This is a genomic window from Streptomyces sp. NPDC058307 (assembly GCF_042880295.1).
Lineage (GTDB): Bacteria > Actinomycetota > Actinomycetes > Streptomycetales > Streptomycetaceae > Streptomyces.
On sequence record NZ_JBHVYZ010000001.1, the window covers coordinates 293,485 to 334,640 of the forward strand.

A 41,156-nucleotide genomic window follows, 5' to 3' on the forward strand; every position below is an offset into this window, starting at 1 on the left:
AAAGCGGGGCGGACATGGCGCGGCACGGTGGGCGGGGCTGGAACGGCAAGGTGCTCGGGGTGGCGCTCGGGGTGACGTTGCTCGCCGCCGGCGCCTCCGTGTGGACCGCGCAGGCCGGCGCCGTAAGTGTCACGTCGCCCAAGGCGTCCACGCCGGCCACGTCGGGCAGTGCGGTGAAGCCCGTCGACGTGACCATCGTGCACGCCTCGGACAAGGGAGCACGCGGCGTCAACATCACCATCGACGACGGTCCCGACCCGATGTGGACCCCCCAAGTGCTGGACGTGTTGCGGGAGTACGGGGTCAAGGCCACGTTCTGCATGGTGGGAACGCAGGCGCGGGCATACCCGGACCTGGTGAAGCAGGTGGTCGCCGCCGGACATCGGCTGTGCGACCACTCGGTGTCCCACGACACCACCATGGACAAGAAGTCCGAGGCATACCAGTCGCAGGAGATTCTCGACGCCGAACGCATGATCACCCAGGCCTCGGGCGGTGTACGGCCGATGTACTACCGGGCCCCCGGCGGCGCCTTCACCCCCTACAGCCGCAAGCTCGCCGCTTCCCGGGGCATGCGTCCGCTGGGCTGGAACGTGGACTCCAAGGACTTCGAGCGGCCGGGCACGGACGCCATCGTCGCCACCGTCGAACGCGAACTGCCGGGCGGCCCGACCGTCCTGTTCCACGACGCGGGCGGCGACCGCTCCCAAACGGTCGAGGCGCTGCGGCAGATCCTGCCTTGGCTCAAGGGCCAGGGCTATTCGTTCGGCTTCCCCGTGCGCTGATCCGGGTGCCGCGGCCGGCCGGCGCACACGCTCCCGGCCGGCCCGGCCTCTATCCGACGAACTCCGGTTGCCAGGGCAGGACCCCGAAGCCACCGGTGCCGTTCTTCACGCGTTCGAACGGCGCCGAACTCACACATTTGGGCAGGTTCTTGGTCTCCACCGGACTGCCCACGGAGGCCGACCCGCTTGCCCTTCGCTCCCGGCAGGTGGCTGCCGGTGATGACACCGGCGGCGACCGCGACCTTCCCACCGGTCACCAGACAGTCGATTCTTCCCTCGGCCCGGGAGAACACGGTTCCGCGTCGCACCATCGTCACCAGCCGCCCTACGCGGGCCGTGATCACACGCAACGAGGTCAGTGGGAGCGTCCCGTCCTCCTGATCGCTCGTAGGTGCCCTTCGCGTCGTGCTCGCAGCAGTGTTCCCATGTCCCATCCTTACATCGAGCAACGATGTAAACCGATCGAATCTCGGTAGGTTGGGCAACTTTCCAAGGGGCGCCACGTCAGTGCTCGTCCCGCTCCGCGGTGAGGCGTTGCAGCAGGTCGAGGAGGGTGGCGCGGTCCGGGTCGGGCAAGGCGGAGAAGCAGTCGGCGAGTACTTGGTCAGCGACCTTGTGGCCGGCCGCCAGGACCTGTTCGCCGGCCGGTGTGAGGTGGTGTTCGATGCGTCGGCCGTGTCCGGGTCGGCGTTCGACGAGGTCCTGGGCTGTGAGGCGGCCGGCGAGTGTGCCGAAGGCCTGCTCGGTCTGAAAGGTCGCCGCGGCCAGTTGACGGGCGGATGCTCCGGGGGAGCGGCTGATCGCGCGTAGCGCGTCCCACTGGGCCAGGGTCGTGCCGACGGCCTGTAGGGCGCTGTCGAGGGCCCGGTGTTGTCGATACTGCGCCTGTTTGACCGCTCTGCCGAGTTCTTGCAGCTCACCGTGCATGTATCAAGTCTACGTCATGACCAAGCTAGCTTATATAAAGATGTTTAGTTACAGTGGTCAGCATGTCCACCAACGCAGCAGCCAGATACGCCGACCTGTCCCTCACGCTGTCCGAGGCCGGAGCGGGAAGGCCGGCCCTCGTCCTGCACGGTGGCGGGGGCCCCGCCACCGTCGCCGGCCTCGCCCAGCATCTGTCCCGCACCGCTCACACGATCACGCCCGTGCATCCCGGCTGGGACGGCACCGACCGCCCGGCCTGGCTCACCGGCATCGACGACCTCGCCCTCGCCTACCTGCACCTCCTGCGCGAACGCGGACTGCGCGACGTACTCGTCGTCGGCTCCTCCCTCGGGGGCTGGACGGCCGCCGAGATGGCCGCCCGCGACACCACGGGGTGCGTCACCGGCCTCGTCCTGATCGACGCGGTGGGCGTGCGGGTCGAGACGGAACCGATCACCGACTTCTTCGCCCTCGACGCCCGCGGCGTCGCGGAGCACTCCTGGCACGACCCGGACCGCTACTACCTGGACCCGGCCGAGATCCCGGCCGGAGAACTGGCACGCAGAGGGGCCAACATGGCCACCATGCGCGTACTCGCCGGCGACCCCTACATGCACGACCCCACCCTGCTGTCCCGGCTCGGGCAGGTCCAGGTGCCCACTCTCCTGCTCTGGGGCGAGAGCGACCGCGTCGTCACCCCCGCCTACGGCGCCGCGTACGCCGACGCGTTCGGGCGCGGCCGACTCGAGGTCATCCCCAAGGCCGGCCACCTTCCGCAGATCGAACAGCCGGATGCCACCTTCGCACTGATCGACGAGTACCTGCGCCAGACGAACAGCCCGTTGCGGCAGCGCTGAGCAGTCAGCGCGGCCAGAGTCTCGTCGGGCGCCTCTTCCGTCCCACCCGTCAGACGCCGGGGCCGCTGCGCACGAAGAGGCAGAACGGGTGGCCCGCCGGGTCGTACAGGACCCGTACATCACTCTGAGGCTGGACATCGGCCATGGTCGCTCCCAGGTCAAGGGCGTGCTCGACGGCCGAGGACAGGTCGTTCACCTCAATGTCCCGGAAGGACAGCCCGACGTGCGCGCGGGCCGCACAGGGGTGGGACGCCGGGCCCGGGGTAACCGCGTCTGTACGAAGACCTTGTCGTGCGGCAGTTGTCGTCGACCTTCCAGGGAGGACAGCCGTGCCTGGCATGTTGGAGAAGATCAAGCAGTTCAGCAGGAGCCCGCAGGGACGGCGTGCCGCCGAGCAGGTACGCCGTGCCTCGGCCGATCCGCGTCGCCGGGCCCAGGCTCGGCAACTGCTCGGAAAGCTCCGCGGACGGAGCCACTGAACCGGAGCGCGCTCGCCACGGCGGGTGGACGCCGGTAACGCCTGTCGGTGGGAAACCGAGCGCACCGCATCCACCCGCACGGCTGCCCGGGAAGACAGACCACCGGGTGCGCCGACGGGGCGGGAAGGAGGTGCGGCGGAGATGACCGACCTTCGTGATCGGCTGGGCAGGGCCGTGTTCCGGCGTGTGGCCGGTCCGGACGGCCCCGCCAACCGCGCCCGCATCCACGACACGCCCGGACCCCGCTGGTTCGGTCCGGAACGTCCCATCCGCGCCGTCCACGGCGACGCGTCGATGTTCATCGGCGGCCTGAGCGCTCTGATTCTGCAGTCCCTGCACCCGCTCGCCATGGCCGCCGTGTCCGCGCACTCCGGGTTTCGCGGAGATCCCTGGGGGCGGCTGCAGCGCACCAGTACCTTCCTGGCCGTCACGACCTACGGCACCGCCTCCGACGCCGAGGAAGCCGTCGAACGCGTGCGCGCCATTCACCAGCGGGTGCGGGGGACCACCACCGAGGGCCTGCCGTACCACGCCGCGGACCCGCATCTGTTGGGCTGGGTGCACGCGGCCGAGACCCACAGTTTCCTGCGCGCACACGAACGCTACGGAGCCCGGCTCCTCGACCCGGCGGAGTACGACGACTACGTGGCCGACACCGCGCGGGTGGCCGAGGCACTGGGCGTGGTCGACCCACCCCGGGACCGCCGGGCCCTGGCCGCCCTGCTGGCCACCTACCAGCCGGAACTGCGGGCCACCCCGGAAGCCCGGGCCGCCGCCCGGTTCCTGCTGCTGCACCCACCCGTACCGCTGGCCGTGCGGCCGTTCTACGGCGTCCTGGCGGCGAACGCGGTGGCACTGCTCCCGCCGTGGGCGCGCAGCGTACTGCGACTGCCCCGGGTCCCAGTGGTGGAAGGTCTCGCGGTCCAGCCCGCGGGTCTGCTGCTGACGCACACCATCCGCTGGGCCATGACCCCGCGAGCGCGCTCACAGGTGGAGTGAGGTGCGGCGGGCGCACGGTGTGGGCCCCGCACGCCGTACGGGGCCCACACGGTCAGCAGGCCGAGTTGGTCTGGGTCAGCAGACCCAGCCGCCAGGGCAGGCTGTTGTAGTCACCGCCGGCGTTGGGATCCTTCCCCTGGTACAGGTACTGGAGCTTGCAGGCCGGGATCGTGAGCGGCTGCCGCAGACCGGGTCGAGGTCGAGGGGGCGTCCGCCCGCTGTGCCGCGGCACTGCCGCCCAACGCCGTGAGCGTCGACTGGTAGGCGGGCTTCTTGTTGCCGTTGCGGTCGAACAGCAGCGGGTTCTCACCGCTGCGCCAGGAGTCGCTGTCGCGGATGCCCCAGACGGTGATGCCGGTGCAGCGCGCCACGTTCATGCAGGCCCGCACCGTGTTCGTGTACGCGGCCGTGGGCGCCTGCGCGATGTCCAGCTCGGTGATCTGGACGTCCACGCCGAGCGCGGCGAAGCTCGACAACGTCGTCTGGAAGCTCGCGGGCGGGCCGCCGGTGCCGAAGTGGGACTGGAAGCCGACGCAGTCGATGGGCACACCGCGCGCCTTGAAGTCGCGCACCATGCGGTAGACGCCCTGCGTCTTGGCGTCGCTCCAGTTGTCGATGTTGTAGTCGTTGTAGCAGAGCTTGGCCGACGGGTCGGCCGAGCGCGCGGTGCGGAAGGCCTCCTCGATGAAGCCGGTGCCCAGCACGTCCCGGAAGACCGAGCTGCGCATCTGGCCGCTGCCGCCGTCGGCGAAGGCCTCGTTGACCACGTCCCAGGCGTAGACCTTGCCCCGGTAGTGGTTCGCCACCTGGGTGATGTGGTTGTTCATCACGCTGCGCAGGGTGTTGGCGTCCCTGATGGAGCTGACCCAACTGGGCAGTTGCTGGTGCCAGACCAGGGTGTGTCCGCGCAGGCGCTGCCCGTGTGACTGGGCCCGGTTCGCGATCTGGTCGCCGGGGCCGAAGTTGAACGAGCCGCGGGATCGCTCGACGGTGTCCCACTTCATCTCGTTCTCGGGCGTGACCGAGTTGAACTCACGGTCCAGGATCCCGGTGTACGTGCCGTCGCCGAGGCGTCCGGCGGCCACGGCGGTGCCGAAGTACCGTCCGGACTGGGCCGCCTGGGCGCCCAGCGTGGAGGCTTGGACGCCGTCGGGTGCGGCGCTCGCGGCGCCGGGGGTGACCAGGGCGGCCATGGCCAGCAGGGACAACACCGAGGCTCGGCGACGGCCGAGCCGTTTCAGCGGGTTCATGGTTCTCCTCGTACGGTCTGGGTGGGGGGTTGCGCTGTGCGGTCGACGGGACGGGATCAGGGCGTCGACAGCTCGAACCGCGGGACGCGGACCGCGCCGCCGAGCGCCCGGGTGGCGTGGTGGAAGAGGGCGAATCGGTAGCCCATGAAGAAGCGCCAGTCGTTGCCCATGGAAAAGGCGGGCCCGAGCCGGGTGAAGCGGGTGCCGTCGGTGCTGTAGGAGAAGGTTCCGGGGCGGGCGGCGCCGGGGCGGATGTCCGCGGCCGCGCGCAGCCAGACGCGCCCTCCCGGCAGGGGCGCGCTCGCGACCTCGGTACCGGTCGCGGTGGTGTTCCAACTGCCGTCCATGGACAGTCCGTCGACCATCGCCACCCGCGCCGCCCCGCCGTCGCGCTTGACGCCGATCCACGCGGAGGAGTCGCGCAGCAGCGCGAGTCCCGCCCGGTCGCCGTCCCGCATGGCCGAGTGGTCGAGCTCGACTGTGGCGGTGGAGGTGGGTCCCTGGATGCGGTGCGTGAGGGTGTTGCGGGCCCCGTACAGGTCGTCGGTGACAGTCGCGGTCCGCAGGGTCAGGCCGTTGCCGGCCGACCACTTGGTGTTGTCCGGGTTGTGGTTCCACTCCCATCTCGGCTTGAGGGCCGTGCCGTCGAAGGTGTCCACGCCGGTCATGGGGGTGACCTGGCGGGGTGGAGCGGGCACGGCCGGGCCGGGATACGTCGCACCCCAGGCGCCGTTCACCAGTTGGACGACGGGCCAGCCGTCCGAGGTCCACGTGACCGGTGCGAGGACCGGCACCCGGCCGCCGGGATAGGCGTCCACGAAGGCCATGTAGTACCAGGCGCCGCCCTGTGTCTGCACCAGCCCGCCCTGGTGCGGGACACCACCGCCGGGGATCGGCCCGCGCAGGTCGAGGAGGACCTGTCGCATCGTGTACGGGCCGAACGGGCCGCCCGACGACTTCAGGATGTACTGCCCGTTGGCCGGACGGGTCAGGAAGATGTAGTACTGCCCGTTGATCTTGTAGAAGCGGGAGCCCTCAAGGGTGCCGACGCTCGACGGTGTGGTGAACACCTGCTGGGTGCGGACCTGGCCCCGGCCGTCGGGCGAGAGCTTGGCCACGCTGATGGTGGTGTTCCCGTACGCCACGTACAGGGTGTCGTCGGTGTCGACGAGCAACCCCGCGTCGTAGTACGGGGTGTTGATCGTCGTCAGCCTGCTCCACGGCCCCTCGGCGGCGGTGGCGGTGTAGACGTACGTCCTGGCGAAGTCGATCTGACCGAGCCAGTAGAACGTCCTGTTGCTCGGGCGGTAGGCCAGTGACGACGCCCAGATTCCCCTGACGTAGCCGCGGGCACCGTTCAGGTCGTACTTGGCACCGAAGTCGAGCACGGGCACCGAGTGACCGACGATCTCCCAGTCGACGAGGTCGTACGAACGCAGGACGGGGGCGCCCGGCGAGTAGTGCATGGTCGAGGCGGAGGCGTAGTAGGTGCCGCCGACGCGGATGACGTCGATGTCCGCGAAGTCCTGCCAGATCACCGGGTTCGAATACTGCGCGGGGGCCGCGGAAGCGGCGATGGGGGAGGGTCCCGCCAGAGACAGGAAGGCGCCGGTGACCAGGCCGCCGGTGGCGGTCAGCGCCTGGCGGCGATCCATAAATTGGCGAGGACATGACATATCCATGTGTCGTTCTCTCTGCGAGGGAGCGCTGTGGGGGAGGGGCTGTCCTGCTCGTTCGAGAGTGCGAACGTCGACTGACGCGTCGAGCAACCAGGATGATATGTGCCTGACACATCCCGTCAATGGCTCTCGCAGGATTCGCTGTCGATGCCGAAATATTTCGATCAACTGGCCCCTCCGGGCGCACCGAAGCAAAGAGGCGACGGCCTGTCAGGTGTTGACATGCACAGGATCCTCCCTAGCATCCGTACGGCCAACGATCCGAAACATGACCGAAATTTCGAACTGCAGATAGATGTCATGTCCCTGACATGCCGACCGCCCTGCGCGGTTTCATCCACTGTCTTGAAAGGAGTCACCGATGCTCCGACCCTCAACCGGACGACTGCTCCGCGTCCTTGCGGCCACCGCGCTGGCCGTCACCGCGTCCCTGGCGGCTTCCGTCCACTTCACCGCTTCGGCCGCCCCCGGCAGCCCCGCTCTCACCCCGCCCTTGGGCTGGAACAGCTGGAACAGCTTCGGGTGCGGGGTCTCCGAGGCGCAGGTCCGCCAGGCCGCCGACGCGATGGTCTCCTCGGGCATGCGGGACGCCGGCTACCGGTACGTGGTGGTCGACGACTGCTGGTTCGACCCGCAGCGTGACGCGGCCGGCAACCTCCGGGCCAGTCCGACGAAGTTCCCGAGCGGGATGAAGGCGCTCGGGGACTACATCCACGGCAAGGGCCTGAAGTTCGGCATCTACCAGGTGCCGGGCGAGCGCACCTGCGCACAGACCAGCGGCCTCTATCCGGGATCGACGGGCAGCAGGGGGCACGAGGTCCAGGACGCCTCGACCTTCGCCTCGTGGGGCGTCGACTACCTCAAGTACGACTGGTGCTCCTCCAGCGGCACCCGCGACGAACAGGTCGCGCGTTTCTCGCTGATGCGGGACGCCCTGCGTGCCACCGGACGGCCGATCGTCTACAGCATCAACCCCAACAGCTTCCACGCCATCACCGGCGCCACGTACAACTGGGGCGAGGTCGCCGACCTGTGGCGGACGACCGAGGACCTCCTCGACATCTGGCAGAACGGCAACACCAACAGCTATCCGATGGGCGTCGGCAACGTCCTGGACATCACCGCGCCCTTGGCGGCCCAGTCCGGCCCGGGGCACTGGAACGACCCCGACATGCTGGTCGTGGGCCGCCCTGGTCTGTCGCTCACGGAGTCCCGCTCGCACTTCGCCCTGTGGTCCCTGCTGGCCGCACCGCTCATGGCCGGCAACGACATCCGCACCATGTCCGCCGACGTGAGCGCGATCCTGCGCAACCCGCGTCTCCTGGCGGTGAACCAGGACGCACTGGGCGCCGGCGGGCGCCGGGTCCGCGACGACGGCAGCGCCGAGGTGTTCGCCAAGCCCCTGTCCGACGGCTCGGTCGCGATCGGGCTGTTCAACCGGGGCAGCGGCACCGCGACCCTCACCACCTCGGCCGCACAAGTCGGGCTGTCCGGAGGGTCGTTCACCCTGACGGACCTGTGGAGCGGCGGTACCTCCAGCACCTCCGGGCAGATCTCGGCGAGCGTCCCCGCACACGACGTGGCCGTGTTCCGGGTGAGCGGCGGCAGCCCGCTGGCCGCCACCACCTCGCGACTGCGCGGCAACGCCTCCGGCCGCTGCCTGGACGTGGACAACGCCTCCACCGCGGCCGGAGCCACCGCACTGATCTGGGACTGCCACACGGCCGCGAACCAGCTGTGGACCACGTGGGCCGGCGGCGAGATCCGCGTCTACGGCGACAAGTGCCTCGACGCCTACGACCAGGGCACCACCAACGGAACCCGGGTCATCACCTGGACCTGCAACGGCCAGGACAACCAGAAGTGGACCCTCGGCTCCGACGGGACGATCCGCAACCTCCACGCCGGGCTGTGCCTCGACGCCGACCGGTCCGGCACCGCCAACGGAACGCCACTGGTCCTGTGGAGCTGCAACGGTCAGACCGGTCAGAGGTGGACCCGCACCGACGTCGCCACCGGCCGCACGGTCGACACGGGCACGGGGCCTACTACGCCCCACAGGGCCTCGACAACGGCTGGGCCAACTCCGGCGGGGAGGACGTCGCCTTCGTCGACGACATGATCCGGCGGATCGAGGCGGACCTGTGCGTCGACACCACCCAGCGCTTCGCGCTCGGCTTCAGCTACGGCGCCGCCATGTCGTACGCCCTCGCGTGCGAGCGCGCCACGGTCTTGCGCGCGGTCGCGGTGCAGAGCGGCGGACAGCTCAGCGGATGCGGCGGCGGCACCCAGCCCATCGCCTACCTCGGAGTGCACGGCCTCAGGGACAACGTCCTCGGCATCTCCGGCGGGAGGGCGATGCGGGACCGGTTCGTCAGGAACAACGGCTGCACCCCCCAGAACCCGCCCGCCCAGGGCAGCCTGACGCACCGGGTCACCACCTACTCGGGCTGCTCGGCCGGGCATCCGGTCGCCTGGGCAGCGTTCGACGAGGGACACATCGCCGCCCCGCAGGACGGGACACCCGGTGACAGCGGCCGGACCTGGATGCCGGGAGAGGTGTGGAAGTACTTCACACAGTTCCGGACCTCCGGCTGGAACGCGGACTACTCACCCGCCTCCGGCCAGGTTGCGGCCAGGAACCTCGCCCACAACGCCACGATCGCGCCGGGCGCCTCCGTCGGCATCTGCTACCAGGCCGTCCACACCGGCGACACGGCCGCGCCGGGCTCCTACACCCTCAACGGCAACGCCTGTGCCGTATCGGGGAGTTGACCGGACCGACCGCAGAGGCCGAATACAGAGAGGCCCACTACAAAGAGGCCGACTACACCGCCGTGAAGCTCCACAGCAGGTTGGTGCTGCCGTCGTAGGTCCACTGTTTGGTGACGGAGCCCGACGCGACGTTGCCGCCGCCGTCGAGGACCAGTCCGGTGGTGCGGTTGGCTATCGAGTAGCGGTCGCCGCCCCGGTGGATGATGGTCCACTGCTGGTTGGTGCCGCCGTTCCAGGGTGCCTGCCGGGCGGCGGAGCCGTCCTCGGTGGCGCCCCATCCGTCGGCGACCATGCCGTTCGTGCGGTTGACCAGCCGGTGGTAGCCGCCTCCGACGGCCTCCGCATGCCACTGCAGGTTCGAACTGCCGCCCCAGGTCCATTGCTTGAGGTCGGCGCCGGAGGCCACGTCACCGCCCCTGTCCAGCGCGAGACCGTCGGTGGCGTTGACGACCCGGAAGTACGTCGCCGGGTTGAACTGGACCCTGAGCGAGGTGATCCGGTCGTTGTTGCCGGTGACCCGCAGATCGGGGTTGTCGGCGGTGAACGTCCACGCGGTTCCGGTGAAGTCGTCGCCGGAGTAGCCGATCACCTGGTAGCCGGGGGCCGGCCGGAGGGAGGAGAGGGTGCCCGGCCCAGGCCCGGCCGCGCTCAGGTCCGCCGCGGTGTGGTCGCCGACGCCGAGCACGGCGGCCTTGCCGGTGTAGCCGATGTCCGTGAAGACGACGGCGCCGGCGAGCGGCCGCAGAGCGGGGATCGGACCGGAGAAGGCGAGCTTCAGCACGTAGGCGTTGGCACCGTACGGCGCCGAGGACGGCAGGGTGACGGTGAGCCCGGAGGAGTCCTGGGCCGGCGTGGGCAGGTCGAGGTAGGTGCCGGCGGTGGAGCCGAGAAGCTTGACCGAGGTCAGCGACGAGAGGTTGATCCGGTCCGAGCCGAGCGTCTTGATGGTCAGTGAACCGCCGGGCCAGCCCAGGACGGTGGCGTACAGGACGTTGCCTGCCTTGTCTCCGGTGAAGCGGATGTCCTGTGGGGTACCGGCGGTCGGGCTGGTGAAGGCGCCGCCGCCCATCTTCGTCGGACCCTCGCCGTACGTCGTCCAGGCCCGGGTCGCGTACACCGACTCGCCGAAGCGCCTCAGGTGGTCACCGATACCGAGCAGGATGTCCTTCTGCGCCTGGGGGATGGTGCCGTCGGCCATCGGCGCGATGTTCAGCAGCACGTTGCCGTTCTTGCTGACCCGGTCGATGAACGAGTGCAGCATCTGCTGGACGGTGTAGTAGCCGATGCCTTGCGTGTAGCACCAGCTGCTGCTGGAGATGCTGTCGTCGGTCAGCCAGTACGGCGTGGTGAGGTCGCCCGGGCCGCCGCGTTCGTAGTCGAAGACCTCGCCCTGGCCGTTCATGCCGTCCTTGTAGGTGGCGACGACCTCGCGGCCCCAGCTGTCGGCCTGGTTGTAGTAGTAGGAGAGGAAGTCGAGGCGCTGCGCCTCGGCGACGGCGTCGAGCTTGAAGTCCTGCCAGAGGATGTCGGGTTGGGCGCGGTCGACGACCTCCTTGAGCTTGTCGTACCAGAGCTGGTTCTCCGCGGCCGCACCCAGCTGCCCGTAGAGCTTCTGCAGGCTGGGTTCCGTCTGTGCCGGGGCGAATTCGTAGAAGCCGTTGAAGTGGTACGCGTGGTGCATGGCCACCAGCAGCTTCAGGCCCTTGGCGCGGATCGCCGTGGAGAACAGCCCAAGCAGGTCGAGGCCCGGGCCCTTCTTCACCGAATTCCACTCGTTGACCTGGCTGTCCCACATGGAGAAGCCGTCATGGTGCTCGGCGACCGGCCCGGCGAACCTGGCGCCGGCGTCGACGAACAACTGCGCCCACTCGTCGGGGTCGAACTTCCCGCCGGCCGACTTCAGCTTCGGTGCGAACTGCACGGTGTTGCCCGCCAGGTCCCGCGCCCCGTTGATGAAGTTGTGGTACGGCCAGGCCGTCGGTTGGCCGTAGGTCGCGATGTGATGCCGGTTCGCGTCGCTCCCGGCCTCGTACATGGTGCGCGGATACCACTCGTTGTCGAAGGCGGGGACGCTGAAGACGCCCCAGTGGAAGTAGATGCCGAACTTCGCGTCCTGGAACCACTCCGGGGCCGGCGGGTGCTGGTCGACCGAGTTCCAGTCGGGCGTGTACGTGCTGGGCGCCGCCTCGGCGGCACCGGCCAGCAAGTTGCGTCTGCTGATGGAACTCGACATGGAGACATCCCTGGGGCGTGGGGGCCGCTTGTTACGCATGACGCTCTGCCATGGCTCCCTGGGATGTCAATCAGTGTGAAGGGATGAAAGTGGTGGTGAGGTAGGGCAAGTTGCCCTACTTGTCACGTCTACTTGGGTAATTCGATCAGGCAGACATCACATGTATTGCGGCGATCGCCGAGGTCTGTGAGGCGCGTGGGACCATCTCTGCACGCCTTTTCTTCGGGCGCGACGTGGAGGAAGGGATGCGCGGTGTCTCTGACGGACAAGGCGATCGAGCAGATCCGTGAGCTGATCCGGACCGGAGCGCTGCCTCCGGGATCGAAGCTTCCTCCGGAGCCGGATCTCGCCGCGCAGCTGGGACTGTCCCGCAACCTCGCCCGCGAAGCGGTCAAGGCTCTGGCCGTGGCACGGATCCTGGAGGTCAGGCGGGGCGACGGCACCTATGTGACCAGCCTCCAGCCGAGCCTTCTCCTGGAGGGACTCGGGGGTGCGGTGGAACTCCTGCAGGGCGACTCGGTCGCCCTGCAGGACCTCATGGAGGTACGGCGGCTCCTCGAACCGGTTGCCACGGCGCTGGCCGCGACCCGGATCTCCGAGGACCAACTGGCCGAAGTAAAGTGGCACTTGGATGCCATGCGTGAGGCGTGTGAGGACGTCGAACGGCTCAACGCCCATGACGCGGCCTTCCATCGGGCCGTCGTCTCGGCCACGGGCAACGAATCCCTGCTCGCGCTCCTGGAGGGCATTTCCGGCCGCACACTGCGTGCCCGGATCTGGCGCGGCCTGGTCGACACCCAGGCGGCGGGCCGCACCCTCGCCGAGCACGAGGCGATCTTCGAGGCCCTGGCCGCACGCGATGCGACCCTCAGCCAGGCGGCGGCGCTGCTGCACGTGAGCAACACCGAGCGCTGGCTGAAGGAGCACCTGCGCTCGGCCGAGGTCCTTCCCGCCGGTACGACCGCGGGCTGACGGGGAGCCCTCCCGCCCGCGTCCTCATGGGTCAGGGCCGCCAAGGGCCTGGTCCTACTGACTTGCTGCGCGCGAGGCGCCCCCGACATCGCCGGCACGGCAAGAAGGCCCGGGCGAGGCTGACCTGGTACGACCGGATGGTGGCCCGCCGCAGGCTGACATGGGCTGCGAACACCGGCGGGACAAGAACTCCTCCCGCGTGATGCTCGTCCGTCTGGTCTCAACCCGGCTGACGCTGATGGCGGAAGACCTCCTGGAGGGCTGCTCCAGGAGGCGGCACCTGCCCCCACGGCACCACAGACCTGACGGGGTCCCGCCAGGACTCCGAGGCCGTGTTCCCGGGCGCCAGGCCCGGCCAGGGCCGTGACTCCCGTCGGCGTGCACAGGTGGACGGGGCAGTCCTTCCTGTCGTGTGGGCCGGCTTTCATGGCTACCCCGGTCTGGCGTTCCCGTCCCGCACACGCTCTCTGTAACCGATCGTGTTCACACCGTTGACATCTTCCTCACCTGCCTCTACCGTCGCGCCGCCATATAGAACGCGTGACGAAATCTCGGACATCCGAAGGCAGTTCCTCTGTGCATGCCCGCAACAGCGGAAGGCAGGCCTGTACGGCAGGACCACCGACCCCCTGACGTTCGGCCCGTCCAGGGCAACCGGGTATCCACCCGCTCCACCCGCACGGCACCCGTCCGGGTACCTGCACGTCTGATGCGCCGTCATCGCGTCAACGACGAGAAGAACAAGGACCCATTCACGATGCTCAACCGAAGAGCCGCCCTCGCCGCCCTCGCCGGAACCGCCTCCCTCGCCCTTACCGTGTCCGCCTGCGGCAAGGAGAGCGAGGCCAGCTCCCAGAGCCGCTCCGAGGGCGGTACGGTCGGCATCGCCATGCCCACCCAGTCCTCCGAGCGCTGGCTCGCCGACGGCAAGAGCGTCGTCGAGGGTCTGAAGAGACGGGGGTACAAGACCGAGCTGGTCTACGGCGACGACGACCCGAAAGCCCAGCTGTCACAGATCGGGACCCTGATCGAGCAGGGCGTCGACGCGCTGATCATCGCGGCCATCGACGCCAGGTCGCTGAAGGGCGTGCTTCAGCGCGCCTCCGACGCGCGCATCCCGGTGATCTCCTACGACCGGCTCATCCTCGGCACCGGGAACGTCGACTACTACGTCTCCTTCGACAACGAGATGGTCGGCCGGATGGAAGCCAGCTACATCATCGAGAAGCTCGGCCTGGAGAAGGGCAAGGGCCCGTTCAACATCGAGCTCTTCGCCGGTTCCCCCGACGACAACAACACCAAGTACTTCTTCAACGGATCCATGGCGCTCCTGCAACCGTTCCTGGGCAGCAAGCAGTTGGTCGTCCCGTCCGGTCAGACCTCGCTGGGCCGGCTCACCACCCCGCGCTGGGACGGACCCACCGCACAGAAGCGCATGAGCGGCCTGCTCACCCGGTGGTACGTCGGCAGGACGCTCGACGCGGTCCTGTCGCCGTACGACGGCATCTCCCGGGGTGTCCTGTCCGCGCTGGAGGCGCAGGGCTACGGCTCCGCCGGCAAGCCCCTCCCGATCGTCACGGGCCAGGACGCCGAGCTGCCCTCGGTGAAGTCGATCATCGCGGGCCGGCAGTCGCAGACCGTCTACAAGGACGTCCGCTCCCTCGCCGAGGCCGCCGCGTGGATGGTCGACGACATCCTCAGGGGCCGGGCGCCGCGGATCAACGACCGGTTCAGCTACAACGACGGCGTCAAGGACGTGCCCGCCTACCTGCTCCAGCCGCAGAGCCTCGACAAGACCAACGTCGAAGTACTGGTCAGGGACGGCTACTACACCGCCGAGGAGCTCACGTAGCGACGGGATGTGGCCGCGACCGGCCCCGGCCCTCAGGCTGGCTGCCGCTCGGACAACTCTCGGAGCAACGCGCCGTATTCGTCGAGATGCTGTTCTCGCAGGATCCCCAGCCGCTGGTGAATGGCAGTTGACGTGGCTGTCCAGTTCGTCCGACAGGGCTTCAGCGGAGTGGGGGTTGGCCACTGGAGTGAGACGATCAAGGGGTCGGTCAGAAGCCTTCGAGGCTGAGACCGCCCCGACGGCGCACCATCAGGGCCGTGAGGCCAGCGAGCCGGGTGCGGCACCGGCGACGCCGCCCGACGACTGCCATCTGCTGAAGCCGGTGCGCGACAACCTCAAGGCCCTGACCCCGCTGCGCCCGAAGCTCGCCCCCAGCCGCCTGGGCGAGGACGCGGTCCTCCTCGGTGCGGTGGCGACAGCGCTCGGGACGGCCCGGGAGGTGGTGTTCGAGCGGCGAACGACCGCGTCCTGAGCGACCCGGGCCAACCTTCTGCCCCCGACGCCCCGTCCGTCTTCTCCCGCCCCATTGTGCTCAGCCAACTGCCCCCCTACTGTTCGACTTTGCCTGAGTCTGTTTGATGCTGATCGTTCAGGCGAGAAGGAGGCCGCAGTGCGAGGCAATCGGACCGATAGAGAGACGGCGAGACCCGGTCGCCGCGGGTGGTGGAGGGCGGTCCTCGCGACCGCCGCGACCCTCGCCCTGGCCGTGGGCATGACCGCGCCCGCCGTGGCACGGGAAGCCGGAGGACCGGCACCCGCCGCCGACGCGCAGCCGCACACGGTGAGTCTCGACGGCTACTCGTTCCTCGTCGACGGCAAGCGCACCTACCTGTGGTCCGGCGAGTTCCACTACTTCCGGCTCCCGAGCCCGGACCTGTGGCGGGACATATTCCAGAAGATGAAGGCCGCCGGCTTCAACTCCACCTCGCTGTACTTCGACTGGGGCTACCACTCGCCCAAGCCGGGCGTGTACGACTTCACCGGGGTCCGTGACGTCGACAAGCTCCTCGACATGGCCGAGGAAGCCGGCCTCTACGTCATCGCGCGCCCCGCGCCGTACATCAACGCGGAGGTCGACAGCGGCGGCCTGCCCGGCTGGCTGACCACCAAGGCGGAGAACAACCGCAGCGACGACCCGCGGTTCCTCAAGTACGCGGACGAGTGGCTGACGCAGATCGACAAGATCATCGCCCGGCATCAACTCACCAACGGCACCGGTTCCGTCATCGCCTACCAGGTCGAGAACGAGTACTACAACGGCTCCGCCGCCGCCCGTTCCTACATGCAGCACCTGGAGGACAAGGCCCGCGCCGACGGCATCACCGTGCCGCTGACCGGCAACAACAACGGCACCTTCAACTCCGGTGCCGGCGCCCTGGACGTCGACGGCCCGGACTCCTATCCGCAGGGCTTCGACTGCTCCAACCCCACCAAGTGGAACGGCGTCCCCGACATCAGCTACGACCACCCGGCCGGCAAGCCGCTGTACTCGCCCGAGTTCCAGGGCGGTGCCTTCGACCCCTGGGGCGGGCCGGGCTACGACAAGTGCGCCCAGCTGATCAACGACCAGTTCGCCAACGTCTTCTACAAGCAGAACATCGCCGTCGGCGCGACCGCGCAGAGCTTCTACATGACCTACGGCGGCACCAACTGGGGCTGGCTGAGCATGCCCCAGAACTACACGTCGTACGACTACGGAGCCGCGATCCGCGAGACCCGGCAGCTCGATCCGAAGTACGACGAGGACAAGCTGATCGGGTACTTCACCCAGTCGGTGGCCCCGCTGACCAAGACCGACGCGATCAGGAGCACGCCCCCGGACGACTCCGCGGTCGTCGACACCGCCCGGATGAACCCGGACACCAAGACGCAGTTCCACGTGCTGCGGCACGGGAACTCCACGTCCACGGCGGTCGACAAGGCCCACATCTCACTGGACTTCAACGCCCAGCCGGCCGGGGACACCACCTACACCTGGGACGACCCCGACTCCGCGCTGCAGTACGCCGGTTCGTGGTCGCACGTGGCCAACCAGAGCTACACCGGCGGCGACTACAAGAAGACCGAGTCGTTCTCCAACAAGGCCGGTGACTCGCTCACCGTCCCCTTCGACGGCACCGCGATCCGCTGGATCGGTTCGAAGACGAACAACCACGGCAACGCCGACGTCTACCTCGACGGCACCAAGGTGGCGACGGTCGACGACTCCGGCGGCGAGAGCCAGGCGGTCGTCTTCCAGAAGACCGGACTGGCGGCAGGGGCGCACACGCTGAAGATCGTCGTCGCCGGCAACCACAGCTCGGGTTCCACCGACAACTACGTGGCCATCGACGCCATCGACATCCCGACGGGTACCGCTGCCGAGGAGCCGACCTACCCGGTCGTGCCCCAGCAGCCGGGCACCGCGATCACGCTCGACGGACGCGACTCCCACGTGATCGTGGCGAACTACCGCCTCGGGGATGCCCAGTTGCAGTACTCGACCTCCGAGATCATGACCGGCGCGACCATCGGCGACCGGGACCTCGCGGTGCTCTATGGCGACCCTGACAGCGACGGCGAGACCGTCCTGCGCTACGCCTCCAAGCCCACGGTGACCGCCACCGGCGGTACCGTCACGACCACCTGGGACCCGGCCACCGGCGACCTGAGGCTGAACTACACCCACAAGGGCCTGATCCGGATCAGCGTCAGCGGCGGCGGACAGCGCCCGCTGCTGCTGCTCGTGGGCGACAAGGCCACGGCGAAGACGTTCTGGCGCCAGGACACCGCGACCGGCCCGGTCCTGGTGCGCGGCACGCACCTGCTGCGCACGGCGACCAGTCTGAACGGCGGCCGCACCGTGGCGCTGACCGGTGACAACGCCGACGACCAGAACATCGAGGTGTTCACCTCCGCGGCCCGTGTCACCTGGAACGGCCGGAAGGTGGACACCCGGACCACCGACACCGGAAGCCTCACCGGCAGGATCCCGACCGCCGCCGCGATCCACCTTCCCGCCCTGACGAACTGGAAGCACGCCGAGGAGTCCCCCGAAGCGGCTCCCGGCTTCGACGACACGGGCTGGCAGGTGGCCGACAAGACCACGACCAACAGCGTGTCCGGCATCAACAAGCTGCCGGTGCTCTACGCGGACGACTACGGCTTCCACACCGGCAACACCTGGTACCGCGGCCGCTTCCACGCCGCCGGCAAGGAGACCGGCATCCACCTGGTCTCGGACTCCGGGGGAGGCGCGCAGGCGTTCTCCGCCTGGCTCAACGGCACCTTCCTGGGCAGCTCCACCACCGGGAGCGCCGACTTCACCTTCCCGGCCGGTTCGGTCAAGTCCAAGGGCGACAACGTCCTCTCCGTGCTCACCGTGAACATGGGGCACGAGGAGGACTACAACTCCACCAACGGCAACAAGACCGCGCGCGGCCTGACCAGCGCCTCCCTCGTCGGAGCACCGCTGACCTCCGTCACCTGGCGCCTTCAGGGCGTACGCGGTGGCGAGGACCTTCAGGACACGGTGCGCGGCCCGCTGTCGACGGGCGGCCTGTACGGCGAGCGGGCGGGCTGGTCCCTGCCGGGCTACCCGGACGCCAAGTGGAAGAAGGTGTCCCTGCCGACGACCGACACCCGCCCCGGGGTCTCGTGGTATCGGACCGAGGCCAGGCTGGACCTGCCGAAGGGCCAGGACACCTCACTCGGCCTGACGTTCACCGACGACCCGGCACGCAAGTACCGGGCCACGATCTTCGTGAACGGCTGGCAGGTCGGCAACTACGTCAACTACCTCGGCCCGCAGCGCACGTTCCCCGTCCCGAACGGCATCCTCGACCCGAACGGCCGTAACAGCATCGCCATCGCGGTGTGGAACCTGGACGGCAGCACCGGCGGCCTCGGCAAGGTCTCGCTCACCGACTACGGCAGCTACGCCTCCTCCCTGCGTGTCGCGCAGAACGACAGCCCCCGCTACGACTCCCGGAAGTACGCGATGCCGAGACCTCCGGGCGCGGAGGTCACCCTGGACGTGCCCGACACAGCGCAGCCGGGGGAGACCTTCACGGCCCGGACGACCGTGCGGGTGCCCAAGAGCGGATCGTCCGCCTCCCGGCTCACGGCCTCGCTCTCGGCTCCCGACGGCTGGACCGTGAGCGATCCGAGCCCCGTGTCCCTCAAGCGCCTGCAGCCGGGCGGGTCGGCGACCTTCACCTGGACGGTCCGGCCACCGACCGGGGATCTGCCCTCCGCATCGGCACTCACCACCACGGTGCGGTACGACCAGAACGGACGGCAGCACACCGGAGCCGACGAGCGCATCGTCGGCGGGATACCACCGGCTCCACCGGCCGGGAAGAACGCGGTGAGCGACCTGCCGTTCCTGTCCTCCACCAACGGGTGGGGCCCGGTCGAGCGCGACAGCAGCGTCGGCGAGCAGGCCGCCGGGGACGGCCGTGCGATCAGTATCGGCGGAGTGGGCTACGCCAAGGGCCTCGGCACCAATGCGCTCAGCGACGTGCAGCTCTACCTCGCCGGAAACTGCTCCCGGTTGACGGCGCAGGTAGGGGTCGACGACGAGACGGGCGGGGCGGGCACGGTCACGTTCTCCGTGATCGCCGACGGCAGGACGCTGGTCACCACGCCGACGATCAGCGGCCGACAGGCCGCCGTCCCCATCGACGTCGACGTGAGCGGCGCCCAGGTGGTCGACCTCAAGGTCGGCGACGGGGGTGACGGCAACGGCAACGACCACGGCGACTGGGCGGTACCGACACTGACGTGCGGCTGACGGCCGTAGCAGGGAAGTGAGTCGCGCCATCCTGATGCCCATGCCTCGCGAGGCATGGGCATCAGCGATGCGTCACCGTGACTGTGGTCAGGCGCGCTGACGCTGTTCGCGCTGCCGGACCAGTTCCTCGACCGCACTCGGCAGTGTCGTCTCGAAGTCGATCAACTTCGCCCAGGTCGGGGTCACGACGATCCGGACCATGCCGTCGTGGTAGAGCGAACGCACCTCCGCCTCCCACTCGACCCGCTGCTCGGGGGTCATCTCGTAGCTGCTGGTCGGCTGGAGATACTCGTCCGGGATGCCGTCGACGAAGTCCAGCTCGGCCCGGCCCCGGATGAGCAGGATCCTGGGTGGGTGCACCTCGGTGTCGATCGTCAGGGCGACCGCCGGGTTCTCTCGCAGGGCCGGGAGCTTCGGGGCGTTCTTCGTGGTGCACATGACGATCTCCGAGCCGTTCCAGACGAACGCGATCGGGACGTTACGGGGTGTGCCGTCCTTCGCGACGTACGCCAGACGGGCCACGTCACGGGCCAGCAGTTCCTGGCTGATCGGTCGGTTCAGAACCTCGATGATCTCGTTCGGCTGCATGGTCGCTCCTCCGTTGTCATTCCCGGTCCGCCGACGGATCGTTGGGCGTCGGTCACACCTGGGACGGAGCCGGAGCCACCTTCTCGACACCGGGAGCGCATGCGAAGAGGCGACGAGGGCAGGATTCGCGTGATCATTGCCTGAGCCGCTGTGTGGGGTACCTGAGCGGCAGCGTGCTTTTTGTTGCCGGAGAAGACTCCGGCCGACCCGCCGGGACTGCCCCCGCCCGGTTCACCTGGTTACCAGGGCACGACTCCGTTCTCGTCCTGGAAGGTTCCTGTCGGGCCGTCCGCGTCGAGAGTTGCCAGGCGTACGACGACCTCGGCGCTCTCCTCCGGCGTCCTTCCGACTCCGAACGCCGCGGTGAGGTCGGTCGCGGTGGTCCCGGGCTCGACCGCGTTGAACTTGATGCCCGGCTGGGATTTGGCGTACTGGACCGTGAGCATGGTGGCCGCGGACTTGGACGCGGAGTACAGCGCCAACGGCAGGTTGAACTCCGGCCGCTCCGGATTGTTCACCGCCCAGAAGGATCCGGCGCTGCTGGACACGGTGACCACGGTGGGGTTCGAGGACTTGCGCAGCAGGGGAAGCGCCGCCTCCGTGACGCGCACGATTCCCACCGCGTTGGTGTCGAAGGCCCGCAGAGCCGTGGGGCCGTCGATGACCCCGTGCCCCAGGATGCCCGCGTTGTTCACCAGGACGTCGAGACGGCCCTCGGCCGAGTCGATCGTCGCGAGCGCGCTGCTCACCGACGCGTCGTCGGTGACGTCGAGTTGCACGAATTGTGCGCCGAGCGCGGCCGCGGCCTTCTCGCCTCGCTCGACGTCACGAGCACCGATGTAGACGACGTGTCCCAGCGCCAGCAGTTGTCTGGCTGTTTCGAAGCCGATGCCCTTGTTGGCTCCGGTGATCAGTGTGATGGGCATGCGTATCCTCACAAGTCATGTGGCCCGAGAGGGCCGTTGATGATGTCCGGACTGTCGCGGCGAAGACTCAGCCAGTCAGTTGCCGGAGAAGCTCACCGGCGTCGTGCAGGGCGGTCATGTGGACGAACCGTCCGTCGCGGACCTGGTAGATGGCGTACTCGGTGATCTCGAAAGAGGCGCCGGTGGGAGCCACGCCGAGCCAAGTCTTCGCCGGGGTACCGGTGTTGACCAGGCGCGCGGCCAGGCGGTCACCGTCGAAGAGCAGTTCCTCGAGTTCCCAGTGGAGGTCTGGAACGGCGTCCACGTCGTGCTTCTGAACCGCTATGAGGTCGTCCCGGGTGGCGGGCTCGCCGTTCAGGGTGGTCCGGTCGTTGATGAACTCGTCCATTCCGTCGAACTCGTGGGCGTTGAGCGCCTTGATGTAGCGCAGGTAGAAGGCGCGCAGGTCGCTGTCGGTCATGAGGTGACCCTTTCGGGGGCGGTTACGGGTGAGGAGGTGCGCGAGCGCTCAGATCTGGTTCAGGCCGCCGTCGACGTACAGGCTCGAACCGGTGATGAAGCTGCTCTGCCCGGAGGCGAGAAAGGCCACGGCCGCGGCGATCTCCTCGGGACGTGCGAGCCGGCCCAGCGGCACACGTGTCGCCAGTTGCCGCTGGAACCCTTCCGGGTCGGGGGTGAGTCCCGACAGGGCGGGGGTGTCGGTCGGTCCGGGGGTGACGGTGTTGACCCGGGATACCGCGTCCCTTGAGTTCGTTGGCCCAGGTCCGGGCGAACGATCGGGTGGCGGCCTTGGTCGCCGCGTACACGCCGAGGCCCTCGTCGCCGACGTCCACGTTGGTGGAGCCGTTCAGAATGACCGACGCACCGTCGTTGAGCAGCGGCAGTGCCTTCTGGACGGTGAACAGCAGGCCCCGGACGTTGATGCCGAAGAGGCTGTCGAAGTGGTCCTCGGTGACCTGCTCCAGCGGCACCAGCGCGGCGACGGACGCGTTCGTGAACAGGACGTCCAGACCCTGTCCACGGCTGCGGATCGTCGCGTAGAGCCGGTCCAGGTCGTCGAGGCTCGAGATGTCGCCGGTCACCGCCGTGGCCGCTGAACCGATCACTTCGACGGCCGCGTCGAGTTCGGTCTTGCGCCGGCCGGTCACGAACACGTGCGCGCCTTCGGCCGCCAGCCGGACGGCACTGGCCAGGCCGATGCCGGTGCTGCCCCCGGTGACGAGAGCGGTCTTGCCTTCAAGTAGTCCCACGAAAGGCCCCTTCGAGTTCTGCAGCGATCGCTGCGGAACTCGACCGTAACACTTCCGCAGCGGTCACTGCAGAAGAGGTAGGCTGCGGGAGTGGAGACGAAGAAGAACAGTCCCGTGGGCCGACCGCGCGGATTCGACACCGACGAGGCGCTCGAGCGCGCCATGCTGCTTTTCTGGGAGCACGGCTACGAGGGCGCCAGTACGGCCGCCCTGACGAACGCCATGGGCATCTCCACCACCAGCATGTACGCGGCCTTCGGCAACAAGGCGGAGCTCTTCCGCAAGGTCCTGCAGCGCTACACCGAAGGCCCGAGCGCCTATCTGGCCCGCGCCCTTGAGGAGCCGACCGCCCTCGGCGTCGCCACCGCGATCCTGGCAGGAGCGGTTCGCACCACCACCCGTCCCGCCCAGCCCCACGGCTGCCTCGGCGTCCAGGGTGCCTTGTCCACCAGCGACTCCGGGCAGGAAGTCCGTGACCTCCTCGTCGCCTGGCGCGCCGACGGCTGCTCCGGCATCCAAGAGCGGTTCCAGCGGGCCGTCGACGAGGGCGATCTGCCTCCGCACACCGACCCGGGGCTGCTGGCCCGCTACGTCACCACCTTCGCCTACGGCATCGCCGTACAGGCGGCGAGCGGTGTGGGCCGCGACGAACTCCAGGAGCTGGCCGACGCCGCCCTGCGCAACTGGCCGGTCCTATGACACCGTCTGGCGTGCGTCTTCCGGTCACCGGTCAAGCGGTTGCCGGCTACGGCAAGTCCGGCTCGGTTATCCGTACGGCGCTGAGCAGTAGGTCGCGAGGCGCCTGGACCGAGGCGTCCGGCACGGCAAGCTCGATGCGGAGCGGCGTGACCAGAGGCGTTGACAACCCGCCGGACCGAGCACGGCTCACTCGGGTCCGGCACCGGTCCTAGCCGGCCGGCGCAGTCCCGCGACGAGGAGGGAGACCAGGGTGCGTGGGTTGTAGCTCGGGTCGTTCTCCGCGCCGACGCACAGGTTGCCCACGCCACGCATCAGCTGGAGTCCTCCGATGTCGGAGCGGATCTCACCGGCGGCCGCGGCCGAGTCGAGGAGCTGCGTGCACACCGGGACGAGGTGGTCGATGAAGTAGGCGTGCAGGGTCTCGAAACCGGCGTTGTCGTGCTGCAGGGCGGCGGCGAGCCCGTGCTTGGTCACCAGGAAGTCGACAAAGAGGTCGATCCACTGTTCCAGCGCCTCGTACGCGGTGGGGCAGCTCGCCAGCAGCGCGGGGCCCGCCTCGGCGCAGGTTTCCACCTGATGGCGGAAGACCGCGACGATCAGGTCCGCCCGGGTGGGGAAGTGCCGGTAGATCGTGCCGATCCCGACCCCCGCGCGGGCCGCGATGTCGCGCACCGGCGCGTCCACGCCCGCGGTGACGAAGACGGCGGCGGCCGCGTCCAGCAGGATCTGCTTGTTGCGCCGGACATCCTTGCGCTGTGACCCGGCGGTTTTCTCCGTGCCCTGGCGACTGTCGCTCACCGCGAGGCTCCTTCGTCTGTCATCACATTGCAGAGCGGATCTCTGTCCGGAATCGTTCCGTGGAACAAGGTTCCGCTTCGCCATGATGGCAGATCGGCTCATACGGGCGCGCTGCTGCTGCCCGGAGGACGTCGGAGCAGGTGCAGACATACGACCGAGGCGATGACGGTCCGCCGCTCGGAGGCGTCCAGACCGGGAGCTGTTTCGACGACGTACTGCTGCAGTCCGATCCACGCGTCGTGGGTACTCACCGTGACCCGGCCGAGGATCTCCGCTGCCGGATTCCGGTGCGGATCGGTCTCCGTGAGCTGCCACTCGGTGGACAGATGACCCCGCCGGGTGAGGAGGAGCCGGCGTCCTTGCTCCGTCTGGAGGCTCAGCTGCCAGGTCTTGATGAATCTTCCGGCACCGGCGGTGCCGACCACCCGGCCCGTGTCGTCGGTGAAGCGGAACTTCGCCGGCCTGAACTGTTCGATACGGACGAGGCACTCGCCGGACGCCTTCGTGAGGAGCAGGTGCGTGTCGTCGGTGTGCGTGACGTGGGCGAGCAAAGTCCCCTCCACGGTCGACACAGTCAGAGCCGGTCCCCTGTACGTGCGCCACCGCGAACGCTTCGGCTGCGCCACGACGACGGCCTCCAGCGCGAACAGCCAGGCTTCCGTCGACCGTCTGTTGTCCTCCGCCACGGATCCCCCCTCCTCGACCGAGTACGTCCACTGTGACCGACAAGGTGTCCGATTCCCAGCCCGTCGCAGGAGACTCGGCTGACGACCGACCTGCCGGTGATCGTGATCCCCGGCAGGTCTTCCGCCCATCGAACCCCGATCAGTCGGTGGGCGTGCCGAACCAGCGGGAGAGATGGTCGTTCAGGTCGCGCTGGTCGTCGCCGATCCAGGCGACGTGGCCGTCAGGGCGTAGCAGGATGCACGGAACATCCAGTGCCGCGGTGGGGTCCGCGAGGTGGTCGACCCGGTCCGACCACCCGCCGACGGTCAGGCGTTCGGTGCGGTCCAGCAGTAGGCCGCGGCCGCGGTGCAGCTGATCGTAGAGGCGGCCCTGTTTCAGGTCGAGGTCGGGCAGTCGGCGGCCGAGGAGGTCGGGACCGTCGCCGAAGTCGTAGCGGATGCCGGTCGCGGCGATCTTCTCGATCAGATGGCGGTTCACCGCGTCGAAGTCCATCAACTCGGTGAGCAGCCTGCGCACGGACTGCGGGCCCGGTTCGGGGGACAGGAGTTCCATCTGGGCGCGGGTGTTGTCCAGCACGTCCTCGGCGACCGGATGACGTTCGGCCTGGTAGGTGTCCAGGAGTGTTTCCGGAGCCCAGCCGCGGATCTGTGCGGCCAGTTTCCAGCCGAGGTTGAACGCGTCCTGAACGCCCAGGTTGAGACCCTGGCCGCCGGTGGGTGGATGGATGTGTGCCGCGTCGCCGGCCAGCAGCACCCGCCCGACCCGATAGCGGTCGGCCAGCCGGGTGGCATCCCCGAAACGGGACAACCAGCGCGGGGAGTGCACGCCGAAATCGGTTCCGGCGACGGCACGCAACTGGCGTCGGAAATCCTCGAGGGTGGGCGGTTCCGCGCGGTCGCTCACCCCCGCGGCGGGGACCACGACGCTGTAGACCCCTCCGCCGAAGGGCCGTAGCCAGAACCGATGAAGGGTCTCCCGGATCTGGTGCACCTTGGCGGCGATCTCCTCCTGCGGCACGCCCACTTCCATCTCGCCCATGAGCGTCTCGGTCCGCGAGGGCTCACCGGGGAAGCCGACGCCGAGCAGCTTGCGCACCGTACTGCGGCCGCCGTCACAGCCGACGAGATAGCGCGAGCGCAGTTGTTCACCGTCGGCCAGCTCGACGGTCACGCCCTCGTCGTCCTGTACGAAACCCGCCACCGTGCACCCGCGCCGGACCTGCGCACCCTGTTGGGCCGCATGCTGTTCGAGCAGGCCGACGATGACAGGCTGCGGGATTCCCAGGAGGTAGGGATGGGCGGAATCCAGGTCCTGGGGCGCGGGCTTGCTGATCGCGGCGAAGAGACCGCCGACCGGCCGCTGCCTGCCGTGCCGGCGAATGCGGTCCAGCAGTCCGCGCATGGCCATCAGCTCGAGACTGCGCATGTGCAGACCGACGATGCGGACGAATGACACGGGCTCGGTTTCCTTCTCCAGCACGAGCACCCGCACGTCGTGCAGCCGTAGTTCGGCGGCCAGCATCGCGCCGGTCGGCCCGCACCCGGCGATGATCACGTCGAAGTCGAACCCGAGGGGCGTGCGATCGGTGCCGGAAGCCGACGACGGCTCGGCGGTGAACTGCGGAGAGTCCATGAGTGTTGCCTTTCGGGAGTGCCTTGTTGGCCAGGCGCTCCCGGCGACACCTACGTCAATCGCCGGCCGTGACGGGAAAGGGGGAGCACCCACATCGCTACAGCGTTCATGGGTCTCACCTCCTCGGGCGGTGTCACGGTCAACCGCAAGCTACAAGTTCGATCCTCACCCCGTCCAACCCTTTTCCCATCCGCGCCCGGCCTGGATGCGGAAGCGTGACGGATAGCCTCGTCCCCATGACGCGCGCTTGGATCCTGCCGATGCTGCTGGTGCTGTGCGGCTCAGCTCTTGCCACTGGGCTGATCGCCAGCGGCGCCCCCGGCGCGGCCACAGCCGTCCTGCTGATCTTTGTGGTGCTCGCAGGCGTGAACTCGCCTCTGGTCTTCCCGAGGTCGATCGGCACGCTGGAAGCACAGCGCCGCAGTGCGGTCGATGGCCGGCCGGTCGTCTTCTGGCGGCCCGGCTGCAAGTACTGCCTTCGACTGCGCATCCGGCTGGGCCGTAGCGCCCATCAGCTGCATTGGGTCGACATCTGGCGCGATCCGGCCGCAGCAGCGGTGGTGAGGGCGGCCAACGACGGCGATGAGACCGTGCCGACCGTCATCGTGGCGGGCGAGCCGCGCACCAACCCCGATCCCGCATGGGTCCGCGAGCAACTCTCTCGTTCCACCTGACCGCCGTGCGACCCGCGCCAAGACGGCAGGACAAGCCGAGGGCGGGCGGTCTGGTGACTCGTAGGCCGAACGTCGAGCCGGCCGCTCCGCGCGCCGGTGCAGCGGTTGACCAAGTCGAGCGCTACCAGGACGCAGGTCGGCGTGAGGGTCGGGGCTTCGGTTGGTGGCCGGCGGGGACGAAGACAAGCACGTAGTCCTCGAAACCCTCGTGGGTGCCCCATTCCGCACGGTCCATCGCCGCCTCATACCGGGCTCGGGAGTCCTGGCGGCCCCTGGCATGGACGTGGACGGTGTAGACCCTGGACGGGTCGAGCGCCAGTGAAAGGTCATCGCCCCGCCCTCCGGAGAGCCAGCCCATGGCGGGCATCGCGGGACCGGTGGTGGGGCCGGACATCCCCATCCGGCCGCCGTACACGGGCCGGTAGGGCCAGGTGCCGAGCAGTTTCCACTGTTCCGGCTGCGGGACGGGTTCCGCGTCGGACAGCATGAGCGTCACCCAGGCGTCATGGGCCTGCACGTTACTGATGACGGTGAGCTGGCCGGGCGTGAGGATCACCGGGGCGTGGGTGCGGAAGTCCGGTGTCTGTGTGGTGCGGTCGAAGCCGGGCTCCACGTACTCACTGACGTAGAAGTGCGAGTAGGCGATGCTCACGACACCGCTGACCAGGCCCATGCTCTGACGGTACGCCACCGTCACGGCGTCGACGCTCAGTTCGTCGAGACGGCGTGCACGACCTGGAGGCCCCGGCGCCGGCACACCGAGTGCCGGTGCCAGGGAGTGCGTCATCGTCCGGGAGCCGGGTTCGCCGGGTTCGCCGGGCGCGGTGGAGTGGTCAGGAGTGCCACTTCACCTTGAAGACCCAGACGTGCTGTCCCGCCTTGCGGGCCGCCGCGGGGACGTCGATCACCAACGCTCCCTTGCTGACGGTCCAGCCCAGGGGCCGGTCGTGGCCCAGCATCGTCACCGTGTCCCCGCCGCGGATCGGGACCGGTGCCTCGATGGTGAGCCGCGAGCCCGGCTCTGCCAGGGAGTGGATGTAGAAGGCCCGGTCCGGGCGGACGGTGAAGCGGATGTCGTCCCCCAGTTCCGCCATCTTCGACCAGTACGTCGTGTCGTAGACGGCCTCGCCGTTCGTCCGCAGCCACCGGCCCGTCTCGCGCAGTCGCGTCTGCATGATCTCCGGGATGGTGCCGTCGGCGCGCGGACCGATGTCGAGCAGGAAGTTGCCGTTCTTGGAGACGATGTCCACCAGGCTGTGCACGACCTGTTCGGTCGTCATGTAGGAGCCGTCCGGGGTGGCCTGGTTGTAGCCGTAGCTGAAGGGGTCCAGGCCGCGGCTGGACTCCCACTTGGCGATCACGGTGTTGTCGTACGTCGTGTACTCGGGCGTCGTGAAGTCGTGGAAGGAGATGCCCGAGCGGTTGTTGACGGTGACGTCGATGGGACGGGCCCTGTTCTTGGCGTGGTTGAAGTACTCGGCGAGCACGTGCACGCTGTCGTTGGCGCCGCCGATGTCGCACCAGATGAGCTCCGGGTCGTAGCCGTGGATCAGCTCCAGCATCTGCGGGGCCTGGTAGTCCTTCACGAAGTCCTTGCCCGCGGTGTATCCGGTGTACGGCACGGGGGCGTGGGTGTACGGGTTGCGCGGGGCGTGGCCCATCCAGGGGTTGTCCGGGTTGAACCACTCGGGCATCGAGAAGTAGAGGCCCCGGTGGAGCTCGGGCGTGTAGCGCCGGGACGCCTCGAACAGCTCCTTGACCAGGTCCCGCTTCGGGCCCATCTTCACGGCGTTGCGGTCGGAGACCTTGGTGTCCCAGAGGGCGAATCCCTCGTGGTGCTTGGAGGTCAGCACGTGGTACTGGGCGCCGGCGTCCCGGAACAGTTCGACCCAGGATCGCGGGTCGAACTTCTCGGCCGTGAAGCGCGGGATGAAGTCGTCGTACGCGAAGTCCTCGCCGTAGGTGTCGCGGTGGTGGGCGTACGTGGGGTTGTTCGGGTCCTGCATCTGGTTCCAGTACCACTCGGCGTACTGCGTGCCGACCGGCGCCCAGGCGGGCACCGAGTACACGCCCCAGTGGATGAAGATGCCGAACTTGGCGCTGTGGAACCAGTACGGGGCCTGGTGACCGGACAGGGAGGTCTCGGTCGGCTGGTAGTCGGCGACGCCCAGGGACAGCCGGCTGTGCTGGGTGGCGGCCGTGGCGCCGCGGCCGGTGACCGTCACCACGCCGTCCTGGGCGGTGCCGGGTGCGGTCCCCGTGCGGTTGCGGATGCCGATGCGGACGCGAGCCTGCTCGCCGGGGTCGAGGCGGCGGACGGCGGCGGGCTCCACGGTCCGGGCGCCCGGCACGGAGACCTGTACCGCCACGTCGTCGCCGGCCAGGACGGTGACGGTGCCCGCGTTGACGACGGTCGCCTCGACGCTCTGGGCGCCGGTGGACGGCAGGAGCGAGTTCGTGGAGTGGGCGTCGCGCAGGATCAGTGCGCGTCCCTGGGCGACCGGCTGGAGGGACAGCGCGAACACGTGCAGTGAGGTCTGGTTCGGCTCGGGTGCGTGGGTGGTCGGCAAGGTGATGGCGATCGCCTCGCGCTGCGGGTCGACCCACACCTCCGAGGTGCCGATGCCGACGCTGTGTTCGTCCTTCGTGCCGCTCGGACCGTAGCGGTACGGCGCCGACAGCGAACCGCCCGCCGCGTACCAGTCGGCTCCGGTGAGGCCGGCCGTCGTGGTCGAACCGTCCGCGTAGTGCACGGTTGCCTTGCCCGAGGCGTTGCCGTAACTCCCCGAGGTGAGGAAGTAGGCAGCCATGTAGCGGCCCTTGGGCAGGTCGATGCGCTGACCGAGCGCCACGACGTTGTTCTTGGCGCCTGCGGCCGAGGACGGGAAGACGAAGGGAACGCCGTCCACCTCCACCTGCCCCGCCGGGAGTTCCTCGCCCGGGAACGTGTAACCGGAGCCGTCGAAGTCGCCGCCCCGTGCGGAGGCGGTGTCGACGCCGTCGTTGTCGTAGAGGCTGTCGAGGGGCACGGGAACCGGAGCGGGCACGGGCGCCCATGTCCGGCTCTGCTGGGCGACCGTCCCGACTGTCTGAGCAGCGTGCGCGTCGGTCGCGGAGGCGAAGGGAAGAGCGGCTGAGGCAGCGACACCCGCCGTGACGCCGAGGACTTGACGTCTTGGATACGTACTCATGGCGGCTCCCAATCATCGGATGTCTTGATGATTGGGGAGGCATAGGTGAGTGTCAATGGGGTGGGCAAGGATGAGAGTTGAGGGAGAGGTCGGATGGGTCGATGCTTGGGAAGGGCCCGTTCGGTTGTGTCGGTGGGGGCTCCCTTGCCCGTCCCGAACAGCCTCTGGCGAAGGAGTACGGCACGACCGTGGGCGCCCCGGCCGCGCGGAGCGGCAGGTCGAGCGTGTCGTCCTGGCACGGCGTCAGACGGCCGGACAGCGACAGCAGGAGGCGGGCTGGGTGGGCCCGGGCCACTCTGGAGCTGACGCGGCCTCGAAGGTGGCCCAGGTCGTCGCCGTCCGCGCCACCGCCGAGCGCCGCGCGGGAGACCTCGCCGGCGGAGCCCTGATCGCGTCCGTGTGCCCCGGCATAGTCGACACCGCCGCTTCTCGCCCCTGATGCAGCGACTCCACCCGGGCGCAGTCGCGGGCGACGGCCGCCTGCTGGCACTCCCGCGTAGTCAGCAGGCGGCGTATAGGGGGCGCGGCGACTGCGGTACGGCAGTGCCGCCGCATGGTGCGAGCCCGGGACGCGCTGAGCGGACCGGGCCCAAGAAGTGGTCGGTGGCCGGGGACACGTTCTCTACGTTCCGCAGAGCGTCTCGCCGGACCGCAGGTCTGTCATCACCCACACGAGTGGTGCCCGGTCCGGGGAGTGAAGGGGACAGTGACAGGATCCCGGGCCTCACCTGTTGCGCTGGGGCTCCGGGGTGGCTGCCCAGGAGGCGAGCAGGCGCAGGCCGTCTTCGGAGGGGGAGCCGGGTTCGGCGGTGTAGATGGTCAGTGAGTGCGCCTCGCGGGCGGACATGGGCAGGTTCAGGGGCTGGTAGGTGAGTTCCAGGTCCCCGGCGTCGGGATGGTGGAAGCGCTTGACGCCGCCGTGGTGGATGCGCACGTCGTGGGAGGCCCAACGGGTGCGGAACTCGGGGCTGACGGTGGACAGTTCACCGATGAGGTCGCGCAGCGCCCGGTCGTCGGGGTATCGGCCGGCCTCGGCACGCAGGAGCGCGGCGGTGATGGTGGCGGCGCTGTTCCAGTCGGCGGCGAAGTCGTGGGAGGCGTCGTCGAGGAACCAGAAGCGGGCGAAGTTGGGGCGGCCGCGCGGGCCGACGGTCGGGCTGTCGAACAAGGGGGCGAACAGGGCGCGCGCGAGTGGGTTCGTGGCCACGACATCGAGGCGGCCGTTGGTGACGAAGGCCGCGGACAAGGTCATGGAGTCGAGCAGCCACTGGACACGGGGCGGAACGTCGGCGGCCTTGCGGCGGCGCCGGGCGGCAGGGCTCGGCTGGGCGGCTTTGGCCAGGTCGAACAGATAGGTGCGCTCGTCGTCGTCGAGCTGCAGGGTGCGGGCCACCGCGTCGAGGACGTCCTCGGACACGCCGCTGATGTGGCCCTTCTCCAGCCGGGTGTACCACTCGGTGCTGACCCCCGCCAGGACCGCGACCTCCTCGCGGCGCAGCCCGGGCACGCGACGCCGGCCGCTAGTGGGCAGCCCGACCTGCTCGGGGGTGAGCCGGGCGCGCCGGCGGGCGAGGAAGTCACGGATGTCGGCGCGGTTGTCGGAGGGGCGTTCCATGGCCCTCACGGTACGGCCAGTGCCCCAGAGGTGGGGGGTTGAGCTTGTACCCCCCATAAACGCAGCCTTCCGCGCACACGGCCGGGGCGGGTTTCGTGGGACGCGCACCGTGATGTCGAACCCTGCGGAGACCGCGCATGACCCTGCGAGGAGGAACCCTCCACGCTCCCCACCGGCCGGCCGATCGGTGACCGCGAGCGTCCGTCCCGGGGGGTCACGCGCCGGGCAGGATCGCGCGCCGGGCAGGCCGGGGAGACTGTCGCGGACGGTTGATGCCATCACAGACAGTTGGCGCATGGAACGGTGGTCCGTCCAGGCGAGGGGTAGCGTCCAAAGGCACGCCGCACTGGTCGGCGCCGCGTTCCTTTCGACCGGGAGAGACCTGATGCCCCCGACAATCCGCAGGGCCGTGATCCCCGCCGCCGGGCTCGGCTCTCGGCTTCTGCCCCTGACCAAGGCCATTCCCAAGGAAATGCTGCCGGTCGGCGACAAGCCGGTCATCGAGCACACAGTGCGCGAACTGGTGGCGTCCGGCATCACGGACATCACCATCGTGGTTTCCGGTGGCAAGTCCCTGATCCAGGACCACTTCCGGCCCAATCCCGCCTTGGTCGAGCAGCTGCGCGCCGCCGGTAGGACCGGCTACGCGGACGCCGTGGAGGAGATCGCCGAACTGTCACGCCTGGGGCACATCACCTACCTGGACCAGCACGGCCCGTACGGCAACGGCACACCCGTCCTGAACGCCGCCAGGAACTTCGGGGAAGAGCCCATGCTGGTGCTCTGGCCTGACGACGTGTTCGTGGCCGACGTCCCGCGCGCCCAGCAGCTGATCCGAGCGTATGAAGCGACGAATTGTCCGGTGCTGGCGCTGATGCCCATGGATCCAGCGGACTCCCAGCGCTACGGCGTGCCCGTGGTCAAGGAGGACCTGGACGACGGCCTGCTGCGCATCACGGGCCTGGTCGAGAAGCCCAGGCCTGCCGACGCCCCCTCGGCGTACGCGGCGATCGGCGGTTACGTCATCACCCCCGGAATCGTCGAGGAACTGCGGGAGCAGACCAGGCGCTGGTACGAGCACCGCGAGGGCGAGGTGTACCTGACCGACGCCATCAACGCCTACGCCGTGGGCCGTGCGGTGTACGGGCAGGTCATCTCGGGCCGGTGGTACGACACCGGCAATCCGGCGGACTACCTCGTCGCCCAGATGGCTTCCGCCCTCGCGCACCCGGAGTACGGGCCCGTCCTGCGCCGTCTCGCCCGCGAACTCGGTGACGGTGAGAAACCGGCACCCGGCACGGACACCTCCACGACCTGAGGGCAGCTACTCCGGTGGAGTCACGGCTTCGAGCACTATCACCGGCCGTCGAGGTGCGTAGGTCCCGCTGCTTCACCAGGGGACCCCTGGTCGGCCGTTCCTCGCTGGAACGTGGCGTACAGCGCCCACAGCGACGGCACGAGCACCACCGCTCCCACGCCGAGCGCAACGAGGACCGCCGACAGCACCGAGGAGGTCGCCGCGGCCGCGGTCACCGTGGTGCTGCCGACCAGGAGGGCCGGGTACTGGGCCGTGCCCCACGCCCACAGGATCGTGGCGACCGCCAGTGCGGCGGCGGCGCGGGCGGCCACGAAGCGCCGCCGGGCCAGCAGGCCGAGACCGGCGAGACCGGCCACCGCGCTGGTGACCACCAGGGGCAGTGCGCGGTGGGTCAGTCCGTGGAACAGTTCGGGGGCGTCAGCGTGCAGTACCGCGATGCCCGCGAGGGCGACGACGCCCGCCACCAGGCCGCTCGCCACCGCGTCGCGCGTGAACGCGGCGGCCAGTTCGGGCCGCCCCTCGCGGTCGGCGTCGGCGCACAGGTACACCGCTGCCAGATGCGCGCAGGTCACCACGGCCAGCACACCGCCCAACAGCGAGGTCGGGTTGAGCCAGCTGGTGAGCACGTCTCCTTCGGCGAGCCCCGGCGGCACGCGGCCGGAGGCGACACCGCCCGCCACCGTTCCGAGGAAGAACGGTGTGAGCAGCGAGGACAGCGCGAAACACGCGCCGAACAGCCGCTGCTGCCACAGTTCGGTACTCGCCTTACGGAAGGCGAAGGCGGCGCCCCGCGCGATGATGCCCAGCGCGGCCAGGGTCAGCGGGATGTACAGAGTGGACATCACCGCCGCGAAGACGGGTGAGAAGGCCGACCACAGCATCACGATCACGAAGATCAGCCACACATGGTTGGCCTCCCAGACCGGCCCGATGCTGTGTTCGATGAGGGTGCGCCGGGCCCTGCCGCGTTCGGCGCCGCCGGCGATCAGGTCCCAGACTCCGGCACCGAAGTCGGCTCCTCCGAACAGTGCGTAGCAGGTCAGACCCACCCACATCACGGCGAGCGCCGCGTCAGCGAGCACGGTCACCTCCAAGGGTCGTACAACGGGCAGGGGCCGTACAACGGGCGTTCAACGGGTCATGGGGGTCGTCACACGACGGGATAGGCGGTGACGTCCTCCTCCTGTGGCGCCTGTGGCACCGGGGTGCCGCGGGCGAGGCGGCGCAGGACGTAGACGGTCGCGACCGTCATCGCGGCGTACACGATCAGGACCAGCCACAGTCCGGTCATGAGGCCGGGAGCGGGATTGACCGCATCGCGCACGCTCATCACACCCCAGACGATCCAGGGCTGCCGGCCGAGTTCCGTGACGGTCCAGCCGCACTCGAGGGCCACCACCGCGGCCGGGCCGGCGACCGCGCTCAACGCCAGGAAGAGACGGGGAGTGGACAGCTCGCCCCCGGTGCGGCGGCTGCGCCACCACGCCCACAGCAGCCACAGGCCCAGGGCGAGCAGGAAGAAACCGACGGCGACCATGAGGTCGAAGGCCCAGTGCACCCCGGTCACCGGCGGTCGCTGGGCGGGCGGAACCCGGTCCAGGCCCTCGACGACCGTGCCCGGGCGGTAACCGACCAGCAGGGAGAGCCCGTTGGGGATCTCCAGGCCGTACTTGAGACCGTTGCCGTCCGAGACGCCGCCGAGGGTCAGCGGAACGTGCGAGCCGGTGCGGTAGACCCCCTCGATGGCCGCGAGCTTCGTCGGCTGGTAGTCGGCCAGGAACCGGGCAGCCCAGTCGCCCACCACGATCTGGAACGGCGTCACGATCGCGCCCAGCGTGAGCGGGATGAAGAACCCCGCCCGGTGATAGGTGTCGCGGCGCCCGCGCAGCAGGGCCACGGCATACACCGCGGCGGTCAGGAACGACGCGACCATGAAGGCGGCCAGGATCATGTGCAGGGTCTGCGGCGGACTGGCCGGATTGAGCATCGCCGCCCACGGATCGACGTCGACGACCTTGCCGTCGCGCAGGGTGAAGCCGCGTGGCTGGTTCATCCAGGCGTTCGCGCAGACGACGAAGAACGCCGACGCGGTGCCGGCGATCACGATGGGCAGGCCGGTCAGCAGATGGCGGCGCGGTGGCATGCGGTCCCACGCGTACAGATAGATGCCGAGGAAGATCGCCTCGAGGAAGAAGGCGATGCCCTCCAGCGCGAAGGGCAGTCCGATCACCTGACCGAACCTTCCCATCAGGCCGGGCCACAGCAGCCCCATCTCGAAGCTGAGGATCGTGCCGGACACGGCGCCCACGGCGAACAGCACTCCCATGGCGCGCGCCCACCGGCGGGCCAGCAGACGGATCGCCGGGTCGCCGGTGCGCAGGCCGTACCACTCGGCGAGCAACGTCAGCGCCGGGAGCCCGACTCCCAGACAGGCCACGATGATGTGCCAGGCCAGGGAGAAACCCATCTGCGCGCGCGCCGCCGCGAGATCGCCCTCCGACACCCTGCCGGCCGCGTATCCGGCGAGCATCCACGGGCCGGTGAGCAGAGTGTGCTTCATGACACTCGTCGGTACCCGGATACGGGCGTGCGAAGCGGTATCCACCGCAAGAGCAACCCGAAGGATCACACGCGCCGAGACCGGGTGTTTACTCCAGCACCCGCCGGGCCGCTCGACGTGCGGGCCCCGGGCCATCCGAACGGCGGACAGATGCAGCCGTCCGGACGTGTGCGGTGGCCGGGGCGTCCGGATGGCTGAAACCTGGCGGCGGTTCCCTGGTACCGAAACATGCAGTACGGCGTCGGGGGCTGCACCCGCCCGTCCCGTCGCGAGGAGCGCTCGTCATGACCTTCAACCCCCTGGAACAGCGGGGTATCCCGCTGGACCGCCAGCTGCGCAACTGGCGCGAGCTGAACGTGGAGCCGATCGACCCGGACCGCTGCGACCCCTACACCCGCTGCCGCATCATCACGATGAACGGCATCGAGGTGGAGGCGGTCCTCTTCAGCCACCAGCTGGCCCGCAACACCGTCGACCCGGAGGTGAAGCGGCAGCTCGCCCGCACCCGCTACATCGAGGCCCAGCAGCAGAAGGTCGTCAACTGGCTGCTGCCGGGTGTGTCGTCGGTACTGGAGACGACGATCGCCTACGAGCAGGTCGCGGTGGACCTGACGGCCTGGGTCGCCCGGATGGAGCCGGACCCGTACCTGAAGCAGGCGTACCAGTTCGGGGTGCTGGAGGACTTCGACCACCTGTACCGGTACGCCAACCTCTACGAGATGATCGAGCACCGCAAGGCGGAGTCGATCGTCGACAACCTCACCGAGGTCATGCCGGGGCGGCCGACGAAGTTCCACCACCGTGACCCGTACGACAACGTGCGCGACGCGTACGACAAGACGGCCACGGACCCGCTGTCGAAGCTGCACGCGCTGACGATCATGTCGGCGGAGCAGCAGACCATGAACTTCTACATGAACACAGGCCCCACCTACATGGAGCCGATCGCCCGCCGACTCTACCAGGAGATCGGGTTGATCGAGGAGGAGCACGTCACGCACTACGAGTCCCTGGTGGACCCGGGCGAGACGTGGTGGGAGCAACTGGTCAACCACGAGTACAACGAGTGCTACCTGTACTACTCCTTCATGGAGCAGGAGAGCGACCCCAGGGTCAAGGCGATCTGGGAGCTGCACCTGAACATGGAACTGGAGCACCTGCACACCGCCTGCGATCTGATGCGCCGTCACGACGGCCGGGAGCCGCAGGAGGTCCTGGCTCCGGAGCTGCCGAACGTGCTCACGTTCGAGCCGAACAAGCAGTACCTGCGGGAGCTGCTGGACACGCAGATGGACCTGACCACGCTCGGCGCCGGCTATGTGCGCGAGGCACACGAGCGGTTCGGGAAGATGCAGGAGCAGATCCACGGCGGCGAACAGCCACCGAGCGAGCAGGTCATCACGGAGCACGACGAGATGTTCGGCCGTGAGTACCGCGTCCAGTCCGAGGGCGAGCACCCGGACCCCGCCATGCGCGAGAAGTGAGGGGAGCCGAGATGACCGAGCTGCACACCCCGCAGGCCGGCGACGACAACGCCGAGGACACGGACGTGGTGGCCCTGCTGATGCGCCAGCACGGTGACATCCGCAACCTCTTCGACGAGGTCGAGCAGAGCGGGGGCGAGGAGCGGCGCGAGGCGTTCCGTCGTCTCGTACGCCTGCTCGCCGTGCACGAGACCGCCGAGGAGGAGGTCGTGCACCCCTTCGTGCGGAGGGCGGTGGACGGTGGCCGGCAGGTCGTCGAGGACCGCCTCGCCGAGGAGAAGGCCGCCAAGGAGACGTTGTCGTCCCTGGACGGGATGGACACCGACGATCCCCGGTTCCTGCCCCTGCTGAGGCAGCTGCGCACGGACGTGCAGGAGCACGCGCGGGCGGAGGAACGCTACGAGTTCTCCCACATCCGCCGCAGCACCGACCTGACGAACCTCGCCGCCATGGCCAAGGCCGTCAAGGCCGCCGAGGCGATGGCCCCCACCCGGCCCCACCCCGGCGTCGAGTCCGGCGCGGCCAACGTCGCTCTCGGCCCGGTGGCCGCCCTCATGGACCGCACCAAGGACGCTGTCCGCAAGGCCATGGGCAACGGCTGACGTACGGCGGTACACGCAGCCCACACCTGGGGGTACACCGTCGTCCCGCGGTGTACCCCCACCCCCGCTGTAGTCCGAAGGAATGGCCGAACCGGCCATGTGGCGCAAGGCCGGCTCGAGGCAGGAACCGCTTCGGCGCCATGGGACTACGTTGCCCATGACCGGTTGTCCAGTCGCCACGGTGACCGTCGGCGGCGCAGGCCCACCTTGGCCTTCATCAAGGGGTTGTGATGGCGACTCATACGACTGAACCGATCTCTCCGGCCCCGGCGGCCGAGCGCCGGAGCCGGGGCCAGGTGATCGTGTCCTGGCTGAGCACGACCGATCACAAGAAGATCGGGCACCTGTATCTGATCACGTCGTTCTGCTTCTTCCTGGTCGGCGGGGTCCTGGCGATGGCGATCCGGGCCGAACTGGCCCGTCCCGGGCTGCAGTTCCTGTCGAGTGAGCAGTACAACCAGGCGTTCACGATGCACGGCACGATCATGCTGCTGCTGTTCGCCACCCCGACCTTCGCCGGGTTCGCCAACGCCATCATGCCGCTGCAGATCGGCTCCCCCGACGTCGCCTTCCCCCGGCTGAACATGTTCTCCTACTGGCTGTTCCTCTTCGGTGGCCTGATCGTGATGGGCAGCTTCCTGACCCCGCAGGGCGCCGCCGACTACGGCTGGACCGCCTACACCCCCCTGAGCGGCCCCATCCGCAGCGGCTACACCGGCGCCGACCTGTGGATCATGGGACTCGCGCTGGCCGGATTCGGCACCATCCTGGGCGCGGTCAACTTCATCACCACCATCATCTGCATGCGCGCCCCCGGCATGACCATGTTCCGCATGCCGATCTTCACCTGGAACATCCTGCTGACCTCGGTGCTCGTCCTGTTCGCGTTCCCCGTGCTGGCGGCGGCGTTGCTGGCGTTGGAGGCGGACCGCAAGTTCGGGGCGCACGTCTTCGACGCGCAGTACGGCGGGGCGCTGTTGTGGCAGCACCTGTTCTGGTTCTTCGGGCATCCGGAGGTGTACATCCTGGCGCTGCCGTTCTTCGGGGTGATCACCGAGATCATCCCGGTGTTCTCCCGCAAACCGATCTTCGGCTACATGGGCCTGGTCGGCGCGACCATCGCCATCGCGGGCCTGTCCGTCACCGTGTGGGCGCACCACATGTTCGCCACCGGGGCCGTGCTGCTGCCGTTCTTCTCCTTCATGACCTACCTCATCGCCGTCCCCACCGGGGTGAAGTTCTTCAACTGGATCGGCACCATGTTCAGGGGCTCGCTGTCCTTCGAGCCCCCGATGCTGTGGGCGGCGGGCTTCCTGGTCACCTTCCTGTTCGGCGGTCTGACCGGCGTCATCCTGGGCTCCCCGCCGCTGGACTGGCACGTCACCGACAGCTACTTCGTGGTCGCGCACTTCCACTACGTCCTGTTCGGCACGATCGTCTTCGCGATGTTCGGGGGCTTCAGCTTCTGGTGGCCCAAGATGACCGGCACCATGCTCGACCACCGCCTGGAGAAGATCCACTTCTGGACGCTGTTCGTCGGCTTCCACACCACCTTCCTGGTCCAGCACTGGCTCGGCGCGGAGGGCATGCCCCGCCGCTACGCCGACTACCTGGCCGCCGACGGCTTCACCGCCCTGAACACCGTCTCCTCCATCGGCGCCTTCCTGCTGGGCCTGTCCACCCTGCCCTTCCTCTACAACGTGTGGAAGACCGCCAAACACGGCGAACGCATCGAGGTCGACGACCCCTGGGGCTACGGCCGCTCCCTGGAATGGGCCACCTCCTGCCCGCCCCCACGCCACAACTTCGTCACGCTGCCCCGGATCCGCTCCGAGTCGCCCGCGTTCGACATGCACCATCCCGAGATCGCCCGGCTCGACCAGAAACAGCACTCCGGCAGGCGCGACGCCATCGACGCCGCGGGACACGAAAGCGATCGGTCATGATCGGCAACCGGGCACGTACTCCACGACCCGGCCGGGCGACCACCTCCCTCGCCGCCGAGGCCGAGGGCTACCTCCTGCTGCACAGCCACCACCACAAGGCCCGCCGCGAAGCCGAGCAGTTGTGCGCGCGTATGCCCTGGCTGACCACCGCCCAGGCGGAGGAGCTCACCCACCACTACGTCGACCAGCACGTCGAGCTCACCCGCCACATGCTCCAGGACACCGTCCGGCGCGCCGACCAACTGCGGCAGGAGTACGAGACCCGCTACGGCGAACTGCGCCGCGCACTGCTCAGGCGCCACACCGCCTTCGCCTCCACCGTCCTGGCCTGCGCCACGGGTCTCGGTGCCGCGGCGGGAGTGCTGGCGCGGTAGGCGCCGACGGCAGTCCCGTTTCGTGGCGGTGGCGGCGGGCACCCGGCACGCCCACGGGAGGATCCGCAGGTCGCCGCACGCGCGCGGTCGGGCACCGGTCCGAGCACTCGTGCCCGGTGGATCAGCCCGCCGACACACCGGATGATCCTGTAGAGGGCCCGATGAGCGAGTACACACCGTCCCAGGCCGAAGGCGAACGGGACGACGACAAGCCGAACGAGTCCGCGGAAACCCGCCCCGACCACGGCCCGCCGCGGACGACCCCCTCCCAGGCGGAAGGGGAGCGCGACGAGGGGGCCGAAGCGGAGCGAGCGCTGCCCGACGGCCCCGACCGGTACGCGCGGGCGCGCAGCGAGGAGGAGCCCGGAGCCCACTCCGGTGCCGAGAGCCAGGCGCACCGCCGCGTCGTGCCGGGGACGACGAGCGCCGCCGAGGGCTACGGACCACCGGGTGGCACGGGGGACGACGAACCCCTGGCCGGAGTCGAGAACACCGAGCGGCCCGGGCCGTCCGGTCCGGTCACCCGCGACCACGTACGCGAACTGCTCGCGGCGCGCGAGGACTCCGCCACGCTGGTGCTCATCGAGGGCCGCGCCCGGGTGATCGCCGCCGCGGAACGGAACACCGACTGGTACGCGGGGGCACTGGACGTCATGTCCGGTGGGGAACTGGCCCGCCGGATCGGGACGGACTCCCCGACGGACCGGGAACTGGACGTGCTGGCCGGCACGTTGAACACGATGGTGGCCCACCTCGGGGCCTGAGTCGGTCACCGGCGTCGGCCGCCGGGTCACCAGCCGTCGTAGGCCCGACCGGGCGTGACACCGGGGATCGCGGCGGACAGCAGGCCCGTGATGGTGGCGCCGATGACCAGGAAGACGACGGCGCTTGCCAGTTGGGAGCCGGTGCCGAGATCGGTGGTGAAGGGCAGCAGCATCATCGCCACCGTCACCAGCGAGGCGATCCAGGTGCAGAAGGCCCGCGGCCGGGCCACCGTGACCAGCAGCAGATGCAGCAGCCCCGTGGCCACCAGGGCGGCGACCGCGGCCCACGCCGCCAGGTAACCGATGGTGGCATCGCCCCACACGCCCGCGCGATGCGGGGCGAACACCGCCACGTCCAGCACCCCGCGCATCAGCAGTGTGGCGGGGGTGGGGGCCCCCGCCCCCCCCCCCCCCCGGGCGGCACCGGGCGCCCACAGGCCACCCGCCGCCACCGTAGACGGCGGGC

The 41,156-nt window shown here is 69.2% G+C and carries 33 protein-coding genes and 5 pseudogenes; 19 read left to right on the forward strand and 19 right to left on the reverse strand.

What is annotated here, in order from left to right; all coding sequences use genetic code 11:
- Positions 1-14 precede the first annotated feature (14 nt).
- Complete coding sequence (locus ACFVYN_RS01360) at positions 15-785, forward strand: polysaccharide deacetylase family protein (protein ID WP_389991007.1); 771 nt, start codon at positions 15-17, stop codon at positions 783-785.
- Between the two features lie 49 nt (positions 786-834).
- Here the strand turns inward: ACFVYN_RS01360 and ACFVYN_RS01365 are convergent.
- Together ACFVYN_RS01365 and ACFVYN_RS01370 are read right to left on the reverse strand one after the other, a co-directional pair.
- Positions 835-1,066, reverse strand: a pseudogene (locus ACFVYN_RS01365) (hypothetical protein); the annotation flags it as partial.
- 223 nt (positions 1,067-1,289) lie between these two features.
- Entirely contained in the window at positions 1,290-1,712 is a 423-nt protein-coding gene (locus tag ACFVYN_RS01370) for a MarR family winged helix-turn-helix transcriptional regulator (protein WP_389990796.1), read from the reverse strand.
- A 62-nt stretch (positions 1,713-1,774) separates the two neighbouring features.
- On the opposite strand from ACFVYN_RS01370, the gene ACFVYN_RS01375 reads away from it, so the two are divergent.
- Entirely contained in the window at positions 1,775-2,569 is a 795-nt protein-coding gene (locus ACFVYN_RS01375; RefSeq protein WP_389990798.1) for an alpha/beta fold hydrolase, read from the forward strand.
- Between the two features lie 49 nt (positions 2,570-2,618).
- Here the strand turns inward: ACFVYN_RS01375 and ACFVYN_RS01380 are convergent, their stop codons facing one another.
- The gene (locus tag ACFVYN_RS01380) at positions 2,619-2,909 is read right to left on the reverse strand and encodes a VOC family protein (RefSeq protein ID WP_389990800.1); all 291 of its coding nucleotides are present in this window, start codon (positions 2,907-2,909) and stop codon (positions 2,619-2,621) included.
- Between ACFVYN_RS01380 and ACFVYN_RS01385 the strand changes: the two genes are divergently transcribed.
- Complete coding sequence (locus ACFVYN_RS01385; RefSeq protein WP_185806283.1) at positions 2,899-3,048, forward strand: hypothetical protein; 150 nt, start codon at positions 2,899-2,901, stop codon at positions 3,046-3,048. The genes ACFVYN_RS01380 and ACFVYN_RS01385 overlap by 11 nt on opposite strands.
- 141 nt (positions 3,049-3,189) lie before the next feature.
- Positions 3,190-4,047, forward strand: coding sequence for an oxygenase MpaB family protein (locus ACFVYN_RS01390; RefSeq protein ID WP_389990802.1), 858 nt, complete (start codon positions 3,190-3,192; stop codon positions 4,045-4,047).
- A 176-nt stretch (positions 4,048-4,223) separates the two neighbouring features.
- Here ACFVYN_RS01390 and ACFVYN_RS01395 read toward each other — a convergent pair.
- Positions 4,224-5,297: pseudogene (locus ACFVYN_RS01395) on the reverse strand (endo-1,4-beta-xylanase); the annotation flags it as partial.
- A gap of 56 nt (positions 5,298-5,353) precedes the next feature.
- On the reverse strand, positions 5,354-6,952 hold the full coding sequence (locus ACFVYN_RS01400) for a glycoside hydrolase 43 family protein (RefSeq protein WP_389990804.1): 1,599 nt from the start codon (positions 6,950-6,952) through the stop codon (positions 5,354-5,356).
- A gap of 385 nt (positions 6,953-7,337) precedes the next feature.
- Here ACFVYN_RS01400 and ACFVYN_RS01405 point away from each other — a divergent pair, with 385 nt between their 5' ends.
- Together ACFVYN_RS01405 and ACFVYN_RS01410 are read left to right on the forward strand one after the other, a co-directional pair.
- Positions 7,338-9,098, forward strand: coding sequence for a glycoside hydrolase family 27 protein (locus ACFVYN_RS01405; RefSeq protein ID WP_389990806.1), 1,761 nt, complete (start codon positions 7,338-7,340; stop codon positions 9,096-9,098).
- Positions 9,023-9,751 (forward strand): annotated as a pseudogene (locus ACFVYN_RS01410) (cellulose binding domain-containing protein); the annotation flags it as partial. The gene ACFVYN_RS01405 and the pseudogene ACFVYN_RS01410, both read left to right, overlap by 76 nt.
- A gap of 52 nt (positions 9,752-9,803) precedes the next feature.
- Here the strand turns inward: ACFVYN_RS01410 and ACFVYN_RS01415 are convergent.
- A complete protein-coding gene (locus ACFVYN_RS01415) occupies positions 9,804-11,984 on the reverse strand; it encodes an alpha-L-fucosidase (RefSeq protein ID WP_389990808.1) in 2,181 nt (726 codons plus the stop codon).
- Between the two features lie 252 nt (positions 11,985-12,236).
- On the opposite strand from ACFVYN_RS01415, the gene ACFVYN_RS01420 reads away from it, so the two are divergent.
- From ACFVYN_RS01420 to ACFVYN_RS01435, 4 genes and pseudogenes are all read left to right on the forward strand, one after another.
- A complete protein-coding gene (locus ACFVYN_RS01420; protein WP_389990810.1) occupies positions 12,237-12,956 on the forward strand; it encodes a FadR/GntR family transcriptional regulator in 720 nt (239 codons plus the stop codon).
- Positions 12,957-13,713: 757 nt separating this feature from the next.
- Positions 13,714-14,808, forward strand: coding sequence for a multiple monosaccharide ABC transporter substrate-binding protein (gene chvE / locus ACFVYN_RS01425; protein ID WP_389990813.1), 1,095 nt, complete (start codon positions 13,714-13,716; stop codon positions 14,806-14,808).
- 310 nt (positions 14,809-15,118) lie between these two features.
- Positions 15,119-15,280, forward strand: a pseudogene (locus ACFVYN_RS01430) (sugar kinase); the annotation flags it as partial.
- 138 nt (positions 15,281-15,418) lie between these two features.
- Positions 15,419-19,582: a beta-galactosidase gene (locus ACFVYN_RS01435; protein WP_389990815.1), complete on the forward strand. Its 4,164-nt coding sequence runs from the start codon at positions 15,419-15,421 to the stop codon at positions 19,580-19,582.
- Positions 19,583-19,669: 87 nt separating this feature from the next.
- Here the strand turns inward: ACFVYN_RS01435 and ACFVYN_RS01440 are convergent, their stop codons facing one another.
- The 4 genes and pseudogenes from ACFVYN_RS01440 to ACFVYN_RS01455 all read right to left on the reverse strand — a co-directional run bounded on the left by ACFVYN_RS01440 (position 19,670) and on the right by ACFVYN_RS01455 (position 22,346).
- Complete coding sequence (locus tag ACFVYN_RS01440) at positions 19,670-20,170, reverse strand: pyridoxamine 5'-phosphate oxidase family protein (RefSeq protein WP_389990817.1); 501 nt, start codon at positions 20,168-20,170, stop codon at positions 19,670-19,672.
- Between the two features lie 239 nt (positions 20,171-20,409).
- A complete protein-coding gene (locus tag ACFVYN_RS01445) occupies positions 20,410-21,096 on the reverse strand; it encodes an SDR family NAD(P)-dependent oxidoreductase (protein WP_389990819.1) in 687 nt (228 codons plus the stop codon).
- A gap of 67 nt (positions 21,097-21,163) precedes the next feature.
- Positions 21,164-21,556: an ester cyclase gene (locus ACFVYN_RS01450; RefSeq protein WP_389990821.1), complete on the reverse strand. Its 393-nt coding sequence runs from the start codon at positions 21,554-21,556 to the stop codon at positions 21,164-21,166.
- Positions 21,557-21,604: 48 nt separating this feature from the next.
- Positions 21,605-22,346, reverse strand: a pseudogene (locus ACFVYN_RS01455) (SDR family NAD(P)-dependent oxidoreductase).
- Positions 22,347-22,436: 90 nt separating this feature from the next.
- On the opposite strand from ACFVYN_RS01455, the gene ACFVYN_RS01460 reads away from it, so the two are divergent.
- Positions 22,437-23,045, forward strand: coding sequence for a TetR/AcrR family transcriptional regulator (locus ACFVYN_RS01460; RefSeq protein WP_389990823.1), 609 nt, complete (start codon positions 22,437-22,439; stop codon positions 23,043-23,045).
- 186 nt (positions 23,046-23,231) lie between these two features.
- Here the strand turns inward: ACFVYN_RS01460 and ACFVYN_RS01465 are convergent, their stop codons facing one another.
- From ACFVYN_RS01465 to rox, 3 genes are all read right to left on the reverse strand, one after another.
- Complete coding sequence (locus ACFVYN_RS01465; RefSeq protein WP_389990825.1) at positions 23,232-23,843, reverse strand: TetR/AcrR family transcriptional regulator; 612 nt, start codon at positions 23,841-23,843, stop codon at positions 23,232-23,234.
- Positions 23,844-23,941: 98 nt separating this feature from the next.
- The gene (locus ACFVYN_RS01470) at positions 23,942-24,529 is read right to left on the reverse strand and encodes a hypothetical protein (protein ID WP_389990827.1); all 588 of its coding nucleotides are present in this window, start codon (positions 24,527-24,529) and stop codon (positions 23,942-23,944) included.
- A 139-nt stretch (positions 24,530-24,668) separates the two neighbouring features.
- On the reverse strand, positions 24,669-26,162 hold the full coding sequence (gene rox / locus ACFVYN_RS01475; RefSeq protein ID WP_389990829.1) for a rifampin monooxygenase: 1,494 nt from the start codon (positions 26,160-26,162) through the stop codon (positions 24,669-24,671).
- 236 nt (positions 26,163-26,398) lie between these two features.
- On the opposite strand from rox, the gene ACFVYN_RS01480 reads away from it, so the two are divergent.
- A complete protein-coding gene (locus tag ACFVYN_RS01480; RefSeq protein WP_389990831.1) occupies positions 26,399-26,836 on the forward strand; it encodes a glutaredoxin domain-containing protein in 438 nt (145 codons plus the stop codon).
- A gap of 121 nt (positions 26,837-26,957) precedes the next feature.
- Here the strand turns inward: ACFVYN_RS01480 and ACFVYN_RS01485 are convergent, their stop codons facing one another.
- Together ACFVYN_RS01485 and ACFVYN_RS01490 are read right to left on the reverse strand one after the other, a co-directional pair.
- On the reverse strand, positions 26,958-27,533 hold the full coding sequence (locus ACFVYN_RS01485; protein ID WP_389990833.1) for a hypothetical protein: 576 nt from the start codon (positions 27,531-27,533) through the stop codon (positions 26,958-26,960).
- Between the two features lie 136 nt (positions 27,534-27,669).
- Positions 27,670-30,027, reverse strand: a complete 2,358-nt coding sequence (locus ACFVYN_RS01490) for an alpha-L-fucosidase (protein WP_389990835.1) — start codon at positions 30,025-30,027, stop codon at positions 27,670-27,672.
- 280 nt (positions 30,028-30,307) lie between these two features.
- Between ACFVYN_RS01490 and ACFVYN_RS01495 the strand changes: the two genes are divergently transcribed.
- Positions 30,308-30,466 (forward strand): hypothetical protein, encoded by a 159-nt coding sequence (locus tag ACFVYN_RS01495; RefSeq protein ID WP_389990837.1) that lies wholly within the window; start codon positions 30,308-30,310, stop codon positions 30,464-30,466.
- A 285-nt stretch (positions 30,467-30,751) separates the two neighbouring features.
- Here the strand turns inward: ACFVYN_RS01495 and ACFVYN_RS01500 are convergent, their stop codons facing one another.
- Positions 30,752-31,642, reverse strand: coding sequence for a helix-turn-helix transcriptional regulator (locus tag ACFVYN_RS01500; RefSeq protein ID WP_389990839.1), 891 nt, complete (start codon positions 31,640-31,642; stop codon positions 30,752-30,754).
- 385 nt (positions 31,643-32,027) lie between these two features.
- Here ACFVYN_RS01500 and ACFVYN_RS01505 point away from each other — a divergent pair, with 385 nt between their 5' ends.
- Positions 32,028-32,960, forward strand: a complete 933-nt coding sequence (locus ACFVYN_RS01505) for a UTP--glucose-1-phosphate uridylyltransferase (protein ID WP_389990841.1) — start codon at positions 32,028-32,030, stop codon at positions 32,958-32,960.
- A gap of 38 nt (positions 32,961-32,998) precedes the next feature.
- Here the strand turns inward: ACFVYN_RS01505 and ACFVYN_RS01510 are convergent, their stop codons facing one another.
- Together ACFVYN_RS01510 and ACFVYN_RS01515 are read right to left on the reverse strand one after the other, a co-directional pair.
- Positions 32,999-34,042 carry a cytochrome d ubiquinol oxidase subunit II gene (locus ACFVYN_RS01510; protein ID WP_389991010.1) on the reverse strand — a complete coding sequence of 348 codons (1,044 nt, stop codon included), beginning with the start codon at positions 34,040-34,042 and terminating at the stop codon, positions 32,999-33,001.
- Positions 34,043-34,110: 68 nt separating this feature from the next.
- Complete coding sequence (locus tag ACFVYN_RS01515; protein WP_389990843.1) at positions 34,111-35,520, reverse strand: cytochrome ubiquinol oxidase subunit I; 1,410 nt, start codon at positions 35,518-35,520, stop codon at positions 34,111-34,113.
- A 284-nt stretch (positions 35,521-35,804) separates the two neighbouring features.
- Here ACFVYN_RS01515 and ACFVYN_RS01520 point away from each other — a divergent pair, with 284 nt between their 5' ends.
- The 5 genes from ACFVYN_RS01520 to ACFVYN_RS01540 all read left to right on the forward strand — a co-directional run bounded on the left by ACFVYN_RS01520 (position 35,805) and on the right by ACFVYN_RS01540 (position 40,690).
- On the forward strand, positions 35,805-37,004 hold the full coding sequence (locus ACFVYN_RS01520; RefSeq protein WP_389990845.1) for a hypothetical protein: 1,200 nt from the start codon (positions 35,805-35,807) through the stop codon (positions 37,002-37,004).
- A gap of 11 nt (positions 37,005-37,015) precedes the next feature.
- Positions 37,016-37,606, forward strand: a complete 591-nt coding sequence (locus ACFVYN_RS01525; RefSeq protein ID WP_389990847.1) for a hemerythrin domain-containing protein — start codon at positions 37,016-37,018, stop codon at positions 37,604-37,606.
- 230 nt (positions 37,607-37,836) lie between these two features.
- On the forward strand, positions 37,837-39,552 hold the full coding sequence (gene ctaD, locus ACFVYN_RS01530) for a cytochrome c oxidase subunit I (protein ID WP_389990849.1): 1,716 nt from the start codon (positions 37,837-37,839) through the stop codon (positions 39,550-39,552).
- On the forward strand, positions 39,549-39,926 hold the full coding sequence (locus ACFVYN_RS01535) for a hypothetical protein (RefSeq protein WP_389990851.1): 378 nt from the start codon (positions 39,549-39,551) through the stop codon (positions 39,924-39,926). The genes ctaD and ACFVYN_RS01535 overlap by 4 nt, the downstream gene beginning before the upstream one ends.
- Before the next feature lie 161 nt (positions 39,927-40,087).
- Positions 40,088-40,690, forward strand: a complete 603-nt coding sequence (locus ACFVYN_RS01540; protein ID WP_389990853.1) for a hypothetical protein — start codon at positions 40,088-40,090, stop codon at positions 40,688-40,690.
- Between the two features lie 26 nt (positions 40,691-40,716).
- On the opposite strand, the gene ACFVYN_RS01545 is transcribed toward ACFVYN_RS01540, so the two are convergent.
- The coding region (locus tag ACFVYN_RS01545; protein ID WP_389990855.1) for a DUF6069 family protein at positions 40,717-41,156 on the reverse strand (440 nt) is incomplete at its 5' end.

Excerpts from the sequence above, each read along its gene's own strand:
- ACFVYN_RS01445 (WP_389990819.1), bottom strand. The coding sequence starts at position 21,096 with ATGCCCATCACACTGATCACCGGAGCCAACAAGGGCATCGGCTTCGAA.
- ACFVYN_RS01360 (WP_389991007.1), top strand. The coding sequence starts at position 15 with ATGGCGCGGCACGGTGGGCGGGGCTGGAACGGCAAGGTGCTCGGGGTG.
- ACFVYN_RS01515 (WP_389990843.1), bottom strand. The coding sequence starts at position 35,520 with ATGAAGCACACTCTGCTCACCGGCCCGTGGATGCTCGCCGGATACGCG.
- ACFVYN_RS01390 (WP_389990802.1), top strand. The coding sequence starts at position 3,190 with ATGACCGACCTTCGTGATCGGCTGGGCAGGGCCGTGTTCCGGCGTGTG.
- ACFVYN_RS01415 (WP_389990808.1), bottom strand. The coding sequence starts at position 11,984 with ATGTCGAGTTCCATCAGCAGACGCAACTTGCTGGCCGGTGCCGCCGAG.
- ACFVYN_RS01520 (WP_389990845.1), top strand. The coding sequence starts at position 35,805 with ATGACCTTCAACCCCCTGGAACAGCGGGGTATCCCGCTGGACCGCCAG.
- ctaD (WP_389990849.1), top strand. The coding sequence starts at position 37,837 with ATGGCGACTCATACGACTGAACCGATCTCTCCGGCCCCGGCGGCCGAG.
- ACFVYN_RS01535 (WP_389990851.1), top strand. The coding sequence starts at position 39,549 with ATGATCGGCAACCGGGCACGTACTCCACGACCCGGCCGGGCGACCACC.
- ACFVYN_RS01490 (WP_389990835.1), bottom strand. The coding sequence starts at position 30,027 with ATGAGTACGTATCCAAGACGTCAAGTCCTCGGCGTCACGGCGGGTGTC.
- ACFVYN_RS01505 (WP_389990841.1), top strand. The coding sequence starts at position 32,028 with ATGCCCCCGACAATCCGCAGGGCCGTGATCCCCGCCGCCGGGCTCGGC.
- ACFVYN_RS01380 (WP_389990800.1), bottom strand. The coding sequence starts at position 2,909 with ATGCCAGGCACGGCTGTCCTCCCTGGAAGGTCGACGACAACTGCCGCA.
- ACFVYN_RS01480 (WP_389990831.1), top strand. The coding sequence starts at position 26,399 with ATGACGCGCGCTTGGATCCTGCCGATGCTGCTGGTGCTGTGCGGCTCA.
- ACFVYN_RS01540 (WP_389990853.1), top strand. The coding sequence starts at position 40,088 with ATGAGCGAGTACACACCGTCCCAGGCCGAAGGCGAACGGGACGACGAC.
- ACFVYN_RS01440 (WP_389990817.1), bottom strand. The coding sequence starts at position 20,170 with ATGCAGCCGAACGAGATCATCGAGGTTCTGAACCGACCGATCAGCCAG.
- chvE (WP_389990813.1), top strand. The coding sequence starts at position 13,714 with ATGCTCAACCGAAGAGCCGCCCTCGCCGCCCTCGCCGGAACCGCCTCC.
- ACFVYN_RS01375 (WP_389990798.1), top strand. The coding sequence starts at position 1,775 with ATGTCCACCAACGCAGCAGCCAGATACGCCGACCTGTCCCTCACGCTG.
- rox (WP_389990829.1), bottom strand. The coding sequence starts at position 26,162 with ATGGACTCTCCGCAGTTCACCGCCGAGCCGTCGTCGGCTTCCGGCACC.
- ACFVYN_RS01370 (WP_389990796.1), bottom strand. The coding sequence starts at position 1,712 with ATGCACGGTGAGCTGCAAGAACTCGGCAGAGCGGTCAAACAGGCGCAG.
- ACFVYN_RS01450 (WP_389990821.1), bottom strand. The coding sequence starts at position 21,556 with ATGACCGACAGCGACCTGCGCGCCTTCTACCTGCGCTACATCAAGGCG.
- ACFVYN_RS01400 (WP_389990804.1), bottom strand. The coding sequence starts at position 6,952 with ATGGATCGCCGCCAGGCGCTGACCGCCACCGGCGGCCTGGTCACCGGC.
- ACFVYN_RS01525 (WP_389990847.1), top strand. The coding sequence starts at position 37,016 with ATGACCGAGCTGCACACCCCGCAGGCCGGCGACGACAACGCCGAGGAC.
- ACFVYN_RS01405 (WP_389990806.1), top strand. The coding sequence starts at position 7,338 with ATGCTCCGACCCTCAACCGGACGACTGCTCCGCGTCCTTGCGGCCACC.
- ACFVYN_RS01500 (WP_389990839.1), bottom strand. The coding sequence starts at position 31,642 with ATGGAACGCCCCTCCGACAACCGCGCCGACATCCGTGACTTCCTCGCC.